The following is a 57288-nucleotide window of genomic DNA, read 5'->3' as shown; positions in this document are numbered from 1 at the left end:
GTGCGTCGCCTGGCCCCGGTTGCGCTGGTTCAGTTCGTCGGCCAGGGTGGTCTTGAGGGTGTAGCCGGCCACCGGTTTGGCGAGGATGCGCTTGACCCCGCTGTTGCGCGCCACGATCTTGCTCGGTGCGTTGCTGATGCCGGTGAGCATGATCAGCAGGATGTCGTGGTTCAGGCTCGGGTCTTCCTTGATCTTGGCCGCCAGTTGCATGCCGGTCATGCCCGGCATGTTCTGGTCCAGCAGCACCACGTCGAAATAGTCGCGCAGGTGCGCCTTGGTGCGCAGCAACGCCAGGGCTTCCTTGCCCGATGGCACGGCGCTGACGTTCAGGCCCCAGGCGCTGCACTGCTGCACCAGCACCTTGCGGCAGGTGTCGTTGTCGTCGACGATCAGCACCCGGGCCCCTTGCAGCGGGCCGTCGAGGTCGGACGTCGGGTGTTCGAGGCGATCAGGGTCCAGCGGCAAGGTCAGCCACAAGGTGCTGCCCTGGTTGCTGCCGCTTTTGATGCCGAACTCGCCGTGCATCAGGATGATCAACTGGCGCGCGATCACCAGGCCCAGGTTGCCGCCCAGGCGCGTGGCCGAGAGGAAGTTCTTGCTGTGCAATTCGGCGTGCATCAGCGTGTCGCGCTCTTGCGCGTCCATGGGCGAGCCGCTGTCTTGCACTGCAATGCGCAGGCGCGGTTGGTCGCTGCGCTCGTCGAGGGCCACGACGATCAAGACTTCGCCCTCGTCGGTCTTTTTCAAGGCGTTTTCCAACAGGCTCAGCAGCGCCTGGCGCAACCGCGTCGGGTCGCCGCTGATCACGCGCGGCACCTGGGGCTGGATGAAGCTGATCAGCTCGACGTTCTGCTGTTCGGCCTTGGCGCGGAAGATGCTCAGGCAATCCTCGATCAGCGCGTTGAGGTCGAACTGCACGTCATCCAGTTCGATTTGCCCGGATTCGAGGCGGGAGATGTCGAGGATCTCGTTGATCAGGGTCAGCAGCTCGTTACCGGCGCTGTGGATCGTCTGCACGTAGTCGCGCTGCTTGACCGACAGCGGCGTGCCCAGCAGCAGCTCGGTCATGCCGAGCACGCCGTTCATGGGCGTGCGGATCTCGTGGCTGATCTTCGCCAGGAACTCGGCCTTGGCGTTGATCTCGGCGTTGCTGGCCGCCAGGTCGCGGCTGATGCTGAAGCGGCTTTCGTTGATCGAACGCTGGCGCTCGCCCAGGGCGACGCTCATCAACAGGCCGCTGATGCAGATGAAGACCAGCAGGGTGATGATCAGGCCCTGGGGCGGGACTTCCGTGAGCCCTTGCAGCGCCGGGAGGATGATCAGCGTGCCCAGGTTGAAGACCACCATGGCCGCGACGAACAGCCGGGCCGGCCGGTAGCCCTTCTGCCAGTGCCAGGCGCTGACGAACAGCATGCTCAGGCCGGCCAGGGCCACCAGCCCGTAGGTCATGATATTGAGCGGCAGCGTGTTGACGAACAGCAGCAACAGGCTGCACAGCACGGTGAACACGATGTCGCCCAGCAGCAGCCGATTCAACGGATGCGGCCCCAATGGGGCGAAGAACCGGTAGGCGAACATCAGCCCGCAAGGGGCGGTCAGCAGCAAGGCCAGGTAGGCCCCCGGGGTCTGGACCTCCGGCCAGTCCGGCAGCCACGGCCCGGCCAGGTTCAGCAACAGCAACAGGCTGAGCATCAGCAGGCCTTCGCACGCGGCCAGCCACAGGCAACTGCGCGAACGGGTGTAGGCGTACCGGGTGAGGTTATGCAGGATCAGCATGGCGATGCAGCCGAACAGCAAGCCATAGATCAGCGTCTGGTTCTGGTCGGCCGCGGCCAGGACGGCCGGTTGCAGGGTGACGTAGGGGCGCAGCTCATGGCGCGAAGCCAGGCGCAGGTAGACGTCCAGGGGCTTGTCGCTGTGGGGCAGCGCCAGCATGAAATCGCTGCTGGGCACGGGGTGTTCGTTGCGCGGCAGCTCATTGCCGGTGGTTTGTTGGTCCACCAGGGTGTCGCCGTCGAGCACGTAGAGATTGAGGCGCGACAGGTCGGGGGCGAAGACTCGCAGGATCTGTTCGTGCTTGTCGGGGGCCAGGCGGAAGCGCAGCCACAATGCCCCGCCGGCTTCGGCGGCCTTGAGGCGGTCGAGGTCGATGGGACTGAATTGATTGGTGTAGCGGGCAGAGCGGATGTCGCTCAGCTTGAGGTCGCCCTGTTCGTCGAGCAATACCGCCCATCCACTGCCTGGCGCGGCCTGGGCCGGGAGCATGCAGAGCAGTGTCAGCAGGGTGACGGTAAAGCCTATGGCAATCCTGAGCCAGCGCACGGCGAAATCCCTTCGTAGGTTGATGCCAGATTATAACTATGCGCGGCGCCGGAACAGTCCGGCAAGGGCCACAGACCCTTGCCGGACTCAATAGCCGGGTTATTCCAGATTTTCGCCACGCTCGCGGGCAATGGCACGGTAGCCAATGTCCTTGCGGTAGAAGCAACCTTCCCAGTCGATCTCGGCGGCCAGGCGGTAAGCCTGCTGCTGAGCGTCGTCGACACTGGCGCCCATGGCGGTGGCGCACAGGACGCGACCGCCGGCGGTGACCACCTGGCCATCCTTCAGCGCCGTGCCGGCGTGGAAGACCTTGCCTTCCAACCGGGCGGCGGCGTCCAGGCCCTGGATGGCGCTGCCCTTGGCGTAGTCGCCCGGGTAACCGCCGGCGGCCAGCACGACACCCACGCTCGGGCGTGGATCCCACTGGGCTTCGACCTTGTCCAGCGCCTGGGCCAGCGCGGCTTCGACCAGCAGCACCAGGCTCGATTGCAGGCGCAACATCACCGGTTGGGTCTCAGGATCGCCGAAACGGCAGTTGAATTCGATGACTTTTGGGTTACCAGCCTTGTCGATCATCAGGCCGGCATAGAGGAAACCTGTGTAGACATTGCCTTCCTCGGCCATGCCGCGCACGGTCGGCCAGATCACCTGGTCCATGACGCGCTGGTGCACTTGGGCGGTGACCACCGGGGCCGGGGAGTAGGCGCCCATGCCACCGGTGTTCGGGCCGCTGTCGCCATCGCCGACACGCTTGTGGTCCTGGCTGGTGGCCATGGGCAAGACGTTCTTGCCGTCGACCATGACGATGAAGCTGGCTTCCTCGCCGTCGAGGAACTCTTCGATCACCACGCGGGAACCGGCGTCGCCGAAGGCGTTGCCGGCCAACATGTCGCGCACGGCGTCTTCGGCTTCGCCCAGGGTCATGGCAACGATCACACCTTTACCGGCGGCCAGGCCATCGGCCTTGATCACGATCGGCGCGCCTTTCTCGCGCAGGTACGCCAGGGCCGGTTCGATCTCGGTGAAGTTCTGGTAGTCGGCGGTCGGGATCTTGTGACGCGCCAGGAAATCCTTGGTGAACGCTTTGGAGCCTTCCAGCTGGGCGGCGCCCGCGGTCGGGCCGAAGCAGTCCAGGCCGCGAGCGCGGAACAGATCGACCACACCGGCGACCAGTGGCACTTCCGGGCCGACGATGGTCAGCGCTACGTTCTTCTCGGCGAAATCGGCCAGTTGTTCCAGGGCCAGCACGTCGATGGCGACGTTTTCGCACTTGGCTTCGATGGCGGTGCCGGCGTTGCCCGGCGCCACGAACACCTTCTGCACGCGGGGATCCTGGGCCACTTTCCAGGCCAGGGCGTGTTCACGGCCACCGCTGCCAATGATCAAAACATTCATTTCAAAAACCTCGGATGAAGCTGATTCTGTTTTGGAGCCTAAAGCGTTTCACGCCGTAGGAGGTCGCAATGAAGCCGTTAGATGCAAGGCGGAGTCGGCCTCGATGAGCGGAGTTGCCTTTTGGCAATGAGCATCATCGAGGTCGGCTCCAACGCAGCAGATGCCGGCTTCAGTGCGGCCGTTGTCATGTTAGTGACGGAAGTGGCGCATACCAGTAAAGACCATGGCGATGCCGGCTTCATCCGCCGCCGCAATCACTTCGTTGTCTCGCATCGAGCCACCCGGCTGGATTACGGCGGTGATACCGACCTTGGCCGCGTTGTCGATGCCGTCGCGGAACGGGAAGAATGCATCGGAGGCCATGACCGCGCCCTGGACCTGAAGGCCTGCGTGCTCGGCCTTGATCGCGGCGATGCGGGCCGAGTTCACGCGGCTCATCTGGCCGGCGCCGACACCGATGGTCTGGCGGTTCTTGGCGTAGACGATGGCGTTGGACTTGACGTACTTGGCCACTTTCCAGGCGAAGATCAGGTCGTTGATTTCCTGTTCGCTCGGCGCGCGCTGGGTCACGACCTTCAGGTCTGCGCTGCCGATCATGCCGATGTCACGGCTTTGCACCAGCAGGCCGCCGTTGACACGCTTGTAGTCCCAGGCCGGGGCGCGATCCGCCGACCATTGGCCGCAGGCCAGCAGGCGTACGTTGGCCTTGGCGGCCACGATGGCGCGTGCTTGCTCGCTCACCGACGGGGCGATGATCACTTCGACGAACTGGCGCTCGACGATGGCCTTGGCCGTCTCGGCGTCCAGTTCGCGGTTGAAGGCGATGATGCCGCCGAAGGCCGACTCGGTGTCGGTGGCGTAGGCCAGTTCGTAGGCCTGGCGGATGCCGCCCTCGGCGTCCGGGCTCACGGCCACGCCGCACGGGTTGGCGTGCTTGACGATGACGCAGGCGGGCTTGACGAAGCTCTTCACGCATTCCAATGCGGCGTCGGTGTCGGCCACGTTGTTGAACGACAGTTCCTTGCCTTGCAACTGGGTCGCGGTGGCGATGCCGACTTCGGCAGGCTTGGCTTCCACGTAGAACGCCGCGCTCTGGTGCGGGTTCTCGCCGTAGCGCATTTCCTGGGCCTTGATGAACTGGGTGTTGAAGGTGCGCGGGAATTCGCTGCGACCTTCGGTCGAAAGAGTTTCGGCGGCCTGGTTCACGGTGCCCATGTAGTTGGCGATCATGCCGTCGTAGGCGGCGGTGTGTTCAAACGCCTTGAGCATCAGGTCGAAACGCTGGGCGTAGGTCAGGCCACCGGCCTTGAGGTTTTCCAGGACGCTGGCGTAGTCGCTGGCGTTGACGACGATGGCGACGTCCTTGTGGTTCTTGGCCGCCGAGCGGACCATGGTCGGGCCGCCGATGTCGATGTTCTCGATGGCGGTCGGCAGGTCGCAGCCAGGCTTGTTGATGGTGGCTTCGAACGGGTAGAGGTTGACCGCCACCAGGTCGATCGGCTTGATGCCGTGCTCGTTCATGATGGCGTCGTCGATGCCGCGGCGGCCGAGGATCCCGCCGTGGATTTTCGGGTGCAGGGTCTTGACGCGACCGTCCATCATTTCCGCAAAACCGGTGTAGTCCGCGACTTCCACTGCGGCGACGCCGTTGTCCTGCAGCAGCTTGAAGGTCCCGCCGGTGGAAAGAATCTCGACGCCCAGCTGTTGCAGCTCGCGGGCGAATTCGAGGATCCCGGTCTTGTCGGAGACGCTGATCAAGGCGCGGCGGATCGGCAGGCGGGTGGTCTGGTCGGTCATTTCAATTTCCATCACAAGCAAGGGAAGTCAGCAAAAAAGGCGACCGTTTTTTACGCGGGCGCCTTTCTGGTTTGATTGAATGCTTACAGCAGATCGTACTGCTTGAGTTTCTTGCGCAGGGTGCCGCGGTTCAGTCCGAGCAGCTCGCTGGCCTTGGTCTGGTTGCCCTTGACGTAGTTCATCACGCTTTCGAGCAGCGGTGCCTCGACTTCGGAAAGCACCAGGTTATACACATCCGTGACGGCAGCGCCCTCAAGGTGGGCGAAATAATTGTGCAGCGCCTTCTCGACACTTCCGCGAAGGGTCTGGCCTTCTTCGCTGGGCGTGTTCAGGTGCTGTTTCAAATTCACGTTGTCGCTCACGGGTGTTGTTCCACTCACTAAAGTCTCGGTCATCATCGTCATGCGGCCACCCCTTCGTCCCCTGTCAGGCTCTTGTAACGCTCAGCGAAGAAAGCCTGAACGTCGGCGCATTGTGCTTGCGTACCATCCAAACGATTGAAGCGGGCGCGAAACTCCCTGGCGCCCGGCAGGGTTGCGAGATACCAGCCCACATGCTTGCGAGCGATGCGGACGCCCATGACTTCACCGTAGAAGGCATGCAGCGCGGCCAGATGCTCTAGCAGAATACGTTCCACCTCGGACAATTGCGGCGCAGCGAGCTTTTCGCCGGTGCGCAGGAAGTGTTCGATCTCACGAAAAATCCATGGCCGCCCCTGGGCGGCCCGGCCGATCAACAGGCCATCGGCACCGGTCGCGTCCAGCACGTACCGGGCCTTCTCGGGCGAATCGACATCGCCATTGGCAAAGACCGGTATCGACACCGCCTGCTTGATCGCGGCGATGGTGTCGTACTCGGCTTCGCCGGTGTACAGGTCGGCGCGGGTGCGGCCATGCACTGCCAGCGCCGTGATACCTGCCTGTTCGGCGATCTTCGCCACCGTCAGGCCGTTCTTGTTGTCCCGGTCCCACCCGGTACGGATCTTCAGGGTCACCGGCACATCGACTGCGCCGACAACGGCCTGCAGGATCTCGGTCACCAGGGCTTCATCCTTCAACAGCGCGGAACCGGCGGCCTTGTTGCAGACCTTCTTCGCCGGGCAGCCCATGTTGATGTCGATGATCTGCGCGCCCAGCGCCACGTTGGCCCGGGCCGCCTCCGCCAGCATCTGAGCGTCGCCACCGGCGATCTGTACCGAGCGGGGCTCGGGATCGCCTTCGTGGATCATGCGCAGACGCGATTTGCGGGTGTTCCACAAACTCATGTCGCTGGTGACCATTTCCGACACCACCAGGCCGGCACCCAGTCGCTTGCACAGCTGACGAAAGGGCTGGTCGGTGACGCCCGCCATCGGGGCGAGAACCAGGCCGTTCTGCAATGTATATGGGCCGATGCGTACCGCCGACATAGGACTTCCCTGAAGTGGGGCCGGATCATGAGACTTCGAAAAAGGGTTGGCATGATACCCGCTCTCGATGACTGGATAAAGATCGAATTGGATAAAATCTGAACAGCTATTTTGTTATCGCCAGCGGTTTGGTCTGGGTCGGTTGAGTCAGAAAGCTGCCGTCAATCGGCCGGCCCTGGCGCGGCTTCACTCGGGGGAATGGAAGCTCAGGCTGTAGTTCACCGCCTTGGATCCTGGGTCGAGGATGTCCAGCGCGATGTGGATGGGTGTCTGGGGCGGCATTTCGCCGCGGCCTTCGAGATCGCCGCCCAGGTATTCCCCCGGCTTGAAGCGGCGACTGGCGATCAGGTGCCCGTTCAGGTCGGCGAAACGCAGCTCCAGCAGCGGGAACGGCTGGGAGAAGGGCGCGCGATTGTAGATGATCGCGTCCACCACCAGGGCGCCGCTGAACTCCGGATGGCTGCGCACCACCAGGTTGCTGCTCTTGATCTTGGCGATGTCGACCTTGGACGGAACGTCGCAGCCCAGGGTCGGGCAGATTTGCAGGAACCATGGCCGGTACTGGTCCTGGCGGGCCAGTTCCTCGAAGTGATAGGCGATGTACTGGCCACCCAGGGCCGCGGCGGCCAGCAGGATCAGCAAGCCCCACAGCAGGCGTCGTCCCCACGGCGAGCGGCGCTTGCGCCAGTCCAGTTGCAACGGGTCGTCGTCCAGGTCCTGGAGGTCTTCGGCGCGTATGCCGGGCTCCTGGCGTTCGCGCGACTTGCGCAGCGGGACCGGTTGCGCCGGCTCTTCGTCGTGATCGTGATCGTGATCGTCGGTGGCGGACAGGCGCTCGAGGTGTTCCTCGGGCTCGTCGTGCGGCGCCAGGCGCAGGGGGGCGACGGGTTCGTCGTCCGGTTCCAGGGGTTCCAGCGCCAGGGACAGCGACGGTTCGGTGCGCGGCGGCCGGGCCGGCTCGTGGGGTTCGAAAGGCTCGGCAGGCGTCAGGAGCACGGCTTCGGCGCGCTCGTCGGGCGGATCGCTGTACAGGCTGTCGGACCAGTCGGCCTGTTCGTCGGCCAGCGGTTCGCGCTGCGCGCTCAGGTTGTCTTCGCGACGGCGTCCGGCGGTGCCCGGCGCCCGATTGTCGCGCCGCTCCAGGCGCGCCAGTTCCTTGTCCAGGTCATCGAGGTCGAGCTCGGCGGCGGTCCATTGTTTCTGGCTGATGGCTCGCGGCGGCGCTTCGGCGGCCGGCCTGGCGACCGGCACCAGGGGCGGCGCGGCTTCCCGGGCGGCCCGCTGTTCGAGCAACTGGCGAGCGGCATTGAACACTTGCAGGCACGAGCCACAGCGAACCACCCCGCGGGCCACGCTCAGTTGAGCATGGTTGACGCGAAAGCTGGTGTGGCAATGCGGACACTGGGTGACGAAGCTGTCAGTCATGCGGCAATCCGGTTGATACAGGCGGCCATTCTAGCGCCGACGTCCGGTGATGCGCACCCAGCCATCGCGATTGGCGATCGGGTCGAGGTCGAAGTCCTCGGCATAGGCGGCAGCGACTTCTTCGCCCTGTTCGGCGAGGATGCCCGACAGTGCCAGGCGTCCGCCCGGCTTGACCAGGCTCGACAGTTGCGGCGCCAGGGAGACCAGCGGTCCGGCCAGGATATTGGCCACCAGCACGTCGGCCTGCGCTGGCGGCAGGTCTTGCGGCAGGTACAGCGGGAACCGTTCTTCGGCAATGTGGTTGCGCCCGGCGTTGTCGCGGGACGCTTCCAGGGCCTGGACGTCGATGTCGGTACCGACCGCCTCACGGGCGCCCAGCAGCAGCGCGGCAATGGCCAGGATCCCCGAGCCGCAGCCGAAGTCGAGCACGTCGCAGCCCTTGAGGTCCTGGCCGTCGAGCCATTCCAGGCACAGCGCGGTGGTTGGGTGGGTGCCGGTACCGAACGCCAGGCCCGGGTCCAGCAGCAGGTTGACGGCGTCCGGTTGCGGCGCGGCATGCCAGCTGGGCACGATCCACAGGCGCTGGCCGAAGCGCATCGGCTGGAAGTTGTCCATCCAGCTGCGTTCCCAGTCCTGGTCCTCGATCACTTCGCTGTGATGCTCGGGCAACGGGCTGCCGGTCAGCAGTTCGAGGTGGGCCAGCACGCTGGCCGCCTCGGTGCCGCCTTCGAACAACGCCAGCAGGTGGGTGTGCGACCACAGCGGCGTGGTGTTGAGTTCCGGCTCGAAGATCGGCTGGTCTTCGGCGTCCATGAAGGTTACCGATACGGCGCCTACTTCGAGAAACGCGTCTTCGTAGGTTTCGGCTTGTTCCGGGCTGATGGCCAGGCGTACTTGCAGCCAAGGCATGGCGGGCACCTTTGGAAAAAAAATACAGGGGGCAGCGTGGGGCTGCAAAGGCGCGCAGTGTACGCCAGGTCGCCCCCAAAGTGGATAAGCGAGTCGAGCAGCGTCGGGTGGGTGTTTCGATATATATATGTATGCCCTGGGCGTCGGGTGCGGCGGATAAGGTGCCGGTCCACACAACAGGGAGGTCTGTGATGGACAACACCGCCAAGCGACAAAACACTGTGATCGGCGCGGGGCCGCTTTCTTCCCCGCCAGAGGCGGCGGCTCATGTCGTGCTGGAAAGACTGGCTCAATGGCAGGCCGTCATCGAGGCGCGACTGCAAGCCCGGATGGGCGTGCTGGACGTGCTGGAAGAGTACCTGCTGGTGCAACTGCGCACCCACTATCACGACGGCAACATCGACCCGCATTTCATCGACACCCTGATCGACACGGTGCTGCGACGGATGATCGAGGTGGTGCCCGTGGCCCCGGACGATGAGGCCGAGGCGCCGTACCGCTGGCCGGGTGGGGCCGACCGAGGATTTTCGGCCGAGCGCCAGGAACGGATCGCGCAAGTGATAGAGAGCGTCGCGTCGAGTTTCATCGCGCACTATCGGGATTATCTGCGCCGGCATTGGTCAATGGTCGGGGGCGATGAGCCCTTGGTGGCGGCGGTCAGGCAGCGGCTCGAGGGGCACCTGAGCGACGTCGAGGCGCTGTTGCAACCGCAGCCGTTGGCTGTCCTTGGCGTCGAAGCGTTGCGCGAAAGGCTCGAAGTGTTCGAGCAGGACTGGCGCCGGTTCGGCGAGCTGGCCGGGTTGGCGAGCGCCACGCAGCGTCAGCCGCTCGAGGCGCTCGCGCGTGCGCAACTGCCGGAGTGGTTGCGCGGGCTGGGCGAGGACGAGCGTCAGCGACTGGAGGCGCTTGAGGAGCAGACCTCCCAGGCCGAGGCGCTGGTGGATGGCTTGCTCGATGAACTGGGTTCGTTGCAAGCCTTCGCCCGGCGACTGGCCAAGGATTACGTCAGGCGTGAACTGGATATGACGGTCGAACCCGACAGCATTCGCGTGCAGGTGCAATGGCGAAGCGTGATGGGCCAGCCGGTGCGCGTCCACAGTCTCAGTCAACTGCTGGCGTCGGGTCCGATCAGGCCGGACGCCCTCACGGTGTTCCTGGTGGAGAACGGCGCGATGCTGCGCAACCAGGCGCTGACGCCGTCGTTCATCAGCCAGTTGCTGGCGGACGTCGATGCACCTGCCGGGTATCGGCAAGCGCTGGTGGAGCGCCATGGACGAAGGGACCTGCAGGACGCTTTGTTCGATTGGGTCCTGGCGCGGCTGCAGCAAAGTGCGTTCGTTGCCCGCTGTGCCGGTCATTTGCAGGTGGCCAGCCATGAAGCGGTCCAGGCCCTGTGGGGCCGCGAGACCGGCCCCCTGCGGGCGAGTGGCCTGGTGCTGCCCAATGCCTTGCGGTGTGACGATGTGCTCTTGTTTCATCGTCAGGACCTGCAAGGCGATGTGCTGTTGTACGCCCCCGGAAAACCGGACGGCCAGGAGTGGATCGAGCTGCCTTCGCTGTGGGCCGTGAGCGTCGAGGTGGGGGCGTGGACGCGCGACGAGGCCGGCCGAGAGTACCTGTTGCAGAGGATCTCCCCGACGGATCGGGACGCGGCCCGCGAGTATTTCAGCCGCGTGATGGACAAGCCGACGGTCTGGGATTCAAGCCGCGACCCCAGGCGGGCGGTGAGCGGTCTCAGCGAATGCCTGCAAGACAGCGTCGCCAGGGGCGTGGACAACCACCTGGCCCAGGTGGAGCAGGACGAGTCGCCCCGTTGGTACGCGGCGATGTCGCTCGATTCCCGGCGCAACCTCAGCAGCTTGAACCAGGAGTTGCGGGTTCATCAGCGCGTGTTCATCGAGCAGATGGCCGGCTACGAAGTCTTCATGGACTTCGCCAAGCGGGTCGTCACCCAGGCGATTGCCCCGTACATGCGCAGCAAGGGCGTGCAGGCGCCGGTCGATCCGGCCACGGTGCTGATCGACTACAGGCCTGGGCTGACAGGCGCGACGATAACCGCCAGTCTGCTGGACCTGGCCATCTACGGGTATGACGACAACGGCGGAATCGACGACCCTCGAAAAGGCGTGCGCTCATCGGTCGGCCAGGACCTGCGGCAAGTGCGCAGCGCGGACCTGGCGGTTTACCTGCGTGGGGCGTATGTGGGGGAGCACTATGGGCGGGACACCCGCGCCCGGTTTCTCGATACCGAGGCGGCGCAATACACCGCCCGCCGCATGGCCTACCGCAATTTGCTGCTGACCCGAATGGATCGCGACCTGCGTGTCGCCATGGGACAGTCCCAGTTGAATGCCGAGCAATTCTGGTGGCTCACCCGGCAGGTCACTCGGCTGGGCGAGCCGGCGCCGGCAGTCGGTCCGGGGTATTCGGGGGCCGCCGTGCAGCAGGAGGGGATGATCCGGTTTACCCTCGGCGGGCAGGTCGTGATCGGCGTGTATGTGTTCGCCTATTTCCAGCCAAGGGGCGTGTATTGGCTGTACACGCCGGATTCTGCGGACGGTATCGCGTTCCGTCGTTACCAGGATTTCTCCGGTGCCGTCGTTGCCCGCCTGCACGATTACCTGCTGGAGCGGGTTGCCCTCGGCGCCCGCGCTGCGGTCAGGCGCACCCTGGTGGCGTTGGCGGCGGGCACCGTGAGCGTGGATACATTGCGCGAGTTCAATCGGGTAAGCGATGTTCGGACGGAGTTCGATGCCTGCATCGAGCGTGCTGTCGCCGATGTGGAAGCGGTCACCCGCAGTCGCGCCGAGGTGATCCGGCAACAGGTCATCAAGGGATTACTGTTCGTGTCGGCGCCTATGTGCCTGGTGTACCCACCTTTGGGCTTGCTGTTGGATGCAGTCGTGATCGCCAGCAGCGTCAAGCAGGCAGCCGAGTCTCACGGGAAAGGGGATACGGAACGGGCGTTGGGCCATTGGTTGATGGCCTCCTGGGGCGCCTTGTTCGCCGCCTTGGGCGTTACAACCCTGGTGGCATTGCTGGGGCGGGCGGCCAGCAGCCTCCAGCGGGTGGTCAGGCCGCTGTCACTGTCCGCCCAGCGCCTGGCGGGCTTGCCCCCGCGGATGGCCAGGGACGCCGGGCCGGTGCTCCAGCCCATCCGCTTCAAGCCGAAACAGGCGGTGGGCAAGGCCCCTGACCACCTGGAGTACGTGACCAAGGAGGGAATTTTCAACGGGACCTATCGCAGTCCGGCCAGCGCCTCGCAGCCGCGCAGCCTCTACTACGTGCGCCACCAGGGTCGGTACTACCAGGTGAAGGAAAATACCTATTTCGGCGGTTTGTGCCTGGTGGACGCCCGCCGCCCCGGCGCCTTGTACAACGTGCCCATCCGACGGCTGGGGAACGGTAAATGGGTACGTAACGAAGTCGGCCTGCGTGGGGGTAATGATGAGGTGCTTGTCCTCGGGCACGTGAGGGATTTGCGCGAGGCGTTTCCCGGTCATGTCTTCCCGGATGTCTCAAGGGGGGCGTTGCAGGGCGAGGCGCTGGTGGCGCGCTACAGCGAGGCGGTCGCGGACAATTATCTGTTCTCGTTGAACGCGCAGACCTGCGTGATCGCGGCGTTGTACAGCCCGGCCACCCGGACCGGAGCCGTCATTCACTTCGATCACAACATCCGCGCGCTGATCGAGCGCAGCCTGCGGGACGTCATGCAGCGCCTGGGCACGACGGCGCAAGAGGTTCGTGCCACCCTGGTGGGCGGGGATTGGCTGACCGGCACTGACATTGGCGGGCGGGTCCGGTCGGCGATGCGGCGCGAAGGCCTGCAACCGACGTGGGATCACTGGTCGTACTCGTCCTGTTTTGGCAACACTTACGGTCTGGCGCTGGACCTGCGCAATGGCGTGACATCGGTCTTCAAGACCTCGCGCGGCCAGGTCGAGCGTTACTACATCCCGGTGCTGGCGCGGGCGAAGAAGAGCGCCGATCCGGTTTCGGCGCGAGCCCGCGGGTTCATGCGGCGCGTGCGCAACGAACCCCTGGTCGCCAATCCCAGCGGTGCCATCAGCACGGGGCAGGGGCGGCTGGCGACGCCGGCGGAAGTCGAAGCGCAGGCCTTCGCGACGGTGCTGCTGAGCTGAGCGATCGGCAGGCAAAAAAAGACCCCGGCCAATGGGCCGGGGTCCTTTACATCACTCGAAGCATCAAGCCTGGTGGGCCAGCTTGTGTTCCAGGTAATGGATGTTGACGCCGCCTTCGCAGAAGCCTTCGTCACGGACCAGATCACGGTGCAGCGGGATGTTGGTCTTGATCCCGTCCACCACGATTTCGTCCAGGGCATTGCGCATGCGCGCCATGGCTTCGTCGCGGGTCGCACCGTAGGTGATCAGCTTACCGATCAACGAATCGTAGTTCGGCGGAACGGCATAACCGCTGTACAGGTGCGAGTCGACGCGAACGCCATTGCCGCCCGGGGCGTGGAAATGCTTGACCGTGCCTGGGCTTGGCATGAAGGTTTTCGGGTCTTCGGCGTTGATCCGGCATTCCAGTGCGTGACCGCGGATGACCACGTCATCCTGGGTGAACGACAGCTTGTTGCCGGCGGCAATGCTGAGCATTTCCTTGACGATGTCGATACCGGTGACCATCTCCGAAACCGGGTGCTCCACCTGAACACGGGTGTTCATTTCGATGAAGTAGAAACGACCGTTCTCGTAGAGGAACTCGAAGGTGCCGGCGCCGCGGTAGCCGATGTCGATGCAGGCCTTGACGCAACGTGCCAGGACTTCCTGGCGCGCCTGCTCGTCGATGCCCGGTGCTGGCGCTTCTTCGAGTACCTTCTGGTGACGACGTTGCAGCGAGCAATCGCGGTCGCCCAGGTGGATGGCCTGGCCTTGGCCGTCGGACAACACCTGGACTTCGACGTGGCGTGGGTTGGTGAGGAATTTTTCCAGGTAGACCATCGGGTTGCCGAACGCCGCGCCGGCTTCGGAGCGGGTCAGTTTCGCCGAGGAAATCAGGTCTTCTTCCTTGTGTACCACGCGCATGCCGCGACCGCCGCCGCCGCCAGCGGCCTTGATGATCACCGGGTAGCCCACTTCGCGACCGATGCGCAGAGCGGTTTCTTCGTCTTCAGGCAACGGGCCGTCGGAACCCGGAACGGTCGGTACGCCGGCAGCGATCATGGCGTGCTTGGCCGATACCTTGTCGCCCATCAGGCGGATGGTGTCGGCTTTCGGACCGATGAAGGCAAAACCGGAGTTCTCGACCTGTTCGGCGAAGTCGGCGTTTTCCGCCAGGAAGCCGTAGCCTGGGTGAATGGCGGTGGCGCCGGTCACTTCGGCAGCGGCGATGATCGCCGGGATGTGCAGGTAGGAGTGCGCAGCCGACGCCGGACCGATGCAGACGGATTCGTCTGCCAGGCCCAGGTGCATCAGTTCTTTGTCGGCCTTGGAGTAAACGGCGACGGTCTTGATGCCCATCTCCTTGCAGGCTCGCAGAATCCGCAGGGCGATCTCACCGCGGTTTGCGATCAGGACTTTTTCCAACTTCGCAGTCATCAAAGGCTCTCCGCGGTTCAAACGATGGTGAACAGCGGTTGGTCGTACTCAACCGGCTGGCCGTCTTCGACGAGGATGGACTCGATCACACCGCTGGTTTCAGCTTCGATGTGGTTCATCATCTTCATGGCTTCGACGATGCACAGGGTGTCGCCTTTCTTCACGGTCTGGCCCACTTCAACGAAGGACGGCGAGGTTGGCGAAGACTTGCGGTAGAACGTGCCTACCATGGGCGAACGAGCGACGGTGCCGTTGAGTGCCGGAGCGGCGGCAGCGGCTGGAGCAGCGGCGGTGGCGGCTGCCGGTGCGGCTGGCGCAGGGGCGGCGGCGGGTGCTTGCATCGGTGCCGGGGCATAGAACTGCTGGGCTGGCGTCTTGCTGTGGCGGCTGATGCGTACGGACTCTTCGCCTTCCTTGATCTCCAGCTCGTCGATGCCGGACTCTTCCAGCAATTCGATCAGTTTCTTAACTTTACGGATATCCATGAATCATCAACTCCCAAGGGTCGGTCAGGGGCGTGTAGCTTGTTGTTCAAGCTGCTCCAGGGCAGCCTCCAGGGCCAATCGGTAACCGCTGGCGCCAAGGCCGCAGATCACTCCCACCGCTACATCGGAGAAGTAAGAGTGATGGCGGAAAGGTTCGCGTTTATGCACGTTGGACAAATGCACTTCGATGAATGGGATGCTCACCGCCAGCAGCGCGTCACGTAATGCGACACTTGTGTGTGTAAAAGCTGCTGGATTGATCAGAATGAAGTCCACGCCTTCGCCACGCGCGGCATGGATGCGATCGATCAATTCATATTCGGCATTGCTTTGCAGGTAGAGCAGATGATGGCCGGCGGCGCGGGCCCGCTGCTCCAGGTCCTGGTTGATCTGCGCCAGTGTCACGGCGCCGTAGACGCCAGGTTCGCGGGTGCCAAGCAGGTTCAGGTTGGGTCCGTGCAGGACCAAAAGGGTTGCCATCTGCTGTTCCTTGTTATCCGTGCGCAGGTGTCAGAACCCGGCGACTATGCCGCAAAGCCTTAATGACTGTCCAGTTCTCTGCAATAGCCAGCACGATGACCGATGTTTGCGCGAAATTTATGACCATGCCCCAGGATCCGGTCATCTGCAGCCGGAAAGCCCGCACTGAACCTTGTGGGAGCGGGCTTGCCCGCGAAGGGGTCGGTACATCCAATATTGTCGCAAGCTGACCCAGCGCTTTCGCGGGCAAGCCCGCTCCCACAGTGGGTTGGTGGCGGACGTTAATTCTGGGCCAACCTGAATGATTGTGGGATAGGGGGTTAGACCCGGAATGCTTGCACCGCCGTGTGCAAGCGTCCGCCCAGTACCAGCAGATTGTCGCCTTGTTCCCGGCCCTGGCCGATGCGCAGCAGGTTGTCGCCGCCCAGTTGGTGGATGCGTTCGCTGTGGTCGCGGATTTCGCTGACGGCGCCGCTCTGCTGGGCGGTGACGTCAGCGATGCGCACGGCGGTGTCGGCGATGGTCTGGATGGCGCCGACGATTTCATCCAGCGCACCGTCGGCGGCCTGGGCCTGGTTGGCGGTGGCTTCGGCGTGTTCGACCTGGGCGCGCATGCCGTCCACCGACTGGCGTGCGGCCTGTTGCAAGCGGGCGATCAGGGTCTGGATCTCGGCGGTGGCGCCGGCTGTGCGTTGGGCCAGGGAGCGAACCTCTTCGGCCACCACCGCGAAGCCACGGCCCATTTCTCCGGCGCGGGCCGCTTCGATGGCGGCGTTGAGGGCCAGCAGGTTGGTCTGGTCGGCGATGGAGCGAATCACCGTCAGCACGCCGCCGATGGTGGCCGACTCCTCGGCCAGTTGCTCGATCATTTGCGCGTTGTCCTGCACTTCCCCCACCAGCGCATGCAAACCGGTGAGGCTCAGGCCGATGACTTTCTGTCCTTGTTCCACCGCGTGGCCGGCGCTACGGCTGGCGTCGGCGGCCTGGCTAGCGTCGCCGGCGACTTGCTGGATCGTCGCCTCCAATTCGCTGAGGGAGTCTCGGATCAGCGCCGTGTCGTCGGCCTGGTCCTCGGCGCCGCTGTGCAGCTCGCCGCTCAGTTCCGCCAGGGTCCGGCTGCTGTCGGCCACTTGTTCGGCGTTCACGCGAATGGTGCCCACCAGGTCCACCAGGTAGGCGCGCAGGCGATTGAGCGACGCTTCGATGTCCTGCAGTTCGCGGTTGCTGGCGCCCACCCGGATGTCGCGGCTGAAATCGCCCTCCGCCCAGGTCGACAAAGCGGGCGCCAGGTGGGTCAGGGTCCGGGCGAGACGTCGCTGCAAGGTGTCGATGAGCAACGCGATCAGCAGGATCAGGCCGATCATCACGCCCTGGATCAAGCGCACCTCGCCCTGGATCCGCCCGTGCTGGGCCCGCACCGCAGGCTCCATGGCATCGATGGCCTGCTGCACGTCAGCGGTCTTGAGGTGCGTGGCGTTGCTCAACTCGGTGCGTTTCTGGATCAGTTCCCGAGTGCGCGACAGCTCCGCCGGGTAGCGGCCAAGCAGGCTGTTGAGTTCGCGTTTGAGAGCGATGCCGGCATCTTCGGCGGCGGTTTTTTCCTGGGTCTCCAGGCCCATCAGCGCAGCGAAATCATCGCCGGCGGTTTCGCTGCTGGCCGTCACGCCGAGCAGTGGCAAGCCATCGAGCTGGGCGGCCTGGGTGCGGATGCTCTGCAGTTCCCGTTCGACGTCGGCGGCCATTTCACTGCGACCGCTGCTGACCAGCTTGTCCCGGGTGAGGGACAGCCGGCCCAGATGCTGCGACGCGGCGAACAGCGGTGGCAGGTAGGCGGGCGCGCCTTGGGCGTATCGGGCGAGCTGGTCGAGGTTGGCGCTCAATTCACGTTCGGCCTGGAGCAACAGGGCCTGGGGGTCGCCGGCCAGCTTGCCGGCGCCCAGCAGGTCGGTCTTGCTGAAGCTGTCGAGGTTGGACAGGCTCGGGCGCAGGGTCTGGGCCAGCTCCGGCGGGAACGCATCGAGTTCCTTTTGCAGGGTTTCCAAGGCCTGGGTCGCGGCGCTCAGGCGCAAGGCATCGCCGCTGTTCAGGTACTCCTCGATGTTGCGTGTCACCTCGCCCTGAAACTGCCGCGACAGGCCCAGGTAACGCTCCATCAACAGATAGGGTCGCTCCAGGGCGATCTGCGACCACCACAACGTGGCACCCAGGCCCAGGCACACAGCAACTAAAAGAAGGGTATTGAGATTGGTCAGCAGCTTCAGGCGCATCAAGGGTCTACCAAGGGCAGAATCGTAAGTGCTTGAAGTTATTGCGTTTGAGTTACAGGTTTATGACCGAATCGGTGGATTCCGATGAAAAAGTGGCACTTTGCCTGGCCGCCTGCACGCGGTTGCGTCCGGCGTGCTTGGCCCGGTACAGCGCCTCGTCCGCCTGGCTCGCCATCATCAGGCTGTCGGAGTCATCGCTCATCTCCACCACGCCGGCGCTGAAGGTGCACCACAAGTCGTGGGGCTGGGCCGGGTAGTGGATTTCGGCAAAGCGCTGGCGGATTTCATCCAGCACCTTGCAGGCCGCCTCGATGTCGGTGTCGGGCATGACGATGGCGAACTCTTCGCCCCCGTAGCGGCCGATGAAATCGGTCTTGCGCAGACGCTGCTTGAGAAACAGCGCCAGGCTCTTGATCACCCGGTCGCCCATGGGGTGGCCATGGCTGTCATTGACCCGCTTGAAGTGGTCGATGTCGAGCATGGCGAAACTCAGCGGCTTGCCTTCCCGGCGGGCGCGGAAACTGCAATCTTCGAGCAACTGCAGGATGTGCGTGTGGTTGTACAGCCCGGTAAGGCTGTCGCGCACCATCCGCGCCTTGAGGTTGCGCGCCCGTGCCGCGCGGTTGCGCACGGTGGTGATCAGGTGGCGGGGCTTGATCGGTTTGGTCAGGAAGTCGTCGCCGCCTTCGCTCATGGCATCGAGCTGCTTGTCCAGGTCGTCTTCGGCGGACAGGTAGATGATCGGCACGCTGACGTAGCGGTCGTTGTGGCGGATCACCTTGGCCAACTCGGTGCCGGTGCAGGCGGGCATGTACATGTCGAGGATGATCAGGTCGGGCTGGAAGTCCGCCAGCTCGGCCATGGCCTGGATCGGCTCGATCAGCGTGCGGGTGACGATGCCGGCACTGTTGAGCAGGCGTTCGGTGTGCAGGGCCTGGGCGCGGGAGTCATCGATGATCAGCACTTTGTAGGGCTCGTACTGGGCGACGCAGGTCAGCACTTCGATTTTTTCCAGCAGGCTCGACGCTTCGAGCGTGCCGGTGAGGAACTCCTGCCCGCCGGCCCGCACGGCCGCCAGGCGGGTCGGCGTGTCGGTTTCCAGCAAACTGAAGAACAGCAGCGGCAGCGGCTGGTCCAGGCCTTCCTGGGCTTCGGCGGCCAGTTTCAGGCCGGCGCCGGGGCCGCTGAAATCCACGTCCATGACAATCGCCGCCGGCAGGCGCTCGACCATCGTCGCCCGAAATGCCGCGACGCTGTCCAGGGCCTGGGCACTGAGACCGAAGAATTCCAATTGCTTGGCCAGGCGCTCGGCGCGGTCGTGGTCTTGCAGCAGTACATAGATGGGTTTGCGCAGCGGCGGCAGGAAGGTCTGTTCGAGTTGGTCGCCATGGCGCAGGCCGGTGCGCGACAGGCGCTGCATCAGGCGGTTGATTTCGGTGATCAGGTGGCTGCTCAGGCGTCCGCGGTTGGCATCCACTGCCTGCAACGACTGACTGATGCCTTGGGCGAGCTGGGTGTGTTCGGGTTGTTCGAAGCGTTCGGCAAAACGCAGCAGCCGCAGATTGGCTTCGCTGAGCTCGGAAAGATCGGTGCTGGACCACTCGCTGCGCTGCAGGCGCTGCCAGATCTCCAGGATCTGACGAGCCTGGTGAATTACCCGCTGGGCAAAGTGATGCTTGAGGCGCTCGCGGCTGGGGTCTTCTGGCTCGGTCATATCCTGACTACTAGTTAGGCTGCATGCTGAGGTCGACTGGTGGCTCTATGCTAGCACCTCTTTTCCCTTGCATCAGTGTCATACGTCAATAATCTGTCCAACCGCGACATTCAGTTAATGACCGGCCAGTTTCGAAGACCGACGGCGGCGCTTCATTTATAGTGGCTGCTCGACGACCCTGCCAGGGCAGGCCTGATTGGCCGCCACATTATCGCGTTTCAAATCAGGCACGATGGCGTAGGGTTGTGGTCGAACCGAGAACTCAAGTGATTGAAGGGATATCGCCATGCTGGACTGGAAAAACCGCGCGGGCAGCGCGCCTGAACGTGCCGCCGAACCGAAATCGGACACCCGCAGCTACCTGGGTGGGCTGTTGTTCAGTCGGGCACTGGCGACGCTGGTCGGCCTGTACCTGCTGGTGACCATCGCCCTGGGTTGGTATTGGAGCCAGGAGCCGGCGCTGTTCCCGGTGCAGCAGAACGCCCAGGCGGCAGCCGAGCGGGACGGCCGGCAAATGGTGGTGGGCTACACCACCGTCGAGACCCTCAAGACCGTGGCCGGCACCTTGCTGACCAAACCGGGCGGCTACATTTCCAACGACCGTTTCCCGCCGGGCCTGTGGATGGACAACATGCCGAGCTGGGAATACGGCGTGCTGGTGCAGGTTCGCGACCTGAGCCGCGCCTTGCGCAAGGACTTCGCCCGTTCCCAGTCACAGTCCGCCGAAGACGCCGATCTGGCCAAGGCCGAGCCGCGCTTCAACTTCGATAACCGCAGTTGGGTGCTGCCCTCCAGTGAGTCGGAGTACCAGGAAGGCATCAATTCCCTGAGCCGCTACCAGGCACGCCTGTCCGATCCGGCCCAGAAGAGCGCGCTGTTCTACGCCCGTGCCGACAACCTGAACAACTGGCTGGGGGATGTCGGCACTCGCCTGGGTTCGTTGTCCCAGCGCCTGTCGGCCAGCGTGGGCCGGGTCAAGCTCAACACGTCGTTGAAAACCGAAATTCCGGCGCCGGGCCAGGTGCCGCAGGTGGATGAAGAAGTCGTCGAGACCCCATGGATGCAAATCGACAACGTGTTCTACGAGGCGCGCGGCCAGGCATGGGCGCTGTCGCATTTGTTGCGGGCCATCGAAGTGGACTTCGCCGACGTGCTGGCGAAGAAGAACGCCACCGTCAGCGTCCGGCAGATCATTCGTGAACTGGAAGCGTCCCAGGAACCGGTCTGGAGCCCGATGATCCTCAATGGCAGCGGCTTCGGCGTGTTGGCGAACCATTCGCTGGTGATGGCCAACTACATTTCCCGGGCCAACGCAGCGGTCATCGACCTGCGGCAACTGCTGAACCAGGGCTGATCGATGAGCGAAAGCGCCCGGGAGGTCGCCCACCGAGAGGCCTCGGATGCCGAGCTGATCGCCTGGGTCGATGAACACGACAACCTGCTGGGCAGCCTGGTGCGCTCGGACCTGCGTGAGCGCGGGCTGATCGGGCGCGGCACCTACATCCTGTTGTTCAACTCGGCCGGTGAACTGTGTGTTCACCGGCGCACGTTGAGCAAGGCGATCTACCCGGGGTTCTGGGACGTGGCGGCGGGCGGCATGGTGCAGGCCCACGAGACCTACACCGAATCGGCCGCCCGGGAGCTGGCCGAGGAACTGGGCGTGAGCGGCGTCGCGCTGACCGCCCACGACCACTTCTATTTCGAGGACACCGGTAGCCGGCTGTGGTGCTCGGCGTTCTCGGCGGTGTGGGACGGCCCCCTGGTGCTGCAACCGGAGGAAGTGCTCGAAGCGCGGTTTCTGCCCATCGACCAGGTGCTGGATGAAATCCGCCGCAAGCCTTACTGCCCGGACTCGCTGGCGGCGTTGGAGCGCTATTTGCGCGCCCACGGCGATGGCGTCGCAAAGAAGCTATAAATTGGCGCCGATTGGCCCTTAGCAAGTCGGCTTTTTGCCGTTACACTGCGCGACTTTTCAAGCTGAACCGACGTCTGCGGTCCAGTAGCGCTGCCCCTGCCTGAGTGGGGCTTCGCGGTCGAGGCATTGCTCTCTCGACCAGTCTTTGTCCTCCCGAGAGGATTGCCGGTGGCCAAAAAAGCCGCATCCTTCGCCGCCTTGGGCGGCCTGGTATTTTCTACCGACGCCGGTCGTCATTGCCCTGATTGCCGTCAACCGGTGGATGCCTGCATCTGCAAACAGACCGTCATCCCTGCCGGTGATGGCATTGCCCGCGTGCGCCGCGAAAGCAAGGGTCGCGGCGGCAAGACGGTGACCACGATCACCGGTGTGCCGTTGGCCGAAGACGCGCTCAAGGAATTGGCGACGACGTTGAAGAAACGCTGTGGCACCGGTGGCGCGTTGAAGGACGGCGTCATCGAGATCCAGGGCGATCACGTCGAGCTGTTGCTGGCCGAATTGGTCAAGCACGGTTTCAAGGCCAAGAAATCCGGCGGCTAGCAGCCTCTGTGAAAACCACCCTCGGCTTGATCCGAACGTACGGTTCGCGGTCGCCCGCATGGTTTTCACAGAGCCTGTTCTGAACGGGTTTCCAGGCTCTGTTTGAAAAGTCTTGAGACGAAGGTCAGGCAAGGCGAAAACCGGCGAGGAAGCGGAGTTTACTGGAGTAAATGAGCATTCCGAGCCGGTTTTCAACGCAGCATGAACGAGTATCAAGGCTTTTCAGACAGAGCCTAAACTCAGCGCTGCCAGCAGGGTCTACCCTGCTGACAGACAATTCGTCATTTTCACTCTCTAGACTGCCCCAGCCTCCGACCGGATGGTGCATTTTGACTTCTTTATAGGGGACTTCGATGTCCGTACGACGCACACGCAAAGACGATGGCAGCCAATGGACAGTTGCGGACAGCCGCAGTGTTTACGGGATTCGCCATTGGGGGGCCGGGTATTTCGCGATCAATGACGCCGGTCGCGTCGAAGTCCGTCCGAACGGTCCCGGCAGCTCGCCCATCGACCTGTTCGAGCAAGTCGAGCAACTGCGCCAGAGCGGCCTCTCGCTGCCCTTGCTGGTGCGCTTCCCCGACATTCTGCAAGACCGCGTGCGCCAGCTCACCGGTGCGTTCGACAGCAACATCGCGCGGCTGGAATACCAGAGCCAATACACCGCGCTCTACCCGATCAAGGTCAACCAGCAGGAAGCGGTGATCGAGAACATCATCGCCACCCAGAATGTTTCCATCGGCCTGGAAGCCGGTTCCAAGCCGGAGCTGCTGGCGGTGCTGGCGCTGGCGCCGAAGGGCGGGACCATCGTCTGCAACGGCTACAAGGACCGTGAGTTCATCCGCCTGGCGCTGATGGGCCAGAAACTGGGCCACAACGTTTTCATCGTCATCGAGAAAGAGTCCGAAGTCGGCCTGGTGATCGAAGAGGCGACCTCGCTCAAGGTCAAGCCACAGGTCGGCCTGCGGGTGCGCCTGTCGTCCCTGGCATCGAGCAAGTGGGCCGATACCGGCGGCGAGAAATCCAAGTTCGGCCTGTCGGCCGCGCAACTGTTGTCGGTGGTCGAGCGCTTCCGCGCCGCGGGCCTGGACCAGGGCATCCGCCTGTTGCACTTCCACATGGGTTCGCAAATCGCCAACCTGGCGGACTACCAGCACGGCTTCAAGGAAGCGATCCGCTACTACGGCGAGCTGCGCAACCTTGGCCTGCCGGTGGACCACATCGACGTGGGCGGTGGTCTGGGCGTGGACTACGACGGCACCCACTCGCGCAATGCCAGTTCGATCAACTACGACATGGACGACTACGCCGGTGTCGTGGTCGGCATGCTCAAGGAGTTCTGCGACGCCCAGGGCCTGCCGCATCCGCACATTTTCTCCGAAAGCGGCCGGTCGCTGACCGCCCACCACGCCATGCTGGTGGTGCAGGTGACCGACGTCGAGAAGCACAACGACGACGTGCCGGTGATCGACAACAAGCTGGAGCTGCCGGAAACCGTGCAATGGCTGGTGGACCTGTTGGGGCCGACTGACATCGAGATGGTCACCGAGACCTACTGGCGTGCCACCCACTACATGAGCGACGTGGCCGCGCAGTACGCCGACGGCAAGTTGACCCTGGCCGAGAAAGCCCTGGCCGAGCAGTGCTACTTCGCCGTTTGCCGGCGCCTGCACAATTCGCTGAAGGCTCGCCAGCGGTCCCACCGCCAGGTGCTGGACGAACTCAACGACAAGCTGGCCGACAAGTACATCTGCAACTTCTCGGTGTTCCAGAGCCTGCCGGACACCTGGGCCATCGGCCAGGTATTGCCGATCCTGCCGTTGCATCGCCTCGACGAAGAGCCGATGCGCCGTGCCGTGCTGCAAGACCTGACCTGCGACTCCGATGGCAAGATCAAGCAGTACGTCGACGAGCAGAGCATCGAGACCAGCCTGCCGGTGCATGCCCTCAACACGGGCGAAGACTACCTGCTGGGCATCTTCCTGGTGGGCGCCTACCAGGAAATCCTGGGCGACATGCACAACCTGTTCGGTGACACCGACTCGGTGAACATTTACCAGAACGCCGACGGCAGTGTGTACCACGCCGGTATCGAGACCCACGACACCATCGAGGACATGCTGCGCTACGTGCACCTGTCGCCGGAAGAGTTGATGACTCACTACCGCGACAAGTGCGCCAGCGCCCGGATCAGCGCTGCCGAGCGCACCCAGTTCCTCGACGCCTTGCGCCTGGGCCTGACGCGTTCGTCGTATCTGTCTTCTTGATGGGGGCCTGAGCGTCCACCGAACCTGTGGCGAGGGGATTTATCCCCGTTCGGCTGCGAAGCAGCCGTAAAACCGGCTAACGAGATTTGCCTGTTGCTCCACAGACTGGGTTCTGGGGCCGCTTCGCAGCCCAACGGGGATAAATCCCCTCGCCACAGGGGCTCCGGCGCCATTTTCAACTGGACGGCAAATGCCCTTCGCTCTGTCAGAAACTGCATCGCATACTGCGGGAGTTTTCGGACAGTCCTGAAGGGCATTTTTGTTTGTGCCTGTGTTATTTCCGCGCATCGGCGCACATAACCGGCGTAGTCCTAATTTCGTGTAGTCCCTTTCCTAACTTGTACTTCAGCCCTCTACTCGACCATGGCTCTCGGCGAGAATCCTCGGCCGCCCCTCCTGTAGAGAAACGCCGATGTCCGATCCAGCCCGCGAGTCAGCCTTTCGTCTGGAGATAGCCGGTCTGCCCGAACCCTTGGTCGTCGTGGCCTTCACGGGCAGCGAAGCCATCAGCGAACCCTTCGCCTATGAGGCGCAATTGTTGCTCCCCGACGCCCCCGTGGACTTGGCCGGGCTGCTGTACCGCAACGTGTGGCTGAGCTTCGGCGCGCCGGGTCGAGGCATTCATGGGCAATTGCACGAACTGCTCGAACAGCCTCCGGGCGCCGGCTGCCGGGTGCGTATCGGGCCGAAGCTGGCTTGCCTGGCGCAGCGCTTCAGCCAACGGGTGTTCGTTGCTCGCTCGGTGCCGCAGATCCTGCGCCAGGTGCTCCGGGAACATGGCATCGGCGGCCGGCACCTGTGCCTGGACCTGAGCGGCGACTACCCTGCGCAAGACTTCTGCACCCAATACCGGGAGTCGGACCTGCAATTTCTCCAACGGCTGTGCGCGCAAGCCGGCATCCATTTTCATTTCGAACAGACCCCGGACGGACATTGCCTGGTTTTCACCGACAGTCCAGACCGTTTCCCGTTGGTGGGCGAGGCGGTTTATGGCGACCACCGGCCAGCGCCGGGCGTCCGGGCCTTCAGTGTGCAGAGCACGCTGCCGGGCGCACAGGTTGCCCGGGGGCGCAGCGACCTGAAGAACCTGCACGTTGGCCGAGCGGTGACGCTGGCAGCGCATCCCCTGGAGGGCTGGAACCGCTGCTGGCTGCTGACCGGCGTCGAGCACCGCGGCCAGGCGGGGGTGTATGGCAACCAGTTCAAGGCCATCCCCCAGGGCGCGCCGTGGCAGACAGCCCTGCGGGCGACGAAGCCGCGCATGGCGAGCCGGCAACGGGGTTGGGTGGTCGCGGTGGATGAGCCGGTGATGCAAGAAGCCGGACGCGTGGCGGTGCAGTTCGACTGGGTCTACCAGGGCGAGGGCGCCCGTTCCAGCCATTGTTGGCTGCCGTTGGCGCCCGAGTTGCTGGCGGGGGCGGACGAGTTGCGCGAGGGCACCGAGGTGTTGGTGAGTTTTATCGAAGGCGATCCGGATCGTCCGTTGATCAGTGCCTTTCTCGACGGCCCCGCGTTGGCTGCGCCGGTTGAGCCTGCGGCCGCCCCGATCGCCGGCCGCGCACCGGGGCCGGCGGTTGCCGACCCGATGCTCCTGTCGGCGATCCGCAGTGCCGAGCCGCTGGTCTTGTTGTGCCTGCTACCCGGCGGCGGCAGTTTCAGCCATTGCGCCGAGGCGTTGTGCACCTGCCGGTTGCTCACCCAGCCCGGCGCGGGTATCGCGCCGTGAGCGCCGGCACCCTGGCCGGGTCCCATTGGTTGCTGCTCGACGTACCGAGTGCGCCCGACGCGACGTGGCGCCTGCAAGAACAGTTCGCGGGGGTTCAGGCCGAGGTGCTGTTCGACGACACCGAGTTGCACGGCCTCGGGGAGCACAGCCCACTGTTGCTGGATCTTCGGCGAGCGGGTGGGTTGGTCAGTCTCTGTCATCTGGATCCGCAGGCCTGGCCGGGGCTGGTGTTGATCAGCAGTGCGTCGGCGGAACAACTGCTGGCGCATCTGCGGCGGATGCTGACGGTGACCTTGGGCCTGCACCACAAAGCGTTGCTGAACTATTACAACCCGCACACCGCCAGCTATTTTTTCGACGGTTGCGACCCGCAGGAACTCAGTTGCTGGCTGGGGCCCATCAGCCAGGTGCGCTGGTTCGGTGGCACCTGGGCCGACCGCGCCATCGGCAGCCTGGGCTGGCAGCAACTGACCAATCCCGGGTTGCCGGTGACGGCGCTGGAGAACGAACACAGCCTCAGTGATCGGCAGCAATGCCAACTCCAGCAATGCCTGCTGGAGCGCCACGCCTGGCGCTGGTCGCGCGCCATCGGGCGTGATTATCACCTGCTCTGGAAGCGCTTCCAGGAGGGGATGGGGCTGGGGTTCACCGAACAGGCGTTGCTCGATGACTGGTTGTGGCTGCGCTTGCAACACCCCGATGCCCGGCCGGTGCCGAAGTTGGAAGGCCGGTCGCCACGGGAATACCTCGATCAGCTACGCCGGGCATGGCAGGGCGGTCCGGGGTGAAATGTCATGGGCTGGGGCTGCCCAGCCATTGATCGCGCCGTTGCAGATGCCAGGCGATGGCCCCGAGGGTCAGGCTGCGCAAGGCCATGAACAGCAGGAAGGTGATCCACAACCCGTGGTTGCCCAAGCCTTGCAGCGCCCAGGCGACAGGCAGTACCAGCAACAGCGTCAGCAGCATGCCGTTGCGCATTTCCCGGGCGCGGGTGGCGCCGATGAACAGCCCGTCGAGCAGGTAGCTCCAGACCGCAATCAGCGGCAGGGCCGCCAGGTAAGGCAGATACTGGTCGGCGGTGGCGCGCACGTCGGGAATGTCGGTTTGCATCGCGATGAACAGGTGGCCGGCGAGCAGGAACAGCAGCGCGAACCCAAGGCTTGCAATCAGCGACCAGCCGCAGGCCACCACCAGCGAACGGCGCAGGGCGAGGCGATCGCGGGCGCCGATGGCATGCCCGCACAAAGCTTCCACCGCGTGGGCGAGGCCGTCCAGGGCGTGGGCGGTCAGCAGCAGGCCGTTGAGCAGCAGGGCATTGGCTGCCACGGTCGCGTCCCCTAGCCGCGCGCCTTGCACGGTGATCAGGAAGAACACCGCTTGCAGCGCCAGGCTGCGAATGAAAATGTCCCGGTTCACCGCCAGCAGCGGGCGCCAGCTCTGCCACCGCCCCAAGGCTGCCCAGGCCACCTGTCCGGGCCAGGCCCGCAGAGTCTTGCGTGCCAGGGCCAGGCCGACCAGCGCACCGGTCCACTCGGCAATCACCGAGGCCCGGGCCGAACCGGCCACGCCCCAGTCCAGGCCGATCACGAACCACAGGTTCAGGGCGATGTTCACCAGGTTGGTCACCAGCAGGATCGCCAGCGGCGCTCGGGCATTCTGGGCACCGAGGAACCAGCCCACCAATGCATAGCTGGCCAGCGCCGCCGGTAGGCCGAAGAGCCGGGTGTGGAAAAAGTCGCGGGTCAATTGGTCGAGTTCGGCCGATGGCTGCATGAAGTGCAACGCCACGCCACTCAGCGGTACGCCGACGGCGCCGAGCACCACCGCCAGCCCCATCGCCAGCAACAGGCCTTGCACCAGCACCTGCCGCAGCGCCGCGCCATCGCCACGTCCGGCGGCCTGGGCGGCGAACCCGGTGGAGCCCATGCGCAGGAAACCCATGGCCCACGCCAGCACGGTATACAGACTCGCCCCGACCGCCACCGCGCCCAGCTGATGGGCATGGGGCAAATGGCCGATGACCGTACTGTCCACCAGCGCCACCAGCGGCACGGAAATGTTCGAGAGAATCATCGGCGCCGCCAGCGCCCAGACCCGGCGATGGGTAAGGCGGTCGCGCCAGTCGGTGATCAGGTGGGACATGCGGGCTCCTTGATGGAGCGCAATTGTAGCGGGTTCTCTGGATGATCGTTTCCAGTCCCTGCGAAGCACGCCGCACTTCGCAGGCCCGTTTTTTGTGGCGAGGGGATTTATCCCCGTTCGGCTGCGAAGCAGTCGTAAATCCGACTAACGCGGTTTACCTGATGTACCGCATGGCCTGGGTTTGGGGCTGCTGCGCAGCCCAGCGGGGATAAATCCCCTCGCCACAACTGTGCTCCTGCATAGGCTCGTGCGACCTCAGTGAATGATCCAACTCAACAACCACAACCCCAATACCAACCAGATAATCCCCATGATGATCGAGGCCCGCATAAAGGCGCGGATCGCCGAATACAGCATCATCAACCCGATGATCAGCGCGATGATGCTGATGATCGAGGTGTCCATGCCCAAGGTGCGCGCCAGGCCGTCGACGAAGTTGCCGCCGGCGTGGGCCAGGGTGTTGAACAGGCCGCTGAGCAGGTCGACGATGAAGCGGATCACCGAACCGAGCGCTTGGCCGAGCCATTCGAAAAAGCTTTCTACCTGCATGTGTGCATCCTGATGAAGGGGATCCGGGTTGAACTGTGTCTGATTGTAGGAGCTGTTGGCGTCGCGATGGTTCGATTATGGGGCAAATTGCCACGCGCACCGAGAGGCTTGCCTTCCCCGGTCATCCCCCCGAAGCTATGCGCATTCAGGAGAGCCCGATGAACCTTGTTGAACTGACCGAACGCCTGCACGCCATTCGTGACCGTAACGATTGGCGGCGCTTCCACAGCCCGAAGAACCTCGCCATGGCCGCCAGCGTGGAAATGGCCGAGCTGGTGGAGATTTTCCAGTGGCTGACCGAGGATCAGTCCCGCCAGTTGCCGGCAGACACCCTGGCCCATGCCGGGCAGGAAGTCGGTGACATCGTGTTGTACCTGTTGCTGTTGTGCAGCGAATTGGGCCTGGACATGGACGCCGTGGTGCGCAACAAGCTGGCCGACAGCGAGCGGCGGTTCGGCCAATGAGCGACCGTCATTTCGACCAGTTGGCCACGCGGTTTGCCGAGAAAATCTACGGCGGGGCCAAGGGCGCGATCCGCCTGGCGGTGCTTCAGGCCGATCTGTTGGAAACCTTGCCGGATCGCCCGCTGCGGGTGCTGGATATCGGCGCGGGTCTGGGCCATATGTCGCTGTGGCTGGCCGAGCGCGGTCACCAGGTGACCCTCGCCGAGCCGGCCGAGCCCATGCTCGAAGGTGCCCGCCAACGCTTCGCCGTGGCGGGGCAGCAGGCAACGTTCATCCAGGCGCCGTGGCAGGATCTGCTTGGCCAGCTCACCGAGCCCTACGACCTGGTGCTGTGCCATGCGGTGCTCGAATGGCTGGCCGAGCCCCATGCCATCCTGCCGGTGCTGCATCAGCTCACGGCGCCGGGCGGCTGGTTGTCCCTGGCGTTCTACAACCGCGATGCGCTGGTCTATCGCAACCTGCTCAAGGGGCATTTCCGCAAGTTGCGCAAAAATGACATGGCCGGCGAAAAACAGAGCCTGACACCGCAACAACCCCTTGATCCGCGCGCGTTGGCGGCGCAACTTGAAGGCCTGTGGCAGGTCGAAAACCAGAGTGGCGTGCGGGTTTTCCATGACTACATGCCCGTGGAATTCCAAGGGCGCGTGGAGCTGGCGCAGTTGTTGGAAATGGAGCTGGCCCACCGTCGCCATCCCGCGTTTGCCGGATTGGGACGTTATCTGCACTGGATCTGCCGTCCGCGCTGATCCAGCGGCACTGGAGAGCAACATGAAAGGTCGTTCAGGGGTATTGGTGCTGTGCCTGGGGCTGGCGGCCTGCCAGGGCAGCAACCCGTATGTCGCCACTTCCAACCCGCTGCCGCCGGCACCACCGGAAGCCGCCCAGGTGTTCGACCGCAGTGCGTACCCCGCGCCGCCTCGGGACTACGGGCGCTACCGCAGTTGGGCCTGGCGCAACGGGCAACTGCCGCCGGGCACTGCGTGGGCGGACTCGGCCCAGGTGGCCGAGGCAGTGAGTAACGCGCTGGACCAGCGCGGCCTGCGCCCGCTGCATGACAATCGGCCGGCCGACCTCTTCGTCAGCGCCGACCTGCGCCTGGAAACCCGCCTGCGCCAGGTACGCGATGACTACGACACCGGCTACTACGGCGGCTACAACCGCTACGGCCCCGGCTATGGCCCTGGGTACGGCATGTATCACACGGTGCCGGTGGTGCGCACGTACCAGGAGCAGGTGGTGGTCGTGCGTGTCGAGCTGTTCGACGCGCGCAATGGCCAGCCGGTCTGGAGCGCCAGCGCCGAAACCAGCCAGCGCGGCAGCCAGGGTGCACGCACGGACGCTATCCGCGAAGCGGTGGAAAAAGCCATGTCGGCGTATCCGCCCAGTTGATCCTGCAACGGAGAAAAACCATGTTGCACCGTCTTGCCTTACTGTCTTTTGCCCTGCTGCTGGGCGCCTGTGCCTCCAACCAGGTCAATCACGACTTCGACACCAGCCGCGATTTCGCGGCGTACCGCAGTTGGAGTTGGAAAGAGCCGGCGCTGCAATACCGCCCCGATGACCCGCGCATCAAGAGCGACCTGACCGAACAACGCATCCGTCAGGCCGTTGCCGATCAACTCGACCAGCGCGGCCTGCGCCCGGTGGCGGCAGGTGGTCGGGCGGATGTGTTGGTCCAGGCTTACCTGATCGTCGAGGATCGCCAGCAGCAGGTGACCACGAACTATGGCGGTGGTTGGGGCGGCCCCTGGAACGGCTATTGGGGCGGGCCGATGTACAACGAAACCCGCAACATCAGCTACAAGGTCGGCACCGTGCAGATCGACCTGCTCGATGGCAAGGACGGCAAGCTGGTGTGGCGGGGCAGTGACGAGCAGATCCTGAGCGACTCGCCGAACCCGACGGACCGTAACACCGCGGTACGGGAGACGGTGGGGCGGATCCTGTCGACCTATCCGCCGCGATAGCCAGTTTGGCGCAGTCCATTTCTGGGAGCGGGCCTGCCTGAGGCGTTGACGTTGGATGGGCCGACGTCTTCGCGAGCAAGCTCGCTCCCACAGGGGGATGGGTGCCAGCCGCAGAATCCCGGACAGCCTCCGTCCCATGTGGGAGCGAGCTTGCTCGCGAAGGCGGCCTCGCGGTCACCTTTCAGCCCGCCGGCCGCCAGCCTCCCACCATGTGTTCCAGATCCCCTGCCCCCATCAACCGCAAGTCCCCGCTGGACCCTGCCGCACTCGCCAGCAGTGTCACTTCACTGGGCAGGCGTACGGGTTTTTTGAAGGCCACCTCGATCTCGAGGTTGGCCTCGGGCAGGTGTTGATCCAGGGCGGCCAGGGTCCTGGCTTTGTTCCACAGGCCATGGGCGATGGCAGTCGGGAAGCCGAACAGTTTGGCGCTGGCGGCGCTCAGGTGAATCGGGTTGTAGTCGCCCGACACCTTGGCGTACTGCCGGCCAATGTCGGCCGGCGCGCGCCAGTGCGCCACCTCCATCAATGCCAGGCTGTTGGCGGGCGTGTCGGCCAGCGGTGTCCCATCCAGTTCGACACCCCTGCACAGCATCTGGCTGTGGGCTTGCCACAATAGCCCCAGTTGATCCTCCAGGCGGGTGACCAGGTCGAACACCGCGCCTTTGGGGTGAGGTTGCAGGTTCTCGACATTGACGCTGGCCCGCACCTGGTTGACGCCGCCCATGGGCCGCAGCACACGGATGCGGTTGTTCAAATGGATCAAGCCCAACAACGGAAACGGAAAGTCCCGGTCGGTAAGCAACTGCATTTGCAAGGCGAACGCCAGGACGTGGGGATACGTCGGCGGCAGCAACCCGTTCTCGGCGAAGCCGCAGACCTTGCGATAGGCTGCCAGTCGCTGCGGGTCGACCTGGAGCACCTGGCGCAGCCCTTGTTCCGGCAAGGTCTTGCCGCTGATCTTGCGCCGCGTCGCCGCTTTCACGTAGAGCGCGGTCATCGACGGTGCGCCGCTGACCTCGTGCCATTGGATCGTCATGTCATGCTCCCAGCAGGCTTTGCCCGCACACCCGCACGGCCTGCCCGGTGACAGCGCCCGTGCCGGGTTGCGCCAGCCACGCCACGGTTTCGGCGACATCCTGGGGCAGGCCGCCCTGGCCCAGGGAGCTCATGCGCCGCCCGGCTTCGCGCAGGGTGAAAGGGATCTCGGCGGTCATGCGCGTTTCAATGAAGCCCGGTGCCACGGCGTTGATACTGATGCCCCGCGCCTGCAGCGTAGGCGCCCAGGCCTGCGCCAGGCCGATCAGGCCGGCCTTGCTCGCGGCATAGTTGGTCTGCCCGCGATTGCCGGCGATGCCGCTGATGGACGCCAGCAGGATGACCCGGCCATTGTCCCGCAGGGTGCCGCTGTCGAGCAGGGCCTTGGTCAGCACCTGCGGAGCGTTGAGGTTGACGGCCAGGACCGCGTCCCAGAATTCCGGGGTCATGTTGGCGAGGGTCTTGTCGCGGGTAATGCCGGCGTTGTGCACCACGATGTCGACGCCGTCGGGCAAGTGTTCGATCAATTGCGAAGGCGCGTCTTCGGCGCAGATATCCAGGGTCAGGCTGCGCCCGCTCAGACGTGCGGCCAGGGCGTCGAGGTCGGCCTTGGCCTGCGGCATGTCCAGCAGGATCACGTCGGCGCCATCGCGGGCCAGGGTTTCGGCGATGGCGGCGCCGATCCCGCGGGCAGCCCCGGTGACCAGTGCCTTGAGCCCGGTGAGCGGCCTTGTCCAATCCTGGACCTGGGTGTCGCAAGCATTGAGGCGAACGACCTGCCCGGACACGAAGGCACTCTTGGGCGACAGGAAGAAGCGCAACGCACCTTCTAGCTGTGCCTCGGCCCCGTCGCCAACGTACAGCAGTTGCAGTGTCCCGCCGTGGCGCAACTCCTTGGCCAGGGACCGGCTGAAACCCTCCAGCGCACGCTGGGCACTGGCGGCGAACGGGTCGCTGAGCCGTTCCGGGGCGCGACCGAGGATGACTACGTGGGCGCTGCGGTCGAGATTTTTCATCAAGGGCTGGAAAAATTCGCGCAGTTGCTTGAGCTGGTCGGCCTGCACCAGGTGGCTGGCGTCATACACCACCGCCTTGATTTTCGGGCCGTGGCCGGGGATCCACTCGGTGGCCAGGCTCGGTTCGCCACCGTAGACGAAAATGGCGTCGGTCAGGCGTTTGGCGAACGTGCCGACCTGCTCGGTCAACGGCCCGCCGCCCAGCAGCAACGCGCCCTCGATCGGTCGCAGCCGCCCAGCCTGCCAGCGCTCCAGGCGCACCGGCGAGGGCAGGCCGAGGGCCCCGACCAGACGCAGGCCAACAGGTGAATTGGCGAAGTCGATATAGCGGTCAGACATGGAACACACTCCGGCTGATGAGGTTCCAAGTGTGGACCATGATTGGCAATCAGTCGTTCGATCGCCGAGATAAAGCCTAAGCTTGCGCAGGGAGCGGCGTTTTTTTCAGGCCATTTGCGCATTCGAACCTACACGGGGAGTTCTTCATGACACAGCTACGCCGCGTCGCGATTATCGGTGGTAACCGCATTCCGTTCGCCCGCTCCAATGGGCCCTATGCCACCGCCAGCAACCAGGCGATGCTGACCGCCGCGCTCGAGGGACTGATCGAGCGCTACAACCTGCATGGCCTGCACATTGGCGAAGTCGCCGCCGGCGCGGTGCTCAAGCATTCCCGGGACATGAACCTGACCCGCGAATGCGTGCTGGGCTCGCGGCTGTCGCCCACCACGCCGGCCTACGATGTACAGCAGGCCTGCGGCACCGGCCTGGAAACGGTGTTGCTGGTGGCCAACAAGATTGCCCTCGGACAGATCGACAGCGCCATTGCCGGCGGCGTGGACACCACCTCCGACGCTCCGATTGCGGTCAATGAGGGGCTGCGCAGGATCCTGCTGCAAGCCAATCGTGCCAAGACCACCGCCGATAAGATCAAGGCCTTCCTGCAAGTGCGGCCCCAGCACCTGCTGCCCGACCTGCCGCGCATCAACGAACCGCGCACCGGCCTGAGCATGGGCGAGCACTGCGAGTTGATGGCCCAGACCTGGCAGATCCCTCGGGAGGCGCAGGATCAGTTGGCCCTGGAAAGCCATCAGAAAATGGCTGCGTCCTACGCCGAAGGTTGGCAGAACGACTTGATGACGCCGTTTCTCGGCCTGACCCGGGACAACAACCTGCGCCCCGACCTGACCCCGGAAAAACTCGCCTCGCTCAAACCGGCTTTCGAGAAGAGCGCCAAGGGCACCCTGACAGCAGGCAATTCCACGCCGTTGACCGATGGCGCCTCGCTGGTGCTGTTGGGAAGCGAAGAATGGGCCAAGGCGCAGGGCCTGCCGATCCTGGCGTACCTGCGCGATGGCGAAACGGCGGCGGTGGATTTCGTCCATGGTGCCGAAGGGTTGTTGATGGCGCCGGTCTACGCGGTGCCGCGGTTGCTGGCGCGCAACGGCCTGACCCTGCAGGATTTCGATTACTACGAGATCCATGAAGCATTCGCCGCCCAGGTGTTGTGCACCTTGAAGGCCTGGGAAGACCCGGACTACTGCAAGAGCCGCCTGGGCCTCGAGGTCCCGCTGGGCGCCATCGACCGCAGCCGCTTGAACGTGAAGGGCAGCTCATTGGCCGCCGGGCATCCGTTCGCCGCCACGGGTGGACGCATCGTCGCCAACCTCGCCAAGTTGCTGGATGCCGCCGGGCGCGGCCGCGGGCTGATCTCCATCTGCGCGGCGGCCGGCCAGGGGGTGACGGCGATCATCGAGCGCTGAGGGCCGCCTCGTTCGCCTGGACGACCTGCGCCCGTCGGCGGCTGGCGTAGCGCTCGGCGAAGATCGAGCAGACGATCAACTGCAGCGGGTGGTAGATCATGATCGGCAGCAGGATCAGGCCCAGGCCGGGGTTGTTGCCAAAGATCAACGCGGCCATCGGCACCCCGGCGGCGAGGGATTTCTTGCTGGCGCAGAACACTGCGGCAATTTCATCGGCATTGCTGAACCGCAAGGCGCGGGCGGTGCGGGTGGTCATCCACAGGATGATCGCCAGCAGGATGGCACTGCCCAATGCCGCGCTGAGCAGCAGGCCGTTGCCTTGCTGCTGCCAGATCCCGGAGACCATCGAGTTGCAGAACGCCGCGTACACCAGCAGCAGGATCACCAGTTTGTCGATGACGTTGGTGTAGCGTTTGTAGCGGCCAAAGAACCCCGCCAGCCAACGCCGCAGGACCTGCCCGAGCACCAGCGGCAGCAGCAACATCAGGCACAGGTCGAGCAGGGTCGAGCCGAGGTCGATGCCCCCGGCGCCGCGCCCAACCACCAGGCTGACCAGCAAGGGCGTCAGCACCACCCCCAGTACGCTGGACAGGCTCGCGTTGAGAATCGCCGCGGGCACGTTGCCGCCGGCGCTACCGGTCAGGGCCACCGACGAGGAAATGGTCGAGGGCAGGGCGCACAGGTACAGGAAGCCCAGCATCAGCAGCGCCGGGACGTGACTGCCCACCAGCCAGTGACTGATCAGCCAGATCAGCGGGAACACGCCAAAGGTAAAACCTTGCACCATCAGATGCAGCCGGGTGTTTTTCAGGCCGTGGCGGATCTGCTCGCCGGACAGGTTGACCCCATGCAGGAAAAACACCACGAAGATGCCGATGTTGACGACCCATTCGGCATGCATGGCGCCGCCGGTGGCACCGAACGTAGGAAAGAAATAGGCCAGCAGCGTGGCGAGGACCATGCCGCAGAGGAACCAGTCGGTCACTATCCGTTTGAGGTGTCGGAAAATATGCATAGGGCACCGCAAGTTGTAAGAAAAGTCGACTTAGCCTAACGTCGTCGCAAACAGTCGTCTTGCGACATAAGGCCAATCAATGCCGACTAACGGACACCAGCAACTCGAGCGGCGCATCCCCGACCTGACTCAACTGCCGCGGCCGCTCTATGCCCGTGTCGAAAGCCTGAGCGCCGGGTCCTGGACCCAGGCCCATCGGCATGACTGGGTGCAGTTTTCCTACGCCATCAGTGGTGTTCTTGGCGTACACACGGCCGCGGGCAGTTTCTTCGCGCCACCCCAGCGGGGCATCTGGATCCCGGCTGATCTGGAGCATCAGGTGGTGACGTCCACCCGGGCGGAAATGCGCAGCCTGTATGTCCACCGCCAGGCCTGCCCCTGGGCGGACGGGCGGTGTCGGGTCTTGGAGGTCACGCCGCTGGCGCGGGAGTTGATCAAGGTGTTCTGCCAGTTCCCGGCCGATTACCCCCAGGGCGATAGCCAGGAAGAACGCCTGGTGCAGGTGTTGCTCGACCAGTTGGCGACGCTGCCGGAAGTGGGGTTTTCCCTGCCGTTGCCCCGTCATGCCCGCCTGTTGGCGCTGTGCAACGAACTGATCGAGCAGCCCGAGCAAGGCGTCACGCTGCAAGCCTGGGCGGAACGCCTGGGGACGTCGGAAAAAACCCTGATGCGTTTGTTCCAGCGGGAAACCGGCCTGAGTTTCCGTGCCTGGCGCCAGCGCATGCGCTTGCTGTCGTCCCTGGGGGCGCTGGAGAAAGGCGACAGTGTCACCAGCGCGGCGTTGTCTTGTGGCTATGATTCGACCTCCGCCTTCATTGCCGCCTTCAAGGGAATGTTTGGTTTCACCCCCGGGGAGTTGTTCAAGCATTGACGCCGGCGCTGGCCATGGATGCGGTTGTCAGCGCTTGTAGCAAATACCTTCGCCTCCCGTTACCGGCGCCGCGCTCGGCGTCGGCTATGATTCGGCACGTTCGATGCGATCCGGCACAGTGTGTGCATCGCAGGTTCATAGGTCGGCAACCCCTCCCCGTGGAGCGAGGATTGCCGTATAACGACTGTCATTCGCGTGTTCGGTAATAAAGGACCCACAATAAAAGCTGATGAAGACTCCAAAACGCATTGAACCCCTGATCGAGGACGGTCTGGTCGACGAAGTGCTGCGCCCACTCATGAGTGGTAAAGAAGCAGCTGTTTATGTGGTGCGCTGCGGCAACGAGTTACGTTGCGCCAAAGTCTACAAGGAGGCGAACAAGCGAAGTTTTCGTCAGGCGGCCGAATACCAGGAAGGCCGCAAGGTGCGTAACAGCCGGCAGGCCAGGGCCATGGCCAAGGGCTCGAAGTTCGGGCGCAAGGAGACCGAGGACGCCTGGCAGAACGCCGAGGTGGCGGCGCTGTTCCGGCTGGCGAACTCCGGTGTGCGAGTCCCCAAGCCGTATGACTTTCTCGAAGGCGTGCTGCTGATGGAGCTGGTGGCCGATGAGTACGGCGATGCGGCGCCACGTTTGAACGATGTGGTGCTGGAGCCGGATCAGGCCCGTGAGTATCACGCGTTCCTGATTTCCCAGATCGTGCTGATGTTGTGTACCGGGCTGGTGCACGGTGACCTGTCCGAGTTCAACGTGCTGCTTACGCCGACCGGGCCTGTGATCATCGACCTGCCGCAGGCCGTGGATGCCGCGGGCAACAACCATGCTTTCAGCATGCTGGAGCGAGACGTGGGCAACATGGCGTCCTACTTCGGCCGGTTCGCCCCGGAACTCAAGCGCACCCGATACGCGAAGGAGATGTGGGCGTTGTATGAGTCCGGCACCTTGCACCCGGCCAGCGTGTTGACCGGCGAGTTCGACGAGCCTGAAGAACTGGCGGATGTGGGTGGGGTCATGCGCGAGATCGAGGCCGCCCGCCTGGATGAGCAACGCCGCCAGGCCGCCCGCACCGCCGACGATGCCCCCCCCGGCAAAACCGAAGAACCGCCTCCGCCCTGGATGCAATAAGCCCGGCCCGGTGAGTGAACCCTGTGGGAGCGGGCTTGCCCTGCGAAAGCGCTGTGCCAGGCGATAGGTGAGCTGGCTGGAATGGCGCCTTCGCGGGCAAGCCCGCTCCCACAAGGAGCGGTGTGCCGAGCGCAATTCTTCCGTCCCCCGAAGACCCACTGTGGGAGCGGGCTTGCCCGCGAAAGCGCTGTGTCAGGCGATAGGTGAGCTGGCTGGAATGACGCCTTCGCGGGCGAGCCCGCTCCCACAAGGAACGGTGTGCCGAGGGCAATTTTTCCATTCCCCGGGGGCGGGCACTCAGGCGGGTCGGGCGCAGCACCCCGACGCCAGTTCCTTGAGGATCGGGCAGTCCGGGCGGTGGTCGCCGTGGCAGTGGTCCACCAGGTCCTGGAGGGTGTCGCGCAGTTCGGCCAGTTCGCGGATTTTCTGGTTCAGTTCGTCGATGTGCTGCCGGGCCAGGGCCTTCACATCAGCGCTGGCCCGTTGGCGGTCCTGCCAGAGGGTCAGCAGTTTGCCGACCTCTTCCAGTGAAAACCCCAGGTCCCGCGAGCGCTTGATGAACGCCAGCGTATGCAGGTCTTCGGCGCCGTAGATCCGGTAGCCACTGTCGGTACGATGGGCCGCCTTGAGCAGGCCGATGGATTCGTAGTACCGGATCATCTTCGCACTCAGGCCGCTCTGCCGGGCTGCTTGGCCGATGTTCATCGCTTGTCCTCCAACGGCTCGGGTCTCCAGAATTTCAACAGTAACGCATTGCTCACCACGCTGACGCTCGACAGTGCCATCGCCGCGCCGGCCAGCACCGGGTTGAGCAGGCCGAATGCCGCCAGGGGAATGCCGATCAGGTTGTAGACGAACGCCCAGAACAGGTTCTGGCGGATCTTGGCGTAGGTCTTGCGGCTGATGTCCAGCGCTGCCGGCACCAGTCGCGGGTCGCCGCGCATCAGGGTGATGCCAGCCGCGTGCATGGCCACATCGGTGCCGCCACCCATGGCAATGCCGATGTCCGCGGCGGCCAGCGCAGGGGCGTCGTTGATGCCGTCGCCGACCATTGCCACCACCGAACGGTCTTTCAATTGTTGGACGATGGCGGATTTGTCCGCCGGCAGCACCTCGGCATGCACGTTGGCGATGCCCAGCGCTTGAGCCACCACCCGGGCGCTGCCCTGGTTGTCACCGGTGAGCAGGTGACTGGCGATGTGGCGCTTAACCAGGGCCTGGACGGCAGCCAGGGCGCCGGGCTTGAGCGAGTCGCCGAAAGCGAACAGGCCCAATACCCGTGGCGTCGGGGCTTGCTCGATCAGCCAGGACAACGTGCGGCCTTCGCTTTCCCACGCTTGCGCCGACTCGGCCAGCGTGCCGGGGTCCAGGCCCCGTTCTTCCAGCAGGCGCCGGTTACCCAATGCCAGGCGACGTCCGTCGAGGCTGCCGGCAATGCCGCGGCCGGTCAGGGACTGGCTGTCGTTGATGTCCGGCACGCTCAAGTCGCGTTCGCCGCAGGCGTCCAGCACCGCCTTGGCCAGGGGATGCTCGCTGCCGCGTTGCAACGCGCCGGCCCACTGCAGCAGCGTGTCTTCGTTACCCTCCAGGGCACTGAAGTGCACGATGCGCGGGGTGCCCGAGGTCAGGGTGCCGGTCTTGTCGAACACCACGGTGTCGACTTCGTGGGCACGCTCCAACGCTTCGGCATCCTTGATCAGGATCCCGTGGCGCGCAGCCACGCCGGTGCCGGCCATGATCGCGGTCGGCGTCGCCAGGCCCAGGGCACAGGGACAGGCGATCACCAGCACTGCCACGGCATTGATCACGGCGACTTCCAGCGGCGCACCGTACCACCACCAGCCGACCAGCGTGGCCAAGGCCAGCACCAGCACCACCGGCACGAAGACCTGGCTGACCTTGTCCACCAGTTTCTGGATCGGTGCCTTGGCGGCCTGGGCGTCCTCCACCAGGCGAATGATGCGCGCCAGGACGGTTTCGGCACCCAGTGCCTGGGTGCGCACCAACAGTCGGCCCTCGCCATTGATGGCGCCACCGGTGACCTTGTCGCCGGGCTGTTTGGGCACCGGCAGGCTCTCACCGCTGATCAGGGCTTCGTCGGCGTGACTCTGGCCTTGCAGCACTTCACCGTCCACCGGGAAGCGCTCGCCGGGCTTGACCAGCACCAGGTCATTCAAGCGCAAGGCGCTGATGGCGACGTCGCGCTCCTGGCCGTCGACCACCTGGATCGCCCGCTCCGGTCGCAAGGCTTCGAGGGCGCGGATGGCGCTGGCGGTCTGTCGCTTGGCGCGGCTTTCCAGGTACTTGCCCAGCAGTACCAGGGCTATCACCACCGCCGAGGCTTCGAAGTACAGGTGCGGCAGGCTGCCGGGGCGGGCGCTGGCCCACTCGTAAAGGCTCAAGCCGTAGCCGGCGCTGGTGCCCAGGGCGACCAGCAGGTCCATGTTGCCGGCGCCGGCGCGCACGGCCTTGAAGGCGGCGACATAAAAACGCGCCCCGAAGATGAACTGGACCGGAGTCGCCAGGGCGAACTGCACCCAGGCTGGCAACATCCAGTGCACGCCAAGCGGCTGCAGCAACATCGGCAACACCAGCGGCAAGGCCAGCAGGATCGCCAGCACCAATGCCAGGCGTTCATGGTCCAGGCGTTGGCGTTGCACTTCGGCGGATGGCTCGACGGGCCTGACCTCGGCCTCATAGCCGGCACGCCTGACCGCATCGACGAGGATCTGCGGGTCAACCTGGCCGTTCAATTCGAGATGGGCGCGTTCGTTGGCGAGGTTGACGCTGACGCTGTTCACGCCCGCCACCTTGCTCAAGGCCCGCTCGACCCGCCCGGCGCAACTGGCGCAGGTCATGCCGCTGATCGGCAGGTCGAAGGTGCTGGATTCGGACATCGGTCTGGCTCCCTGTAGTGAATGACTACAGGATCAACCTTGCCATGCTGGCAAGGTCAAGCGCCACCGAAATGCAGCCCTGCTCAGGTGGGCGCGATGACGGCTCAGTAACCCAACGCGGCCTGCTTGAGGTACATGCCTTGCTCGTTCATGGCGATGCGGTACTTGAGGATGTCGCCGGCCTTGAGCACGATTTCCTGGGAGCCCGGCGCGAGCATGCCCGGGTTGCACCCCGGTGCCTGGCCTGGCAGCAGTTTCAGGCGCAGGGAGAATCGGCCGGCCGGCAGGTTGAACGAGGTGCTTTGTTCCTGGAACAGTCGAGCCGAGAGCTGATCCTGGATATAGATGCCGATTTCGCAGGACGTCGCCACTTCCAGGCGCTCGCGGGAAATGATCAGCACGCCGTAGTCGTCGGCCGATGCCTGGGGCACCACCGCTGAAAAACCGAGCATGCAAAACAGGCTGAACGCTGACCAGCGCATGGCTGAACCTCCGGTGTGGAATCCTTGATGTGTGCAGCTTGGCTGAGGCCGTTGCCGATTGCCAGCCCGGCAGTTTTCCCTGGAACTTGACCTTGCCATGAGGGCAAGCTTGAAACTGCTGGCAACCTCAATCCAAGGAGTCATCCCATGCAAGTATTCAATGTCCAGGGCATGTCCTGCGGCCACTGTGTCAAAGCCATCACTCAGGCTGTGCAGGCCCGCGATCCGGCCGCCGACGTGCAGGTCGACCTGAGCGCGAAGACGGTCCAGGTCCAGAGTTCGCTGCCAGCCGCCGCAGTGGTCGAGGCCATCAAGGAGGAGGGGTACGAGGTCAGTGCCGCCTGAAGTTTTTTAATCGTTAGCGACCTATCGGAATGTTCAAGCGCGCCCGGCAGGGCTAAACTGTCGGGCTGCCGACTGACGCCTGACCTGGACGCCCGATGAACCTTCGCATCATTCTGATTCTTGGCGCCTTGAGCGCTTTCGGTCCCTTGGCGATCGACTTTTACCTGCCCGCCTTCCCGGCCATGGCGACCGCCTTCGGTACGGACGAAAAACACATTCAACTGACCTTGGCCGCCTATTTCCTTGGGTTGTCCATCGGGCAACTGGGCTATGGCCCGGTGGCGGATCGCTTCGGGCGACGCATTCCCCTGCTGGCCGGCGTCGGCTTGTTCACCCTGGCGTCCCTGGCGTGTGCCTATGCGCCGAACCTCGAATGGCTGATCGCTGCCCGTTTCGTCCAGGCCCTGGGCGGTTGCGCCGGCATGGTGATTTCCCGGGCGGTGGTGAGCGACAAATGCGACGCGGTGGGCTCGGCCAAGGTGTTCTCGCAACTGATGCTGGTGATGGGCCTGGCGCCGATCCTGGCGCCGATGCTCGGCGGCTTGCTGGTGAACCTGCATGGCTGGCAATCGATCTTCATCGCCCTGACTCTGTTCAGCGCGCTGGCGGCGACGGCCGTGGCCTTGTGGTTGCCGGAAAGCCTGCCGGACCATGTGCCTCGACAACCGCTGTCAGGGGCACTGCGCCAATACATGCGGCTGCTGACCGACCCGATCTACTTGGGTCATGCCTTGACGGGTGGGATCGCCATCGCTGGGATGTTTGCCTACATCGCCGGCTCGCCGTTCGTTTTCATCAAGTTGTATGGGGTGCCTGCCGAACACTTCGGCTGGCTGTTCGGCACCAATGCGGCCGGCTTCATCCTGGTCGCCCAGGTCAACGCCCGGTTGTTGGCCAAGCGCGGCCCGGCGTTCTTGCTGGCCCGCGCCGTATGGGTTTACCTGTTGGCGGGGTTGAGCCTGCTGGCGGTGAGCGCGTTGCAGCCCGAGCAGTTGTGGCCGCTTCTGATCCCACTGTTCATCTGCATCGCCAGCCTGGGGTGCATCCTACCCAATGCCTCGGCCTGCGCCATGACCGGGCAGGGCGCCCGGGCCGGCAGCGCTTCGGCTCTGTTAGGCTGCCTGCAGTTTTCCGTGGCAGCCGGGTCTGCCGCGCTGGTGGCGGCGCTGCATGACGGCACCGCCGTGCCCATGGCATTGGTGATCAGCCTTTGCGGGCTGTTGGTGGTCAGCGCAGCCATGCTGACCCGGCGCCTGCAAAATACCCGGGCACTGGCCCAGGCCGCCGGCAAGGTCTGATTCAGCCGGCCGCGCGTTGCTGCTGTTCGGGGAAATGATGCGGCGCGTGGATTCGCGCTTGCAGGGTATTGGCGAAGGCCTGGGCTTCGGCCTCGGTGCGGAACGTCACGACGTGCTGGTCGAGGCGCACCTGCCATTGGGATTTTGCCACTTCTTTTATCAGGATCTTCATTGCTGACCTCCTCACGTAAAAGATTGCGTTGCAAAGGCCTCGAGTGTAGACCGGAATGCGATCGCAAATGTGACAACGGTCAAGTCTCGGACTGACGGCACGATGAAGGGAGGGTGGCGAGGGCATTCGCTCCCTCGCCACCCCAGGCCCGCGCGGTCAGAACCCTTCGAGTACGATCTTGCCCTTGGACTTGCCGCTCTCCAGCAACCCATGGGCGCGCCGCAGGTTCTCGGCGTTGATGGTGCCGAAATGTTCGCCGACGGTGGTCTTCAGCGTGCCGGCATCGATCAGCTCGGCGACCCGGTTGAGCAGCGAGTGTTGTTCGATCATGTCGGGCGTCTCGAACAGCGAACGGGTGTACATGAACTCCCAATGCAGTGACAGGCTCTTGCGCTTGAGCTTGGCCACGTCCAGTGCCTTGGGATCATCGATCAGCGCCAGTTTGCCCTGGGGCGCCAGTGCGTCGACCAACTGGTCCAGGTGCTGGTCGGTCTGGGTCAGGCTGGCGACGTGGGTCACTGGTCCGTGGCCGGCCTTCTTCAATTCCACGCTCAGCGGCTGGCTGTGGTCGATCACCAGGTCGGCGCCCAGGTCCCGTACCCACGCTTGAGTCTGTGGGCGGGACGCGGTGCCGATGACCTTCAGCCCGGTGAGTTGATGGGCCAGTTGGGTCAGGATCGAACCCACGCCACCCGCCGCGCCAACGATCAGCAGGCTCTGGCCCTGATCGTCCTGGCCTTGGGGGATGTGCAGTCGTTCGAACAGCAACTCCCAGGCGGTAATGGCGGTCAGGGGCAAGGCGGCCGCTTCGGCGAAACCGAGGGTCTTGGGCATGTGGCCGACGATGCGCTCATCCACTGCGTGCAACTCGCTGTTGCCGCCGGCCCGGGCGATCGAGCCGGCGTAGAAGACCTTGTCGCCCACCTTGAACAACGTGACCTCGCTGCCCACGGCCGTGACCACGCCGGCCACATCCCAGCCCAGCACCTTGGCCTCGCCGCCTTCGGGCTGGACGTTCTGGCGAACCTTGGTGTCCACCGGGTTGACCGAGATGGCCTTCACTTCCACCAATAGGTCCCGGGGCCCGGCGACGGGGGCCGGCAGCTCGATGTCCTGCAGCGATTGAGGGTCGGTGATGGGCAACGAATGGTAGTAGGCAATGGCTTTCATGAGCGGCTCCGTGAGGTCAGTGACAATGCAGCCATGGTTAGCTATTTATCGGCGAGATAAAACCGGCTAAAAGAACAGGGTCTTTCAATGATTTTTTGATAATGGAGCCGTCATGCTTCGATTCGATGACTTGCAGCTGTTTGTCCGTGCAGCGGACTTGGGCAGCCTTTCTGCGGCGGCCCGGGTCATGGACCTGTCGGCGGCCGTGGCCAGCGCCGCGTTGAAGCGAATCGAGCAGCACCTGGGCGCGCGGTTGCTGGCCCGTTCCACCCGCAGCCTGCGCCTGACTGCCGAAGGGGAAGGTTTTCTCGAATACGCCCGCGCGGCCTTGAGCAGCCTCGACGAAGGACGACGGCTGTTGACCAGCGGCCAGGATCAGGTCAGCGGAGTGTTGCAGTTGTCCGCGCCCTCGGACCTGGGCCGCAACCTGCTGCTGCCGTGGCTGGATGCCTTCCAGCGTGAGCACCCGGGGCTGACAGTGCGGCTGTTGTTGGGCGATCGCATTGCCGACCTGTTCAAGCAACCGGTGGACATCGCGCTGCGCTATGGCGAGCCGGAGGATTCGAGCCTGGTGGCGCTGCCCGTCGCACCGGAAAACCGTCGGGTGCTCTGCGCTTCCCCAGACTACCTGGCGCGCGCGGGGGAACCCCAGCACCTGGAGCAACTGGCCCAGCACAACTGCCTGCTGTACATGCTTGGCACCCGCGTCCATGACCACTGGTGCTTTCATGACGGCAAGCGGGACGTGAGCCTCACGGTCAGCGGCGACCGCTTCAGCGATGACGCCGATGTGGTGCGGCGCTGGGCCGTGGCGGGTGCCGGGATCGCCTATAAGTCGTGGCTGGATGTTTCCACCGACGTGCTGTCCGGGCGCCTGAAAATCCTTCTGCCGCACCTGCAATGCGAACGGGCCCCGCTCAATCTGCTGTGTGCCCACCGGGCGCAGTTGAGCAAACCCATCAACCTTTTGCGAGAGATGCTCCAGGCCCGCTGCGGCCGGGTGGCGGCACAATTCCCACACGCGTCAGTGGCGAACCAATAGTCGCGGGCAAATAGAGACATTTCCCGCATGCTCAATCGCCTCCAAAGGTTTCCGGAGGGCAGGAAACCTCGATCGCCACGCTTATACTAGCGGCCGCCCGAGCCGGCGCCGTATCGCGCCGCTTGCAGCGGTCCCATTGCTGGTCGATAGGCGCCAGAGCAGTAGACGAATGATTCAACAGGGAGTGAATACATGGAACATGCACCTTGCATCAGCCACATCGCCACGCTGCTGGCCGACCCCAAGCGCAGCGCAATGATGTGGGCCTTGATGGACGGCACGGCCCGGCAGGCCGAAGAATTGGCCTTGCTCGCCGGACTGTCGCCGTCCTCGGCCAGTGCTCATCTGGGGCGCCTGTGCGCCGGTGGCCTGCTGAACGTCGAGGTTCGCGGTCGCAAACGATTCTTTCGCCTGGCTGCGCCCGAGATCGGTGCGGCCGTCGAAGCCCTGGCCAGCGCGACCCTGGTCAGTACGCCACGGCAGATCCCGGAGGTCTTCAAGCGTGGCGTCAAGCTGACCCAGGCGCCGTCGGCGCCCGTCTCGCTGATGCGCGCCCGGCTGTGTGACGATCACCTGGGCGGCACCCTGGCAGCCGACCTGTACCAGCGCCTGCTGGATGACGGTTGGGTCGAGCAGTGCGACCAGCGGGTGACGGTCACCCTCAAGGGCGCCAATCAACTGGCCGGCCGCGGCCTGTTCATCCAGGCGCTGGCCCATCGCAACGCCCACATCGCCTGCGCCTGCCCCGATTGGAGCGAGCGTCGCCCGCACCTGGGGGGCGCATTGGGGGCGGCCTTGCTGCAACTGTTCATGCAATCGGGCTGGCTGAGCCTGCCCAACGATTCGCGCGCGTTGCACGTGACTGCGCTCGGCCAGCAGGAGATCCACCGGTTCGCCAAGCAGGAAAGCCTGGAAATGGCGCTCTAGGAGCGCCGCCGGCAAGTCGCTCAGGGCTGCTGGCAGGTCGCATCCAGCCGTCGCTTCGCGCAGGGTTCGCGCACACTCGGTCCGGGGAATCATCGGATTGGAGAGGCAGCATGGACATTCAAGGTTACAGCGCGGCGGAACGCCTGGAGCGGTTACCCATCAGTGGTTATCACCGGGTGATCTTCATCATCATTGCCCTGGCGTTTTTCTTCGACTCCATGGACCTGGCGATGATGACGTTCCTGCTCGGCTCGATCAAAACCGAGTTCGGCCTGAGCACGGCCCAGGCCGGCCTGCTCGCCAGTTCGAGTTTCTTCGGCATGGTGGTCGGGGCGTCGTTGTCGGGGATGCTGGCCGACCGGTTCGGGCGCAAGCCGGTGTTCCAGTGGAGCATCGTGTTGTGGGGTGTCGCCAGTTACCTGTGCTCCACGGCCCAGGACATCGAGACGCTGACGCTGTTTCGCGTGCTGTTGGGCATTGGCATGGGCATGGAGTTTCCGATTGCCCAGTCGATGCTTTCCGAGCTGATCCCGGCCCAGCGCCGAGGGCGCTACATCGCCTTGATGGATGGCTTCTGGCCGCTGGGCTTCGTGGCGGCGGGTGTGCTGTCGTACTTCCTGTTGCCGGTGATCGGCTGGCGCGACATCTTCCTGGTGCTGGCGATACCGGCAGTGTTCGTCCTGGCGATCCGCTTCTTCATACCCGAATCTCCGCGCTGGCTGGAGCAGGCCGGTCGAGGCGCTGAAGCGGACGCGGTCCTGCGGCGGATCGAAGACAAGGTCCGGGCCTCGCTGGGGCGCGCGGACCTGCCGGCGCCCATCCGACTGCCCAGGCAGGTGAGCGTGCCGGGCGGTTTCTTCTCGGCCCTGGCACAGATCTGGTCGCCGCAGTATCGCCAACGCACGATGATGATCTGGAGCGTCTGGTTCTTTGCCCTGCTTGGTTTCTATGGCCTGACGTCCTGGCTCAGCGCGCTGTTGCAGCAGTCGGGGTTCGCAGTGACCCAGTCGGTGTATTACACCGTGCTGATTTCCCTGGGCGGGATTCCCGGTTTTCTCGTCGCGGCATGGCTGGTGGAGCGTTGGGGACGCAAGCCCGTGTGCGTTATCACATTGCTGGGCGGCGGGGCGATGGCGTTTCTCTATGGCCAGAGCGCGGTGTTTGGCGGCAACGTCGGGCTGCTGATCGGGACGGGGCTGCTGATGCAGTTTTTCCTGTTCGGCATGTGGGCGGTGCTCTATACCTACACCCCGGAGCTATACCCCACCTCGGCACGGGCCACGGGCTCGGGCTTTGCTTCCGCGATCGGTCGTATCGGTTCGTTGCTGGGGCCGTTGGTGACCGGCCTGGTATTCCCCATCACCGGCCAGGGCGGCGTCTTCGCCCTGGGCGCCTTGTGTTTCGCCGTGGCGGCCGCAGTGGTCTGGCTGTTCGGAATGGAAACCCGAGGCAAGACATTGGAGGAGTTGAGCGAGGGTTCAGCAGGCTAAACACCGTCCTCCTGTGGGAGCGGGCTTGCCCGCGAATGCGGTATGTCAGTGACATATGTGTTTGCTGACACCACGCATTCGCGAGCAAGCCCGCTCCCACAGGAGGCGAGGCGTCAGGCTTAAGGTTTGATCAACCGCGCGTCCAGGCTGTTCTGCGCCAGGCGAGTGGCCTGGTCCTGGGTCATGCCCAGGTGGGTGTGCAGCGCGTGGAAGTTCTCGGTGACGTAGCCACCGAAGTACGCCGGGTCGTCGGAGTTCACTGTCACCTTCACGCCCCGCTCCAGCATGTCGAGGATGTTGTGCTGCGACATGTCGTCGAACACGCACAACTTGGTGTTGGACAATGGGCATACCGTCAGCGGGATCTGCTCGTCGATGATCCGTTGCATCAGCCGCTCATCCTCGATGGCCCGCACACCATGGTCGATGCGCTGGATCTTCAACAGGTCCAGGGCTTCCCAGATGTACTCGGGCGGGCCTTCTTCACCGGCATGGGCGACGGTCAGGAAGCCTTCGTGGCGAGCCCGGTCGAAGACCCGCTGGAACTTGCTCGGCGGATGGCCCATTTCCGAACTGTCCAGGCCCACGGCGACGAAGGCGTCGCGAAACGGCAGCGCCTGGTCGAGGGTTTTTTGCGCTTGTTCTTCACTGAGGTGGCGCAGGAAGCTCAGGATCAGGCCGCTGGTGATCCCCAGTTGCTGCTCACCGTCCTTGAGGGCGGCGGCGATGCCGTTGAGCACCACTTCGAACGGGACGCCGCGGTCGGTGTGGGTCTGCGGATCGAAGAACGGTTCGGTGTGGATCACGTTCTGCGCCTTGCAACGCAGCAGGTAGGCCCACGTCAGGTCGTAGAAGTCCTGGGACGTGCGCAGCACATCGGCGCCCTGGTAATACAGGTCGAGAAACTCCTGCAGATTGTTGAAGGCATAGGCCTTGCGCAGGGTGTCCACGTCGCTCCAAGGCAGGGCGATCTTGTTGCGTTCGGCCAGGGCGAACAGCAGCTCGGGCTCCAGCGAACCTTCCAGGTGCAAGTGCAGTTCAGCCTTGGGCAAGGCGTTGAGCCAGTCGTACATGGTTTTTTCTCATCAGCGAATCAATGGCGGCATTCTACAGGGGCCGGGCGCAATGTCGGCTAAAACCTGACCGGCTGATCCACTGTGCGGTGAGATTCGCCGCCGCCACACCCCAAGGAAACGTTCACGGCCTCCCACAGTCTAGTAGCTCATGACCCCGTGCACGGTGATAGGCCAGCGATGCTCACGTTGATCAAGCAAGAAAAACTCCTGTTGCTGGCGCTGCTCGCCGCGTTCGTGGCTTATCCGCTGGAGCACTGGCTGTTGGGCAGCGGACAGATGGTGGCATTGATCGGCGCGTTGGCGCTGATTGGCTTCATCGTCGCCGCGTCCATGCGCGTGGCCCATCACGCCGAGCTGTTGGCGGAAAAGGTCGGTGACCCCTACGGCACGATGATCCTGACGTTATCGGCGGTGCTGGTGGAAGTGGTGATCCTGGCGATCATGATGAGCAACCAGGCTTCGCCGACGCTGGTGCGGGACACGATCTACTCGGCGGTGATGCTCGACATCAACGGTATCCTCGGGCTCGCGGCACTGATGGGCGGGATCAAGCATGGCGAGCAGGTCTACAACGACGACTCGGCGCGCACCTACAGCGTGATGATCCTCACCGCCATGGGCGTGTCGATGGTGGTGCCGGAGTTCATCCCCCGGGAAAGCTGGAAGACTTATTCGGCCTTTACCATTGGCGCGATGCTGGTGTTGTACACCTTGTTCCTGCGCATGCAGGTCGGCCCCCACAGTTACTTCTTCAGCTACAGCTACCCGGAAAAACGCCGCCGGAAAGAGCCGGTGGAAGATGAACCGAAACCCGTCAGCCTGGCGTTCTCCATCGCGGCGCTGGTGTTTGGTGTGGTGGTGATCGGCGCGCTGGCGGAAGTCATGTCCAAGGCCATCGACCTGGGGTTGGAAGGGACCGGAGCGCCGCCGGTGGTCACGGCCATCCTGGTGGCCGCCATCTCCGCCGCACCGGAAATTCTCACTGCCCTGCGCGCGGCGCTCGCCAATCGCATGCAGTCGGTGGTGAACATCGCCCTGGGGGCTTCGCTGTCCACGGTGATTCTCACGGTGCCGGTGATGGAGGCCATGGCCCTCTACACCGGCCAGCCCTTCCAGATGGCAATGACTCCGGTGCAGACGGTGATGATCTTCATCACCCTGATCGTCAGCGCGATCAACCTCAACGATGGCGAAACCAATGCCATCGAAGGCATGACCCACTTCGTGCTGTTCGCGACGTTCGTGATGTTGTCGTTGCTCGGTCTGTAAATCGTGCGTAGCGCCAGAGGTAGGAGCGGGCTTGCTCGCGAAAGCGTCGGTGCCGCCAGCATCGATGTCGACTGACCGACCGCTATCGCGAGCAAGCCCGCTCCTACATGGGAGGGGCGTCTGGTCAGCTTCCCGCAATCAGCTCCCGCGCCGCTTGGCTGTGATCGGCGATCAACCCCTTCAGGTCCAGCCCCTCGACTTGGCCATCGATGACCCGCCAACGGCCGGCGATCATCACTCGATCGGCCCGGTCGGCACCGCACAGCAGCAGGGCCGAGATCGGGTCGTGGCTGCCGGAGAAACGCAACTCATCGAGCTTGAACAGCGCCAGGTCGGCCTGCTTGCCGACGGCCAGCTCACCGATGTCGCTGCGTCCGAGCAATTGCGCCGAGCCACGGGTGGCCCAGCCGAGGACGCGCTCAGGTGTGATCGCCGGCGCGCCGTAGCGCAGGCGCTGGATGTACAGCGCCTGGCGGGCTTCGAGCAGCATGTTCGAGGCATCGTTGGAGGCCGAACCGTCGACCCCCAGGCCCAGCGGAGCGCCGGCGGCGGTCAGTTCCAGGGTGGGACAGATGCCCGACGCCAGGCGCATGTTGGAGCTTGGGCAATGGCAGATGCCGGTGCCGGCGGCGCCGAGACGGGCGACCTCATCCGGGTTGAAATGAATGCCGTGGGCCAGCCAGGTGCGCGGGCCGAGCCAGCCGACACTGTCCAGGTAATCCACCGTGCGCAGGCCGAAACGTTGCAGGCAGAACGCTTCTTCGTCGAGGGTTTCGGCCAGGTGCGTGTGCAGGCGCACGTCGAGCTTTTCCGCCATCTCGGCGCTGGCGCGCATGATGTCGGGTGTGACCGAGAACGGCGAGCAGGGCGCCAGGGCAATCTGGATCTGCGCGCCGTCGTTGCGTTCGTGGTAGCGATCGATCAGGCGCTGGCTGTCTTCGAGAATGACCTCGCCCTGCTGCACGGTCTGTTGCGGCGGCAGGCCACCGTCGGCTTCGCCCAGGCTCATGGAACCGCGCGTGAGCATGGCGCGCATGCCCAGTTCGCGCACGCTCTGCACTTGCACGTCGATGGCGTTTTCCAGGCCGTCGGGAAACAGGTAGTGATGGTCGGCGGCGGTGGTGCAGCCTGACAGCAGCAGCTCGGCCAGCGCCACTTTGCTTGCCAGGGCGAGTTTTTCCGGGGTCAGCCTCGCCCACACCGGGTAGAGGGTCTTCAACCATGGAAACAACGGCTGGTTCACCACCGGCGCCCAGGCCCGTGTCAGCGTCTGATAGAAGTGGTGATGGGTGTTGATCAGGCCGGGCAGGATCACGTGCTCGCGAGCGTCGAAGACCGTGTCACAGGGTTGGGCGGGCTGCTGGCCGAGGCCCAGCCGTTCGACGATCACACCGTCCTGCAGGACGAGGCCGCCACGGGCATCGAGGTCGTTGGCCGTAAAAATGGCGAGGGGGTTTTTTAACCAGGTACGGGTCGCAGGCATGGTGGCCGGCTCCTCTGAAAGTGGGTTCAGGTTAGCCAGCTCAGTGATGCCCTGTCTGCTGATCCAGGGTCGCCGTCGGGGGCGAAGTGGGGAGTTTACTCAGGTTCAGTCGTCCGTGACCAGTGCCTTACCCCGGCCCCTTGTGGGAGCGAGCAAGCTCGCTCCCACAAGGTTTACCAGGGAATCGTCTCGCCCTTGTAGTTGACGAAGTGATGCCCGCCCTTGCCGGCGAAGGCGTTGACCTGGTCGATCAAGCCGCGGGTGCTGGTCTGGACATCGATGTCTGCCCCTTCACCGCCCATGTCGGTCTTCACCCAGCCAGGGTGCAGCGACAGTACGGTCAACGTCTGGTCGCCCAGTTGGCTGACAAAGCTGTTGGTCATGGAGTTGAGAGCCGCCTTGCTGGCCTTGTAAAGCGCCAGTTCCGGGGCGTCGGGCATGGTCACGCTGCCCAGCACCGAACTCATGAACGCCAGCACGCCGCTGCCATCGCGGATCTGGCCGACGAAGCGCTGCGCCAGGTTGATCGGTGCCACCGCGTTGGTGAAGAACAACTGGCCGACTTCAGCCAGCGTCGCGCCGCCGGGGCTCTGGTTGTCCGGGCCCTTGACGCCGGCATTGACGAACAGCAGGTCGAAGGTTTCACCCTTGAGCTGCTGGCTCAGGGCGATGACCGCTTGCTGGTCGTCCATGTCGAGCTTTTCGATCCGAACCGGACCCAACGCCTTCAACGCCCCGGCGTTCTGCGGGTTGCGCACGGTGGCGGTCACGTTCCAGCCATCGTCCAGCAACACCTTCACCAGGCCGAGGCCCAAGCCCCGGGAGGCACCGATGATCAATGCGTTTTTTGCCGAATTCATGAGGGCATCCTTGAAAGAAAAAAGGTCACGGATTTAATGGACAACGTTGCCCGAGCCGTTGTTTCAGCTCGTGACGCAACGCGTCGAGTTCGGTCATGCGGGTTTCGATCAGGGTCAGTTTGTCCTGTAGCAATTGCGTGATGGCGTTGCCCGGATCCGGTACGCGCCACAGGGCGGCGACGCTATGGCCGATCTCGCCCAGAGTAAAGCCCAGGCGCTGGGCCGTCTTGATGTAGAGCACCAGTTGCACCATGTCGTCGGGATAATCGCGATAACCATTGGCGCTGCGGCCCGCCGCGATCAGGCCGCGCTGCTCATAAAAGCGCAGCGTATCGCGGCTGACGGCGCAGGCCTGGGCGAGTTCACCGATGCGCATGAGGGTCTCCAGAAGGGCTTGACCCTGGAGCATACCCCAAGCTTTAGCCTGTTCGCTCCTTGATTATCTGGAGCATTGTTATGTGGACCCCAACGCAGTACCGCCGCGTGGTGCGCGGCGGCGCCTGGTACGACCTGATCGTGACCGCCGCCTTCGCCACGCCCTGGACGTTTGCCATCCTGCATGGCGCGCTGACGAGCCTCGCTCAGGCACTCGATCTGCCGGGTGAGTTGCCGGCGTTTGCGCCCGCGCACCTGTTGATGGCGAACCTGCTGGGTTCGATTGTCTGTGTGTGGTCGGTGTTGCGGATCCGCGACCCGCAGCCGACGTATGGGCGGTATGACGCGGCGGGGCGGTTGCTGTTTGCAACGTGGATGCTTTATGCACTGCTCCATGGGGCCAGTGCCATCGTCTGGGTATTTCTGTTCTTTGAACTGGCATGGGGCCTGATGCAGGTCTTGCCTATTCGTGGCCAGTGGTTAAAAAATGATCAAGCCCCTGCGAGCCATGCCGTTATTGGCACCTGAAGACCCATGAACGGGTTATCCACAGCTTGCTCCACAGTAATTGTGCGCAAGCGAGACGCGCGGGCATAAGCGCCGCGCGGCTTTCTCCCAAAGGTGATAAACCACCGCAAGCAACTGTTTTGCTGGCGGATTTATCAACTGGATGAAGGGTTGGACAAAAACTGAGCAACCCTCTAAAACCCGCGTGACAGAAGGGTTACAGAGGGATGTGCTCAGGTTATCCACAGTCGGATGCACAGTGGATGTGGGCAAGTTTTTGCGGCGGGGGATTCGCCTTCGTGCTCAACGCTCCAGCAGAATCCGTCCACGGCTCAGGTCCGCCAATTGCTTTTGCAATAGCGGGATCTGCGCTTCGCCGACGGCCAGTTGCAGGGCCACGCCGTTGGCGGTGAATTGCTCCTCGGTCACCAGTCCGCCGCACTCGGCGACCCGCAGCTTCACCAGGGGCAATTCTGCAAAGCCGCAGGCGCAGCGCAGCGCCACGCGGCTGATCAGTTCGATCTTGTCAGCGTTTTGCAAACACTTGTTGGCGCCACCACCGTACGCCCGCGCCAGTCCGCCGGTGCCCAGTTGGATCCCGCCGTACCAGCGGATGACCAGCACCACCACCTGATCGCAAGCTTGCGCTTCGATGGCGGCCAATATCGGCCGCCCGGCCGTACCGCCCGGTTCGCCGTCGTCGTTGCTGCGGTATTGATCGCCGAGCTTCCAGGCCCAGCAGTTGTGCGTGGCGTCCAGGTCGCTGTGCTGCTCGATAAAGGCCTGGGCATCGGCGGGGCAGGTGATGGGGGCGGCGAAGGTGATGAAGCGGCTCTTGCGAATTTCTTCGCGGTATTCGCAAAAACCGGCAAGGGTAAAAGGCATGAGCAATCTTAAATGGCTGGTGTCAGGCCGCAGCCCTTGAGAATGATACGGATCAGGTTGTCGCCAGCTTCGATCATGTCCTGCTTGGTCAATTTGCTGCGCCCGGTCACGCGGCAGATCTGGGTGGCGAAGTCGGCGTAATGCTGGGTACTGCCCCACAGCAGGAAAATGAGGTGCACCGGGTCGACGGGGTCCATCTTGCCGGCGTCGATCCAGGCCTGGAACACGGCAGCGCGGCCGCCGAACCAGGCGCGATAATCCTGGTTGAAGTACTCGGTCAGACACTCGCCACCGCTGATCACCTCCATGGCAAACAAGCGCGAGGCTTGGGGCTGGCGACGGGAGAACTCCATCTTGGCGCGAATGTAGCGGGTCAAGGCCTCGGCCGGATCATCTTCGGCGGTGAGGTGATTGAAGGTGCTGTCCCACAATTCGATGATGTTGCTCAGCACCGCCACGTACAGGCCAAGTTTATTGGTGAAGTAATAATGCAGGTTTGCCTTGGGCAGCCCGGCCTTCAAGGCAATGGCATTCATGCTGGTGCCCTTGAACCCGTGGCGGGCGAATTCATCTTCAGCGGCCTTGAGAATGGTCTCTTCGTTCTTCTGACGAATGCGACTGGTGGGCTTGCCACCGTGGGCGGGGACTTCAAAGGTCATGGACGTTTCCGGGCTGGGTCTGTGGGGCAAGCAAATGCGTTGATAACGCACCGGCGGCGATCAGACAAGTGCCACCCTCATTTAAAGCCGTTTGGCGATCCGGGCTCAGCGCGTTGCCGCGAGGCTTTCGAGAAAACTCTCCAGCACCAGATGAGGCCGCCGCCCCTTGCGCGTGACCGACGCCAGGCTCAGGTCATAGAAGCGGGTTTTAGCTTTCAGGGCTCGCAACCGACCTTGCTGGACCCAGAGGTTGGCGTAGTGATCCGGCAGGTAGCCGATGTAGCGTCCGGTCAGGATCAGGAACGCCATGCCTTCGCGATCCGACGCACTGGCCGTGCAGTTGAGCGCCTGGTAGTGAGCCTGGATGTCGGCCGGCAGGCGGAAGGTGGGCGCGATGGCGTCCTGGCTGTTGAGGCGAGTGTCGTCGAGCTGCTTGTCATCCACATAGAACAACGGATGCCCCACGGCGCAATACAGCAGCGACCGTTCGCTGTAGAGCGGCTGATATTCCAACCCGGACAGGGCGCTGGCCTGGGGAACCACGCCGACGTGCAGGCGACCGTCGAGTACGCCTTGCTCGACTTCATTCGGGGCGATCATGCGAATCTGGATCTGCACGTCGGGTCCGCGTTCTTTCAATTGGGCCAGTGCATGAGTGATACGCATGTGGGGCAGGGTGACGAGGTTGTCGGTCAGGCCGATGGTCAGTTCGCCACGCAGGTGCTGGTGCAGGCCGTTGACCTCGGTGCGGAAGCTTTCCAGCGCACTTAATAGCTGCAACGCCGACTGATACACCTCGCGGCCTTCTTCCGTCAGCGAAAAACCCGCGCGCCCACGCTGGCACAGACGCAGGCCCAGGCGCTGCTCCAGGTCGCTCATCTGTTGGCTGATGGCCGAGCGGCCAATGCCAAGCACCGTTTCGGCGGCGGAGAATCCACCGCACTCCACCACGCTGCGGAAAATGCGCAACAGGCGGATGTCGAAGTCGCTGACCTGGGCCAGTGGGTCGGGGCGGCGGACGCTCATAGTTTAGTAGTCTGCTGACTGAAAGTTAGAAAAGTTGCATTTCACCGACTTTATCGCCGTGGCAACTTAGCCGCAAGAACGCCTTTTGATCCCTGTCGCCTTTGTCCTGAGAGGTTTTGTCGATGAACATGCCCGAACACGCAGCCGGTTCCCTGGCCAGTCAGCTCAAGCTCGATGCTCACTGGATGCCCTACACCGCCAACCGTAACTTCCAGCGCGACCCTCGCCTGATCGTGGCGGCTGAGGGCAGTTGGCTGGTCGACGACAAGGGCCGTAAGGTCTACGACTCGCTGTCGGGCCTGTGGACCTGCGGTGCCGGGCACACCCGCAAGGAAATCCAGGACGCGGTCGCCAAACAACTGGGTACCCTCGATTACTCGCCGGGGTTCCAGTACGGCCACCCGCTGTCGTTTCAGTTGGCGGAAAAAATCACCAGCCTGACCCCCGGCAACCTCAACCATGTGTTCTTTACCGACTCCGGTTCGGAGTGCGCCGACACCGCGGTGAAAATGGTCCGGGCCTACTGGCGCCTCAAGGGGCAAGCCACCAAGACCAAGATGATCGGCCGTGCCCGTGGCTATCACGGCGTGAACATCGCCGGCACCAGCCTTGGCGGTGTCAGCGGCAACCGCAAGCTGTTCGGCCAGGCAATGATCGACGTCGATCACCTGCCGCACACCTTACTGGCCAGCAATGCCTATTCCCGTGGCATGCCCAAGGGGGGCGGTGTCGCCCTGGCCGATGAGCTGCTGAAGCTGATCGAATTGCATGACGCTTCCAACATTGCGGCGGTGTTCGTCGAGCCAATGGCGGGTTCGGCTGGCGTGTTGGTGCCGCCTGAGGGTTACCTCAAGCGCCTGCGGGAAATCTGCGACCAGCACAGCATCCTGCTGGTGTTCGACGAAGTGATCACCGGATTCGGCCGCACCGGTTCGATGTTCGGTGCCGATAGCTTTGGCGTGACACCGGACCTTATGTGCATCGCCAAGCAAGTCACCAACGGCGCGATCCCCATGGGCGCGGTGATTGTCAGTTCCGAGATCTACCAGACCTTCATGAATCAGCCGACGCCCGAGTACGCCGTGGAATTCCCCCATGGCTACACCTACTCGGCGCATCCGGTGGCCTGCGCGGCCGGCCTGGCGGCGCTGGACCTGCTGCAGAAGGAA

General features: G+C 64.0%; 50 protein-coding genes (2 of these 50 running past the window's edge). 22 read left to right on the top strand and 28 right to left on the bottom strand.

What is annotated here, in order from left to right:
* The 7 genes from VM99_04920 to prmA form a co-directional block, all read right to left on the bottom strand.
* Window positions 1-2322 carry the 5' portion of a histidine kinase gene (locus VM99_04920; GenBank protein ID AKJ97422.1) on the bottom strand. Its footprint begins 453 nt before the window's first position, so 2322 of the gene's 2775 nt are visible here — the first part of the coding sequence; it begins with the start codon at window positions 2320-2322; its stop codon lies off the left edge, out of view.
* 99 nt (window positions 2323-2421) lie between these two features.
* On the bottom strand, window positions 2422-3717 hold the full coding sequence (locus VM99_04915) for a phosphoribosylamine--glycine ligase (protein AKJ97421.1): 1296 nt from the start codon (window positions 3715-3717) through the stop codon (window positions 2422-2424).
* Between the two features lie 189 nt (window positions 3718-3906).
* Complete coding sequence (purH, locus tag VM99_04910; protein AKJ97420.1) at window positions 3907-5514, bottom strand: phosphoribosylaminoimidazolecarboxamide formyltransferase; 1608 nt, start codon at window positions 5512-5514, stop codon at window positions 3907-3909.
* 83 nt (window positions 5515-5597) lie between these two features.
* Window positions 5598-5918 carry a Fis family transcriptional regulator gene (locus VM99_04905; protein AKJ97419.1) on the bottom strand — a complete coding sequence of 107 codons (321 nt, stop codon included), beginning with the start codon at window positions 5916-5918 and terminating at the stop codon, window positions 5598-5600.
* Entirely contained in the window at window positions 5915-6922 is a 1008-nt protein-coding gene (locus VM99_04900) for a tRNA-dihydrouridine synthase B (protein ID AKJ97418.1), read from the bottom strand. The genes VM99_04905 and VM99_04900 overlap by 4 nt, the downstream gene beginning before the upstream one ends.
* 186 nt (window positions 6923-7108) lie before the next feature.
* Window positions 7109-8347 (bottom strand): zinc finger-domain-containing protein, encoded by a 1239-nt coding sequence (locus VM99_04895; protein ID AKJ97417.1) that lies wholly within the window; start codon window positions 8345-8347, stop codon window positions 7109-7111.
* A 30-nt stretch (window positions 8348-8377) separates the two neighbouring features.
* On the bottom strand, window positions 8378-9256 hold the full coding sequence (gene prmA, locus VM99_04890) for a ribosomal protein L11 methyltransferase (GenBank protein ID AKJ97416.1): 879 nt from the start codon (window positions 9254-9256) through the stop codon (window positions 8378-8380).
* A gap of 191 nt (window positions 9257-9447) precedes the next feature.
* On the opposite strand from prmA, the gene VM99_04885 reads away from it, so the two are divergent.
* Entirely contained in the window at window positions 9448-13398 is a 3951-nt protein-coding gene (locus tag VM99_04885) for a type III effector 1 (GenBank protein AKJ97415.1), read from the top strand.
* 63 nt (window positions 13399-13461) lie between these two features.
* Here VM99_04885 and VM99_04880 read toward each other — a convergent pair whose 3' ends face one another.
* From VM99_04880 to VM99_04860, 5 genes are all read right to left on the bottom strand, one after another.
* Entirely contained in the window at window positions 13462-14817 is a 1356-nt protein-coding gene (locus VM99_04880) for an acetyl-CoA carboxylase (protein ID AKJ97414.1), read from the bottom strand.
* A gap of 17 nt (window positions 14818-14834) precedes the next feature.
* On the bottom strand, window positions 14835-15302 hold the full coding sequence (locus VM99_04875) for an acetyl-CoA carboxylase (protein ID AKJ97413.1): 468 nt from the start codon (window positions 15300-15302) through the stop codon (window positions 14835-14837).
* A gap of 24 nt (window positions 15303-15326) precedes the next feature.
* Window positions 15327-15782: a 3-dehydroquinate dehydratase gene (locus tag VM99_04870; protein ID AKJ97412.1), complete on the bottom strand. Its 456-nt coding sequence runs from the start codon at window positions 15780-15782 to the stop codon at window positions 15327-15329.
* 320 nt (window positions 15783-16102) lie between these two features.
* A complete protein-coding gene (locus VM99_04865; GenBank protein ID AKJ97411.1) occupies window positions 16103-18049 on the bottom strand; it encodes a chemotaxis protein in 1947 nt (648 codons plus the stop codon).
* Between the two features lie 52 nt (window positions 18050-18101).
* On the bottom strand, window positions 18102-19763 hold the full coding sequence (locus VM99_04860) for a diguanylate cyclase (GenBank protein ID AKJ97410.1): 1662 nt from the start codon (window positions 19761-19763) through the stop codon (window positions 18102-18104).
* Window positions 19764-20049: 286 nt separating this feature from the next.
* Here VM99_04860 and VM99_04855 point away from each other — a divergent pair, with 286 nt between their 5' ends.
* The 6 genes from VM99_04855 (at window position 20050) to VM99_04830 (ending at window position 26999) form a co-directional block, all read left to right on the top strand.
* Window positions 20050-21117 (top strand): hypothetical protein, encoded by a 1068-nt coding sequence (locus VM99_04855; GenBank protein ID AKJ97409.1) that lies wholly within the window; start codon window positions 20050-20052, stop codon window positions 21115-21117.
* Window positions 21118-21120: 3 nt separating this feature from the next.
* Window positions 21121-21678, top strand: coding sequence for an NUDIX hydrolase (locus VM99_04850; GenBank protein ID AKJ97408.1), 558 nt, complete (start codon window positions 21121-21123; stop codon window positions 21676-21678).
* 168 nt (window positions 21679-21846) lie between these two features.
* The gene (locus VM99_04845) at window positions 21847-22218 is read left to right on the top strand and encodes a translation initiation factor Sui1 (protein AKJ97407.1); all 372 of its coding nucleotides are present in this window, start codon (window positions 21847-21849) and stop codon (window positions 22216-22218) included.
* A 353-nt stretch (window positions 22219-22571) separates the two neighbouring features.
* Window positions 22572-24485, top strand: coding sequence for an arginine decarboxylase (locus VM99_04840; GenBank protein ID AKJ97406.1), 1914 nt, complete (start codon window positions 22572-22574; stop codon window positions 24483-24485).
* A gap of 412 nt (window positions 24486-24897) precedes the next feature.
* Entirely contained in the window at window positions 24898-26211 is a 1314-nt protein-coding gene (locus tag VM99_04835) for a type VI secretion protein (GenBank protein AKJ97405.1), read from the top strand.
* Window positions 26208-26999 carry a hypothetical protein gene (locus VM99_04830; protein ID AKJ97404.1) on the top strand — a complete coding sequence of 264 codons (792 nt, stop codon included), beginning with the start codon at window positions 26208-26210 and terminating at the stop codon, window positions 26997-26999. Before VM99_04835 ends, VM99_04830 begins: the two co-directional genes overlap by 4 nt.
* Window positions 27000-27003: 4 nt before the next feature.
* Here the strand turns inward: VM99_04830 and VM99_04825 are convergent, their stop codons facing one another.
* Window positions 27004-28353, bottom strand: coding sequence for an XRE family transcriptional regulator (locus VM99_04825; GenBank protein ID AKJ97403.1), 1350 nt, complete (start codon window positions 28351-28353; stop codon window positions 27004-27006).
* A 255-nt stretch (window positions 28354-28608) separates the two neighbouring features.
* A complete protein-coding gene (locus tag VM99_04820) occupies window positions 28609-28902 on the bottom strand; it encodes an MFS transporter (GenBank protein ID AKJ97402.1) in 294 nt (97 codons plus the stop codon).
* 158 nt (window positions 28903-29060) lie between these two features.
* On the opposite strand from VM99_04820, the gene VM99_04815 reads away from it, so the two are divergent.
* Genes VM99_04815 through VM99_04800 form a run of 4 tightly spaced genes read left to right on the top strand, consistent with a single transcriptional unit; the run spans window position 29061 to window position 31333 of the window.
* On the top strand, window positions 29061-29366 hold the full coding sequence (locus VM99_04815; protein ID AKJ97401.1) for a pyrophosphatase: 306 nt from the start codon (window positions 29061-29063) through the stop codon (window positions 29364-29366).
* Window positions 29363-30112, top strand: coding sequence for an SAM-dependent methyltransferase (locus VM99_04810; protein AKJ97400.1), 750 nt, complete (start codon window positions 29363-29365; stop codon window positions 30110-30112). Before VM99_04815 ends, VM99_04810 begins: the two co-directional genes overlap by 4 nt.
* A 22-nt stretch (window positions 30113-30134) precedes the next feature.
* Window positions 30135-30755, top strand: a complete 621-nt coding sequence (locus VM99_04805) for a lipoprotein (protein ID AKJ97399.1) — start codon at window positions 30135-30137, stop codon at window positions 30753-30755.
* 20 nt (window positions 30756-30775) lie between these two features.
* A complete protein-coding gene (locus tag VM99_04800; protein AKJ97398.1) occupies window positions 30776-31333 on the top strand; it encodes a lipoprotein in 558 nt (185 codons plus the stop codon).
* Window positions 31334-31514: 181 nt separating this feature from the next.
* Here VM99_04800 and VM99_04795 read toward each other — a convergent pair whose 3' ends face one another.
* Window positions 31515-32369, bottom strand: a complete 855-nt coding sequence (locus VM99_04795; protein ID AKJ97397.1) for an acyl dehydratase — start codon at window positions 32367-32369, stop codon at window positions 31515-31517.
* Window position 32370: 1 nt separating this feature from the next.
* Window positions 32371-33723, bottom strand: coding sequence for a 3-ketoacyl-ACP reductase (gene fabG, locus VM99_04790; GenBank protein AKJ97396.1), 1353 nt, complete (start codon window positions 33721-33723; stop codon window positions 32371-32373).
* 146 nt (window positions 33724-33869) lie between these two features.
* Between fabG and VM99_04785 the strand changes: the two genes are divergently transcribed.
* The gene (locus tag VM99_04785; protein ID AKJ97395.1) at window positions 33870-35147 is read left to right on the top strand and encodes an acetyl-CoA acetyltransferase; all 1278 of its coding nucleotides are present in this window, start codon (window positions 33870-33872) and stop codon (window positions 35145-35147) included.
* On the opposite strand, the gene VM99_04780 is transcribed toward VM99_04785, so the two are convergent.
* A complete protein-coding gene (locus VM99_04780) occupies window positions 35134-36162 on the bottom strand; it encodes a bile acid:sodium symporter (protein AKJ97394.1) in 1029 nt (342 codons plus the stop codon). The two genes, VM99_04785 and VM99_04780, sit on opposite strands and share 14 nt — an antisense overlap.
* A gap of 79 nt (window positions 36163-36241) precedes the next feature.
* Between VM99_04780 and VM99_04775 the strand changes: the two genes are divergently transcribed.
* Both VM99_04775 and VM99_04770 read left to right on the top strand, forming a co-directional pair.
* Window positions 36242-37033 carry an AraC family transcriptional regulator gene (locus VM99_04775; protein AKJ97393.1) on the top strand — a complete coding sequence of 264 codons (792 nt, stop codon included), beginning with the start codon at window positions 36242-36244 and terminating at the stop codon, window positions 37031-37033.
* A 229-nt stretch (window positions 37034-37262) separates the two neighbouring features.
* Complete coding sequence (locus VM99_04770; protein AKJ97392.1) at window positions 37263-38156, top strand: kinase; 894 nt, start codon at window positions 37263-37265, stop codon at window positions 38154-38156.
* A gap of 297 nt (window positions 38157-38453) precedes the next feature.
* Here the strand turns inward: VM99_04770 and VM99_04765 are convergent, their stop codons facing one another.
* The 3 genes from VM99_04765 to VM99_04755 form a co-directional block, all read right to left on the bottom strand.
* The gene (locus VM99_04765) at window positions 38454-38861 is read right to left on the bottom strand and encodes a transcriptional regulator (GenBank protein AKJ97391.1); all 408 of its coding nucleotides are present in this window, start codon (window positions 38859-38861) and stop codon (window positions 38454-38456) included.
* Entirely contained in the window at window positions 38858-41053 is a 2196-nt protein-coding gene (locus VM99_04760) for a metal ABC transporter ATPase (GenBank protein ID AKJ97390.1), read from the bottom strand. The genes VM99_04765 and VM99_04760 overlap by 4 nt, the downstream gene beginning before the upstream one ends.
* 104 nt (window positions 41054-41157) lie before the next feature.
* Window positions 41158-41535: a hypothetical protein gene (locus VM99_04755; protein AKJ97389.1), complete on the bottom strand. Its 378-nt coding sequence runs from the start codon at window positions 41533-41535 to the stop codon at window positions 41158-41160.
* Between the two features lie 147 nt (window positions 41536-41682).
* Between VM99_04755 and VM99_04750 the strand changes: the two genes are divergently transcribed.
* Together VM99_04750 and VM99_04745 are read left to right on the top strand one after the other, a co-directional pair.
* On the top strand, window positions 41683-41880 hold the full coding sequence (locus VM99_04750; GenBank protein AKJ97388.1) for a copper resistance protein CopZ: 198 nt from the start codon (window positions 41683-41685) through the stop codon (window positions 41878-41880).
* A gap of 95 nt (window positions 41881-41975) precedes the next feature.
* Window positions 41976-43178, top strand: coding sequence for a major facilitator transporter (locus VM99_04745; protein ID AKJ97387.1), 1203 nt, complete (start codon window positions 41976-41978; stop codon window positions 43176-43178).
* A gap of 328 nt (window positions 43179-43506) precedes the next feature.
* Here the strand turns inward: VM99_04745 and VM99_04740 are convergent, their stop codons facing one another.
* Window positions 43507-44520, bottom strand: coding sequence for an NADPH:quinone reductase (locus tag VM99_04740; GenBank protein ID AKJ97386.1), 1014 nt, complete (start codon window positions 44518-44520; stop codon window positions 43507-43509).
* A 112-nt stretch (window positions 44521-44632) separates the two neighbouring features.
* On the opposite strand from VM99_04740, the gene VM99_04735 reads away from it, so the two are divergent.
* From VM99_04735 to VM99_04725, 3 genes are all read left to right on the top strand, one after another.
* Window positions 44633-45562: a LysR family transcriptional regulator gene (locus VM99_04735; GenBank protein AKJ97385.1), complete on the top strand. Its 930-nt coding sequence runs from the start codon at window positions 44633-44635 to the stop codon at window positions 45560-45562.
* Window positions 45563-45754: 192 nt separating this feature from the next.
* Window positions 45755-46489, top strand: coding sequence for an ArsR family transcriptional regulator (locus VM99_04730; protein ID AKJ97384.1), 735 nt, complete (start codon window positions 45755-45757; stop codon window positions 46487-46489).
* A 110-nt stretch (window positions 46490-46599) separates the two neighbouring features.
* A complete protein-coding gene (locus tag VM99_04725; protein AKJ97383.1) occupies window positions 46600-47979 on the top strand; it encodes an MFS transporter in 1380 nt (459 codons plus the stop codon).
* A gap of 119 nt (window positions 47980-48098) precedes the next feature.
* On the opposite strand, the gene VM99_04720 is transcribed toward VM99_04725, so the two are convergent.
* Window positions 48099-49052, bottom strand: coding sequence for an adenine deaminase (locus tag VM99_04720; protein AKJ97382.1), 954 nt, complete (start codon window positions 49050-49052; stop codon window positions 48099-48101).
* A 180-nt stretch (window positions 49053-49232) separates the two neighbouring features.
* Between VM99_04720 and VM99_04715 the strand changes: the two genes are divergently transcribed.
* Window positions 49233-50324: a calcium:proton antiporter gene (locus tag VM99_04715; GenBank protein ID AKJ97381.1), complete on the top strand. Its 1092-nt coding sequence runs from the start codon at window positions 49233-49235 to the stop codon at window positions 50322-50324.
* Window positions 50325-50448: 124 nt separating this feature from the next.
* Here the strand turns inward: VM99_04715 and VM99_04710 are convergent, their stop codons facing one another.
* The 3 genes from VM99_04710 to VM99_04700 all read right to left on the bottom strand — a co-directional run bounded on the left by VM99_04710 (window position 50449) and on the right by VM99_04700 (window position 53043).
* Window positions 50449-51807 (bottom strand): 8-oxoguanine deaminase, encoded by a 1359-nt coding sequence (locus tag VM99_04710; protein ID AKJ97380.1) that lies wholly within the window; start codon window positions 51805-51807, stop codon window positions 50449-50451.
* Between the two features lie 173 nt (window positions 51808-51980).
* Window positions 51981-52667 (bottom strand): short-chain dehydrogenase, encoded by a 687-nt coding sequence (locus VM99_04705; GenBank protein AKJ97379.1) that lies wholly within the window; start codon window positions 52665-52667, stop codon window positions 51981-51983.
* A gap of 25 nt (window positions 52668-52692) precedes the next feature.
* The gene (locus VM99_04700; protein AKK01697.1) at window positions 52693-53043 is read right to left on the bottom strand and encodes a MerR family transcriptional regulator; all 351 of its coding nucleotides are present in this window, start codon (window positions 53041-53043) and stop codon (window positions 52693-52695) included.
* Window positions 53044-53123: 80 nt separating this feature from the next.
* Here VM99_04700 and VM99_04695 point away from each other — a divergent pair, with 80 nt between their 5' ends.
* Window positions 53124-53570, top strand: a complete 447-nt coding sequence (locus VM99_04695) for a hypothetical protein (protein ID AKJ97378.1) — start codon at window positions 53124-53126, stop codon at window positions 53568-53570.
* A gap of 282 nt (window positions 53571-53852) precedes the next feature.
* Here the strand turns inward: VM99_04695 and VM99_04690 are convergent, their stop codons facing one another.
* The 3 genes from VM99_04690 to VM99_04680 form a co-directional block, all read right to left on the bottom strand.
* On the bottom strand, window positions 53853-54434 hold the full coding sequence (locus VM99_04690) for a thymidylate synthase (GenBank protein ID AKJ97377.1): 582 nt from the start codon (window positions 54432-54434) through the stop codon (window positions 53853-53855).
* Between the two features lie 8 nt (window positions 54435-54442).
* Complete coding sequence (locus tag VM99_04685; protein AKJ97376.1) at window positions 54443-55093, bottom strand: TetR family transcriptional regulator; 651 nt, start codon at window positions 55091-55093, stop codon at window positions 54443-54445.
* 105 nt (window positions 55094-55198) lie between these two features.
* The gene (locus tag VM99_04680; GenBank protein ID AKJ97375.1) at window positions 55199-56119 is read right to left on the bottom strand and encodes a LysR family transcriptional regulator; all 921 of its coding nucleotides are present in this window, start codon (window positions 56117-56119) and stop codon (window positions 55199-55201) included.
* 122 nt (window positions 56120-56241) lie between these two features.
* Between VM99_04680 and VM99_04675 the strand changes: the two genes are divergently transcribed.
* A protein-coding gene (locus VM99_04675; protein ID AKJ97374.1) for an omega amino acid--pyruvate aminotransferase crosses the window boundary here: on the top strand, window positions 56242-57288 show its 5' portion. Its footprint extends 303 nt past the window's final position; the window shows 1047 of its 1350 coding nt (coding positions 1-1047); its start codon is at window positions 56242-56244; its stop codon lies off the right edge, out of view.

The organism is Pseudomonas chlororaphis (assembly GCA_001023535.1).
In the GTDB taxonomy this organism is placed as follows: domain Bacteria; phylum Pseudomonadota; class Gammaproteobacteria; order Pseudomonadales; family Pseudomonadaceae; genus Aquipseudomonas; species Aquipseudomonas chlororaphis_E.
The sequence above is the reverse complement of the archived record's forward strand: the minus strand, read 5'-3'. Positions and strand labels throughout refer to the sequence as shown.

Bases quoted from the DNA above. Each gene is read 5' to 3' on its own strand.
- VM99_04915 (AKJ97421.1), bottom strand. From the start codon at position 3,717: ATGAATGTTTTGATCATTGGCAGCGGTGGCCGTGAACACGCCCTGGCC.
- purH (AKJ97420.1), bottom strand. From the start codon at position 5,514: ATGACCGACCAGACCACCCGCCTGCCGATCCGCCGCGCCTTGATCAGC.
- VM99_04905 (AKJ97419.1), bottom strand. From the start codon at position 5,918: ATGACGATGATGACCGAGACTTTAGTGAGTGGAACAACACCCGTGAGC.
- VM99_04900 (AKJ97418.1), bottom strand. From the start codon at position 6,922: ATGTCGGCGGTACGCATCGGCCCATATACATTGCAGAACGGCCTGGTT.
- VM99_04895 (AKJ97417.1), bottom strand. From the start codon at position 8,347: ATGACTGACAGCTTCGTCACCCAGTGTCCGCATTGCCACACCAGCTTT.
- prmA (AKJ97416.1), bottom strand. From the start codon at position 9,256: ATGCCTTGGCTGCAAGTACGCCTGGCCATCAGCCCGGAACAAGCCGAA.
- VM99_04885 (AKJ97415.1), top strand. From the start codon at position 9,448: ATGGACAACACCGCCAAGCGACAAAACACTGTGATCGGCGCGGGGCCG.
- VM99_04880 (AKJ97414.1), bottom strand. From the start codon at position 14,817: ATGACTGCGAAGTTGGAAAAAGTCCTGATCGCAAACCGCGGTGAGATC.
- VM99_04875 (AKJ97413.1), bottom strand. From the start codon at position 15,302: ATGGATATCCGTAAAGTTAAGAAACTGATCGAATTGCTGGAAGAGTCC.
- VM99_04870 (AKJ97412.1), bottom strand. From the start codon at position 15,782: ATGGCAACCCTTTTGGTCCTGCACGGACCCAACCTGAACCTGCTTGGC.
- VM99_04865 (AKJ97411.1), bottom strand. From the start codon at position 18,049: ATGCGCCTGAAGCTGCTGACCAATCTCAATACCCTTCTTTTAGTTGCT.
- VM99_04860 (AKJ97410.1), bottom strand. From the start codon at position 19,763: ATGACCGAGCCAGAAGACCCCAGCCGCGAGCGCCTCAAGCATCACTTT.
- VM99_04855 (AKJ97409.1), top strand. From the start codon at position 20,050: ATGCTGGACTGGAAAAACCGCGCGGGCAGCGCGCCTGAACGTGCCGCC.
- VM99_04850 (AKJ97408.1), top strand. From the start codon at position 21,121: ATGAGCGAAAGCGCCCGGGAGGTCGCCCACCGAGAGGCCTCGGATGCC.
- VM99_04840 (AKJ97406.1), top strand. From the start codon at position 22,572: ATGTCCGTACGACGCACACGCAAAGACGATGGCAGCCAATGGACAGTT.
- VM99_04835 (AKJ97405.1), top strand. From the start codon at position 24,898: ATGTCCGATCCAGCCCGCGAGTCAGCCTTTCGTCTGGAGATAGCCGGT.
- VM99_04825 (AKJ97403.1), bottom strand. From the start codon at position 28,353: ATGTCCCACCTGATCACCGACTGGCGCGACCGCCTTACCCATCGCCGG.
- VM99_04820 (AKJ97402.1), bottom strand. From the start codon at position 28,902: ATGCAGGTAGAAAGCTTTTTCGAATGGCTCGGCCAAGCGCTCGGTTCG.
- VM99_04815 (AKJ97401.1), top strand. From the start codon at position 29,061: ATGAACCTTGTTGAACTGACCGAACGCCTGCACGCCATTCGTGACCGT.
- VM99_04810 (AKJ97400.1), top strand. From the start codon at position 29,363: ATGAGCGACCGTCATTTCGACCAGTTGGCCACGCGGTTTGCCGAGAAA.
- VM99_04805 (AKJ97399.1), top strand. From the start codon at position 30,135: ATGAAAGGTCGTTCAGGGGTATTGGTGCTGTGCCTGGGGCTGGCGGCC.
- VM99_04800 (AKJ97398.1), top strand. From the start codon at position 30,776: ATGTTGCACCGTCTTGCCTTACTGTCTTTTGCCCTGCTGCTGGGCGCC.
- VM99_04795 (AKJ97397.1), bottom strand. From the start codon at position 32,369: ATGACGATCCAATGGCACGAGGTCAGCGGCGCACCGTCGATGACCGCG.
- fabG (AKJ97396.1), bottom strand. From the start codon at position 33,723: ATGTCTGACCGCTATATCGACTTCGCCAATTCACCTGTTGGCCTGCGT.
- VM99_04785 (AKJ97395.1), top strand. From the start codon at position 33,870: ATGACACAGCTACGCCGCGTCGCGATTATCGGTGGTAACCGCATTCCG.
- VM99_04780 (AKJ97394.1), bottom strand. From the start codon at position 36,162: ATGCATATTTTCCGACACCTCAAACGGATAGTGACCGACTGGTTCCTC.
- VM99_04775 (AKJ97393.1), top strand. From the start codon at position 36,242: ATGCCGACTAACGGACACCAGCAACTCGAGCGGCGCATCCCCGACCTG.
- VM99_04770 (AKJ97392.1), top strand. From the start codon at position 37,263: ATGAAGACTCCAAAACGCATTGAACCCCTGATCGAGGACGGTCTGGTC.
- VM99_04765 (AKJ97391.1), bottom strand. From the start codon at position 38,861: ATGAACATCGGCCAAGCAGCCCGGCAGAGCGGCCTGAGTGCGAAGATG.
- VM99_04760 (AKJ97390.1), bottom strand. From the start codon at position 41,053: ATGTCCGAATCCAGCACCTTCGACCTGCCGATCAGCGGCATGACCTGC.
- VM99_04755 (AKJ97389.1), bottom strand. From the start codon at position 41,535: ATGCGCTGGTCAGCGTTCAGCCTGTTTTGCATGCTCGGTTTTTCAGCG.
- VM99_04750 (AKJ97388.1), top strand. From the start codon at position 41,683: ATGCAAGTATTCAATGTCCAGGGCATGTCCTGCGGCCACTGTGTCAAA.
- VM99_04745 (AKJ97387.1), top strand. From the start codon at position 41,976: ATGAACCTTCGCATCATTCTGATTCTTGGCGCCTTGAGCGCTTTCGGT.
- VM99_04740 (AKJ97386.1), bottom strand. From the start codon at position 44,520: ATGAAAGCCATTGCCTACTACCATTCGTTGCCCATCACCGACCCTCAA.
- VM99_04735 (AKJ97385.1), top strand. From the start codon at position 44,633: ATGCTTCGATTCGATGACTTGCAGCTGTTTGTCCGTGCAGCGGACTTG.
- VM99_04730 (AKJ97384.1), top strand. From the start codon at position 45,755: ATGGAACATGCACCTTGCATCAGCCACATCGCCACGCTGCTGGCCGAC.
- VM99_04725 (AKJ97383.1), top strand. From the start codon at position 46,600: ATGGACATTCAAGGTTACAGCGCGGCGGAACGCCTGGAGCGGTTACCC.
- VM99_04720 (AKJ97382.1), bottom strand. From the start codon at position 49,052: ATGTACGACTGGCTCAACGCCTTGCCCAAGGCTGAACTGCACTTGCAC.
- VM99_04715 (AKJ97381.1), top strand. From the start codon at position 49,233: ATGCTCACGTTGATCAAGCAAGAAAAACTCCTGTTGCTGGCGCTGCTC.
- VM99_04710 (AKJ97380.1), bottom strand. From the start codon at position 51,807: ATGCCTGCGACCCGTACCTGGTTAAAAAACCCCCTCGCCATTTTTACG.
- VM99_04705 (AKJ97379.1), bottom strand. From the start codon at position 52,667: ATGAATTCGGCAAAAAACGCATTGATCATCGGTGCCTCCCGGGGCTTG.
- VM99_04700 (AKK01697.1), bottom strand. From the start codon at position 53,043: ATGCGCATCGGTGAACTCGCCCAGGCCTGCGCCGTCAGCCGCGATACG.
- VM99_04695 (AKJ97378.1), top strand. From the start codon at position 53,124: ATGTGGACCCCAACGCAGTACCGCCGCGTGGTGCGCGGCGGCGCCTGG.
- VM99_04690 (AKJ97377.1), bottom strand. From the start codon at position 54,434: ATGCCTTTTACCCTTGCCGGTTTTTGCGAATACCGCGAAGAAATTCGC.
- VM99_04685 (AKJ97376.1), bottom strand. From the start codon at position 55,093: ATGACCTTTGAAGTCCCCGCCCACGGTGGCAAGCCCACCAGTCGCATT.
- VM99_04680 (AKJ97375.1), bottom strand. From the start codon at position 56,119: ATGAGCGTCCGCCGCCCCGACCCACTGGCCCAGGTCAGCGACTTCGAC.